Origin of the sequence: Actinopolymorpha alba DSM 45243 (assembly GCF_000373925.1) — a bacterium.
GTDB lineage: Bacteria > Actinomycetota > Actinomycetes > Propionibacteriales > Actinopolymorphaceae > Actinopolymorpha > Actinopolymorpha alba.
Window position 1 is genome coordinate 1 of the sequence record NZ_KB892763.1, and the last position, 57,671, is coordinate 57,671.

At 68.8% G+C, this 57,671-nt stretch carries 48 protein-coding genes and 1 pseudogene (1 of these 49 running past the window's edge); 31 read left to right on the forward strand and 18 right to left on the reverse strand.

Features of this window, described 5'->3' with window-relative positions; genetic code table 11:
* A partial coding sequence (locus tag B141_RS0121030; RefSeq protein ID WP_020577157.1) for a GTP-binding protein occupies positions 1-1,995 on the forward strand: 1,995 nt, incomplete at its 5' end.
* 21 nt (positions 1,996-2,016) lie between these two features.
* Here the strand turns inward: B141_RS0121030 and B141_RS0121035 are convergent.
* On the reverse strand, positions 2,017-2,949 hold the full coding sequence (locus B141_RS0121035) for a hypothetical protein (RefSeq protein WP_157181168.1): 933 nt from the start codon (positions 2,947-2,949) through the stop codon (positions 2,017-2,019).
* A gap of 107 nt (positions 2,950-3,056) precedes the next feature.
* On the reverse strand, positions 3,057-3,635 hold the full coding sequence (locus tag B141_RS0121040; protein WP_020577159.1) for a TetR/AcrR family transcriptional regulator: 579 nt from the start codon (positions 3,633-3,635) through the stop codon (positions 3,057-3,059).
* 79 nt (positions 3,636-3,714) lie between these two features.
* Between B141_RS0121040 and B141_RS0121045 the strand changes: the two genes are divergently transcribed.
* The 3 genes from B141_RS0121045 to B141_RS0121055 all read left to right on the forward strand — a co-directional run bounded on the left by B141_RS0121045 (position 3,715) and on the right by B141_RS0121055 (position 5,995).
* Positions 3,715-4,611 carry an SDR family NAD(P)-dependent oxidoreductase gene (locus B141_RS0121045; protein WP_020577160.1) on the forward strand — a complete coding sequence of 299 codons (897 nt, stop codon included), beginning with the start codon at positions 3,715-3,717 and terminating at the stop codon, positions 4,609-4,611.
* A gap of 9 nt (positions 4,612-4,620) precedes the next feature.
* The gene (locus tag B141_RS0121050; RefSeq protein WP_026257430.1) at positions 4,621-5,208 is read left to right on the forward strand and encodes an AAA family ATPase; all 588 of its coding nucleotides are present in this window, start codon (positions 4,621-4,623) and stop codon (positions 5,206-5,208) included.
* A 208-nt stretch (positions 5,209-5,416) separates the two neighbouring features.
* A complete protein-coding gene (locus B141_RS0121055) occupies positions 5,417-5,995 on the forward strand; it encodes a dihydrofolate reductase family protein (protein ID WP_020577162.1) in 579 nt (192 codons plus the stop codon).
* Here B141_RS0121055 and B141_RS0121060 read toward each other — a convergent pair.
* Positions 5,977-6,687 carry a helix-turn-helix domain-containing protein gene (locus tag B141_RS0121060; protein WP_020577163.1) on the reverse strand — a complete coding sequence of 237 codons (711 nt, stop codon included), beginning with the start codon at positions 6,685-6,687 and terminating at the stop codon, positions 5,977-5,979. The two genes, B141_RS0121055 and B141_RS0121060, sit on opposite strands and share 19 nt — an antisense overlap.
* Positions 6,600-7,052, reverse strand: a pseudogene (locus B141_RS52890) (hypothetical protein); the annotation flags it as partial. The pseudogene B141_RS52890 and the gene B141_RS0121060, both read right to left, overlap by 88 nt.
* Before the next feature lie 1,038 nt (positions 7,053-8,090).
* Here B141_RS52890 and B141_RS0121070 point away from each other — a divergent pair.
* Complete coding sequence (locus B141_RS0121070; RefSeq protein WP_040421962.1) at positions 8,091-8,609, forward strand: NUDIX domain-containing protein; 519 nt, start codon at positions 8,091-8,093, stop codon at positions 8,607-8,609.
* Between the two features lie 64 nt (positions 8,610-8,673).
* Here B141_RS0121070 and msrA read toward each other — a convergent pair whose 3' ends face one another.
* The gene (gene msrA, locus B141_RS0121075) at positions 8,674-9,336 is read right to left on the reverse strand and encodes a peptide-methionine (S)-S-oxide reductase MsrA (protein WP_020577166.1); all 663 of its coding nucleotides are present in this window, start codon (positions 9,334-9,336) and stop codon (positions 8,674-8,676) included.
* Between the two features lie 135 nt (positions 9,337-9,471).
* Positions 9,472-10,965, reverse strand: coding sequence for a MocR-like transcription factor YczR (gene yczR, locus B141_RS41850; RefSeq protein ID WP_020577167.1), 1,494 nt, complete (start codon positions 10,963-10,965; stop codon positions 9,472-9,474).
* A 54-nt stretch (positions 10,966-11,019) separates the two neighbouring features.
* Here yczR and yczE point away from each other — a divergent pair, with 54 nt between their 5' ends.
* The 7 genes from yczE (at position 11,020) to B141_RS0121115 (ending at position 17,676) form a co-directional block, all read left to right on the forward strand.
* Positions 11,020-11,730 (forward strand): membrane protein YczE, encoded by a 711-nt coding sequence (gene yczE / locus B141_RS0121085; protein ID WP_084678421.1) that lies wholly within the window; start codon positions 11,020-11,022, stop codon positions 11,728-11,730.
* Positions 11,731-11,868: 138 nt separating this feature from the next.
* Positions 11,869-13,020 (forward strand): cystathionine gamma-synthase, encoded by a 1,152-nt coding sequence (locus tag B141_RS0121090; protein ID WP_020577169.1) that lies wholly within the window; start codon positions 11,869-11,871, stop codon positions 13,018-13,020.
* A gap of 51 nt (positions 13,021-13,071) precedes the next feature.
* Positions 13,072-13,425, forward strand: a complete 354-nt coding sequence (locus tag B141_RS0121095; protein ID WP_020577170.1) for a nucleoside triphosphate pyrophosphohydrolase family protein — start codon at positions 13,072-13,074, stop codon at positions 13,423-13,425.
* A complete protein-coding gene (locus B141_RS41855) occupies positions 13,422-14,810 on the forward strand; it encodes a glutamate mutase L (RefSeq protein WP_020577171.1) in 1,389 nt (462 codons plus the stop codon). The genes B141_RS0121095 and B141_RS41855 overlap by 4 nt, the downstream gene beginning before the upstream one ends.
* Before the next feature lie 198 nt (positions 14,811-15,008).
* Positions 15,009-15,659 carry a hypothetical protein gene (locus tag B141_RS41860; RefSeq protein ID WP_020577172.1) on the forward strand — a complete coding sequence of 217 codons (651 nt, stop codon included), beginning with the start codon at positions 15,009-15,011 and terminating at the stop codon, positions 15,657-15,659.
* A 206-nt stretch (positions 15,660-15,865) separates the two neighbouring features.
* Entirely contained in the window at positions 15,866-16,519 is a 654-nt protein-coding gene (locus tag B141_RS0121110; RefSeq protein WP_020577173.1) for a hypothetical protein, read from the forward strand.
* Between the two features lie 257 nt (positions 16,520-16,776).
* Positions 16,777-17,676, forward strand: coding sequence for an LLM class F420-dependent oxidoreductase (locus tag B141_RS0121115; protein ID WP_020577174.1), 900 nt, complete (start codon positions 16,777-16,779; stop codon positions 17,674-17,676).
* A gap of 24 nt (positions 17,677-17,700) precedes the next feature.
* Here the strand turns inward: B141_RS0121115 and B141_RS0121120 are convergent, their stop codons facing one another.
* The 3 genes from B141_RS0121120 to B141_RS49475 are packed head-to-tail and all read right to left on the reverse strand — an operon-like array spanning position 17,701 to position 19,084.
* The gene (locus tag B141_RS0121120) at positions 17,701-18,069 is read right to left on the reverse strand and encodes a DUF2784 domain-containing protein (protein ID WP_020577175.1); all 369 of its coding nucleotides are present in this window, start codon (positions 18,067-18,069) and stop codon (positions 17,701-17,703) included.
* Positions 18,070-18,103: 34 nt separating this feature from the next.
* Positions 18,104-18,922 (reverse strand): GNAT family N-acetyltransferase, encoded by an 819-nt coding sequence (locus B141_RS45920; protein ID WP_020577176.1) that lies wholly within the window; start codon positions 18,920-18,922, stop codon positions 18,104-18,106.
* Between the two features lie 3 nt (positions 18,923-18,925).
* The gene (locus tag B141_RS49475; protein WP_157181170.1) at positions 18,926-19,084 is read right to left on the reverse strand and encodes a hypothetical protein; all 159 of its coding nucleotides are present in this window, start codon (positions 19,082-19,084) and stop codon (positions 18,926-18,928) included.
* Between the two features lie 382 nt (positions 19,085-19,466).
* Here B141_RS49475 and B141_RS0121135 point away from each other — a divergent pair, with 382 nt between their 5' ends.
* A complete protein-coding gene (locus B141_RS0121135; RefSeq protein ID WP_020577178.1) occupies positions 19,467-22,217 on the forward strand; it encodes a P-loop NTPase family protein in 2,751 nt (916 codons plus the stop codon).
* Between the two features lie 9 nt (positions 22,218-22,226).
* Here B141_RS0121135 and B141_RS0121140 read toward each other — a convergent pair whose 3' ends face one another.
* On the reverse strand, positions 22,227-23,123 hold the full coding sequence (locus B141_RS0121140) for a hypothetical protein (RefSeq protein ID WP_020577179.1): 897 nt from the start codon (positions 23,121-23,123) through the stop codon (positions 22,227-22,229).
* A gap of 82 nt (positions 23,124-23,205) precedes the next feature.
* Here B141_RS0121140 and B141_RS0121145 point away from each other — a divergent pair, with 82 nt between their 5' ends.
* The 3 genes from B141_RS0121145 to B141_RS0121155 all read left to right on the forward strand — a co-directional run bounded on the left by B141_RS0121145 (position 23,206) and on the right by B141_RS0121155 (position 26,400).
* Complete coding sequence (locus B141_RS0121145) at positions 23,206-24,192, forward strand: ROK family protein (protein WP_157181171.1); 987 nt, start codon at positions 23,206-23,208, stop codon at positions 24,190-24,192.
* A gap of 131 nt (positions 24,193-24,323) precedes the next feature.
* Positions 24,324-25,403: an AI-2E family transporter gene (locus B141_RS41870; protein WP_020577181.1), complete on the forward strand. Its 1,080-nt coding sequence runs from the start codon at positions 24,324-24,326 to the stop codon at positions 25,401-25,403.
* Positions 25,404-25,476: 73 nt separating this feature from the next.
* Entirely contained in the window at positions 25,477-26,400 is a 924-nt protein-coding gene (locus B141_RS0121155; protein ID WP_202805861.1) for a sulfotransferase, read from the forward strand.
* 468 nt (positions 26,401-26,868) lie between these two features.
* Here the strand turns inward: B141_RS0121155 and B141_RS0121160 are convergent, their stop codons facing one another.
* The 3 genes from B141_RS0121160 to B141_RS0121170 form a co-directional block, all read right to left on the reverse strand.
* Positions 26,869-28,473 carry an MDR family MFS transporter gene (locus B141_RS0121160; RefSeq protein ID WP_020577183.1) on the reverse strand — a complete coding sequence of 535 codons (1,605 nt, stop codon included), beginning with the start codon at positions 28,471-28,473 and terminating at the stop codon, positions 26,869-26,871.
* A gap of 154 nt (positions 28,474-28,627) precedes the next feature.
* Positions 28,628-29,113, reverse strand: a complete 486-nt coding sequence (locus tag B141_RS41875) for a MarR family winged helix-turn-helix transcriptional regulator (RefSeq protein ID WP_020577184.1) — start codon at positions 29,111-29,113, stop codon at positions 28,628-28,630.
* A gap of 97 nt (positions 29,114-29,210) precedes the next feature.
* Entirely contained in the window at positions 29,211-30,578 is a 1,368-nt protein-coding gene (locus B141_RS0121170; RefSeq protein WP_063828643.1) for a cytochrome P450, read from the reverse strand.
* 60 nt (positions 30,579-30,638) lie between these two features.
* Here B141_RS0121170 and ilvA point away from each other — a divergent pair, with 60 nt between their 5' ends.
* The 3 genes from ilvA (at position 30,639) to B141_RS0121185 (ending at position 33,419) form a co-directional block, all read left to right on the forward strand.
* Positions 30,639-31,895: a threonine ammonia-lyase gene (ilvA, locus tag B141_RS0121175; protein ID WP_020577186.1), complete on the forward strand. Its 1,257-nt coding sequence runs from the start codon at positions 30,639-30,641 to the stop codon at positions 31,893-31,895.
* A 64-nt stretch (positions 31,896-31,959) separates the two neighbouring features.
* Positions 31,960-32,973 (forward strand): hypothetical protein, encoded by a 1,014-nt coding sequence (locus tag B141_RS45925; RefSeq protein ID WP_020577187.1) that lies wholly within the window; start codon positions 31,960-31,962, stop codon positions 32,971-32,973.
* Entirely contained in the window at positions 32,970-33,419 is a 450-nt protein-coding gene (locus B141_RS0121185; RefSeq protein WP_020577188.1) for a DUF2089 domain-containing protein, read from the forward strand. Before B141_RS45925 ends, B141_RS0121185 begins: the two co-directional genes overlap by 4 nt.
* A 198-nt stretch (positions 33,420-33,617) precedes the next feature.
* Here B141_RS0121185 and greA read toward each other — a convergent pair whose 3' ends face one another.
* A complete protein-coding gene (gene greA / locus B141_RS0121190) occupies positions 33,618-34,127 on the reverse strand; it encodes a transcription elongation factor GreA (protein ID WP_020577189.1) in 510 nt (169 codons plus the stop codon).
* 286 nt (positions 34,128-34,413) lie between these two features.
* Here greA and mca point away from each other — a divergent pair, with 286 nt between their 5' ends.
* The 3 genes from mca (at position 34,414) to B141_RS41890 (ending at position 37,444) form a co-directional block, all read left to right on the forward strand.
* On the forward strand, positions 34,414-35,313 hold the full coding sequence (gene mca, locus B141_RS0121195) for a mycothiol conjugate amidase Mca (RefSeq protein ID WP_051114147.1): 900 nt from the start codon (positions 34,414-34,416) through the stop codon (positions 35,311-35,313).
* A 96-nt stretch (positions 35,314-35,409) separates the two neighbouring features.
* Positions 35,410-35,688, forward strand: a complete 279-nt coding sequence (locus tag B141_RS41885; RefSeq protein ID WP_157181172.1) for a hypothetical protein — start codon at positions 35,410-35,412, stop codon at positions 35,686-35,688.
* A 244-nt stretch (positions 35,689-35,932) separates the two neighbouring features.
* A complete protein-coding gene (locus B141_RS41890) occupies positions 35,933-37,444 on the forward strand; it encodes an MFS transporter (protein WP_051114143.1) in 1,512 nt (503 codons plus the stop codon).
* A 9-nt stretch (positions 37,445-37,453) separates the two neighbouring features.
* On the opposite strand, the gene B141_RS45930 is transcribed toward B141_RS41890, so the two are convergent.
* A complete protein-coding gene (locus B141_RS45930) occupies positions 37,454-38,311 on the reverse strand; it encodes a maleylpyruvate isomerase family mycothiol-dependent enzyme (protein WP_020577193.1) in 858 nt (285 codons plus the stop codon).
* A gap of 243 nt (positions 38,312-38,554) precedes the next feature.
* Between B141_RS45930 and B141_RS0121215 the strand changes: the two genes are divergently transcribed.
* The 7 genes from B141_RS0121215 to B141_RS0121245 all read left to right on the forward strand — a co-directional run bounded on the left by B141_RS0121215 (position 38,555) and on the right by B141_RS0121245 (position 48,104).
* Positions 38,555-39,217: a uracil-DNA glycosylase gene (locus B141_RS0121215; protein ID WP_026257435.1), complete on the forward strand. Its 663-nt coding sequence runs from the start codon at positions 38,555-38,557 to the stop codon at positions 39,215-39,217.
* 128 nt (positions 39,218-39,345) lie between these two features.
* Positions 39,346-41,049, forward strand: coding sequence for a PHP domain-containing protein (locus tag B141_RS0121220; protein ID WP_020577195.1), 1,704 nt, complete (start codon positions 39,346-39,348; stop codon positions 41,047-41,049).
* Entirely contained in the window at positions 41,046-41,696 is a 651-nt protein-coding gene (locus tag B141_RS0121225; protein ID WP_020577196.1) for a hypothetical protein, read from the forward strand. The genes B141_RS0121220 and B141_RS0121225 overlap by 4 nt, the downstream gene beginning before the upstream one ends.
* Before the next feature lie 295 nt (positions 41,697-41,991).
* Positions 41,992-43,893, forward strand: coding sequence for a penicillin-binding transpeptidase domain-containing protein (locus tag B141_RS0121230; RefSeq protein ID WP_169512952.1), 1,902 nt, complete (start codon positions 41,992-41,994; stop codon positions 43,891-43,893).
* A 29-nt stretch (positions 43,894-43,922) separates the two neighbouring features.
* On the forward strand, positions 43,923-45,647 hold the full coding sequence (gene polX / locus B141_RS0121235) for a DNA polymerase/3'-5' exonuclease PolX (RefSeq protein ID WP_020577198.1): 1,725 nt from the start codon (positions 43,923-43,925) through the stop codon (positions 45,645-45,647).
* Positions 45,648-45,660: 13 nt separating this feature from the next.
* The gene (locus B141_RS0121240; RefSeq protein WP_020577199.1) at positions 45,661-46,659 is read left to right on the forward strand and encodes a CapA family protein; all 999 of its coding nucleotides are present in this window, start codon (positions 45,661-45,663) and stop codon (positions 46,657-46,659) included.
* Positions 46,660-46,673: 14 nt separating this feature from the next.
* Positions 46,674-48,104, forward strand: a complete 1,431-nt coding sequence (locus B141_RS0121245; protein WP_020577200.1) for an RtcB family protein — start codon at positions 46,674-46,676, stop codon at positions 48,102-48,104.
* 119 nt (positions 48,105-48,223) lie between these two features.
* Here the strand turns inward: B141_RS0121245 and B141_RS0121250 are convergent, their stop codons facing one another.
* Positions 48,224-48,637: an archease gene (locus B141_RS0121250; RefSeq protein ID WP_020577201.1), complete on the reverse strand. Its 414-nt coding sequence runs from the start codon at positions 48,635-48,637 to the stop codon at positions 48,224-48,226.
* A 158-nt stretch (positions 48,638-48,795) separates the two neighbouring features.
* The gene (locus B141_RS49480; RefSeq protein WP_157181173.1) at positions 48,796-48,957 is read right to left on the reverse strand and encodes a hypothetical protein; all 162 of its coding nucleotides are present in this window, start codon (positions 48,955-48,957) and stop codon (positions 48,796-48,798) included.
* A gap of 587 nt (positions 48,958-49,544) precedes the next feature.
* Here B141_RS49480 and B141_RS0121255 point away from each other — a divergent pair.
* Positions 49,545-51,797: a penicillin acylase family protein gene (locus tag B141_RS0121255; RefSeq protein WP_040421973.1), complete on the forward strand. Its 2,253-nt coding sequence runs from the start codon at positions 49,545-49,547 to the stop codon at positions 51,795-51,797.
* 46 nt (positions 51,798-51,843) lie between these two features.
* Here the strand turns inward: B141_RS0121255 and B141_RS0121260 are convergent, their stop codons facing one another.
* Positions 51,844-53,697 (reverse strand): M14 family metallopeptidase, encoded by a 1,854-nt coding sequence (locus B141_RS0121260; protein WP_202805862.1) that lies wholly within the window; start codon positions 53,695-53,697, stop codon positions 51,844-51,846.
* Between the two features lie 385 nt (positions 53,698-54,082).
* On the opposite strand from B141_RS0121260, the gene B141_RS0121265 reads away from it, so the two are divergent.
* Positions 54,083-57,671, forward strand: the 5' portion of a protein-coding gene (locus B141_RS0121265) for a S8 family peptidase (protein WP_026257438.1). Its footprint extends 233 nt past the window's final position; 3,589 of the gene's 3,822 nt are visible here — the first part of the coding sequence; the start codon lies at positions 54,083-54,085; its stop codon lies beyond the right edge, outside the window.

The window sequence follows — 57,671 nt, forward strand, 5'->3', positions numbered from 1 at the left end:
TTGAACCTTGGAATTTTGGCACATGTCGACGCCGGTAAGACCAGCCTGACCGAGCGGCTGCTCTTCGGGGCCGGTGTCATCGACGAGATCGGCAGCGTCGACGACGGCAGCACCCAGACCGATTCGCTCGCTCTGGAACGCCAGCGCGGCATCACGATCAAGTCCGCCGTGGTGTCGTTCGTCATCAACGACGTCACGGTCAACCTGATCGACACGCCCGGCCACCCCGACTTCATCGCCGAGGTGGAGCGGGTGTTGAGCGTGCTCGACGGCGCCGTCCTCGTCATTTCCGCCGTAGAAGGCGTACAGGCGCAGACCCGCGTCCTGATGCGCACGCTCCAGCGGCTCAACATCCCCACACTGATCTTCGTGAACAAGATCGACCGCGGCGGCGCGGATGATGAGCGCACCTTGCTGGCGATCCGCGAGAAACTCACGCCCGTCATCATTCCCATGGGATCGACGCGTGAGCTTGGTTCGAAGCGCGCGGACTTCGTGCCCTACCCTGCTGGCGATCCTGCGTTCACCGCGAGCGTGGCTGAGGTGCTCGCCGATCACGATGAGGCCTTCCTGGCCGCGTATGTCGAGGGTGAGGCGGGTCTTTCGTACGACGACGTTCGGGGCGAACTCGCGCGCCAGGGCAGGCGGGCGCGGGTGCATCCGGTGTACTTCGGTTCAGCGATCGTCGGCTCGGGAGTGAAAGCACTGATCTCCGGCCTTACGGAGTTCCTGCCGACAAGCCAGGGCGACGTCAACGGTTCCGCATCGGGCACGGTCTTCAAGGTCGAGCGCGATCCAGCCGGCGAGAAGATCGCGTATGTCCGGATGTTCTCCGGGACCATCCGGGCGCGAGACCGCCTGCGTTTCGGGCAGGAGAGGGACGGCAAGGTCACCGCGATCCGCGTTTTCGCGGACGGGACCGCCGTCCAGCGGAGATCGCTTCAGGCCGGCCACATCGGAAGAGTCTCGGGACTCAGCGATGTCCAGATCGGCGACACCATCGCGCTACCGCGGGAGCCGTCGGATGGACAGGTGGATTGGGATTCGGAGACCCGTGGTGAACGATTCTTCGCCCCGCCGACCCTGGAGTCGGTTGTCGTTCCCGCCAATCCCGCTGACAAGGGCGCCTTGCACCTCGCGCTGACCCAACTGGCTGAGCAGGACCCGCTGATCAACCTTCGCCAGGACGACATCCGGCAGGAACTCTTCGTCTCCCTCTATGGCGAGGTGCAGAAGGAAGTCATCCAGGCAACGCTGGCTAACGACTTCGGCCTTGCGGTGACGTTCCGCGAGACCAGCATGATCTGTGTCGAACGCCCGATCGGCACAGGTGCGGCCGTCGAACTCCTCGGCAAGGACGCCAACCCGTTCCTCGCGACGGTCGGGCTGCGCATCGAACCAGCCCCGATCAACACCGGCACGGAGTTCCGGCTGGACGTCAAGCACGAGTCGATTCCGCTCTATCGCTACAAGGCGATCGAGGAGTTCCGGAAGTCGCTGGAGGCCACCGTCAAGGAGACGTTGCACCAGGGGGTCCATGGGTGGGAGGTCATCGACTACGTGGTTACCCTGACGCATTCCGGCTATATGTCGCCGGAGACCACCTCTGGAGACTTTCGCAAACTGGCGCCGCTGGTTCTGATGAGCGCCCTGAAAGAGGCTGGAACCATCGTGTGCGAGCCGATGCACGAGTTCGCCCTTGAGTTCCCGGCCGACACGCTCCCAGCCGTGTTGGCGGTACTCGCGAGGCTGCGTGCCCAGCCACAGACACCGGACGTCCGCGGCCGGGTCGGCACGCTCGAGGGTGAGATCCCGGCATCCCAGGTGTACGCCCTGCAACAACAGGTGCCGGGCGTCACCCGTGGCGAAGGCGTACTCGAAACCACCTTCCACCGCTACCAGCCGGTTCGCGGAGAGTTCCCCACCAGGCCCAGGACTGACCTCAATCCGCTCAACCGCAAGGAATACTTGCGGCATGTCCTGCGGGGAGTGTGAACCGCTGTTCGGGGGTTGAGGTTATCGCCGGAGGCAGGCGTCTGTCAGGAGGGTCACCCACCCGCGTTCCTCGCCGACAAAGGCGCCGGATCGATTGCAGGGCACCCAGCTGTCACCATCGCGGTTGAGCAGGACCGTCCGCAATGGCAAACCGCGGGGTACGTCAACCGCGAACACGCCGTCCTTTTGCAGGTTGGGTCGACTGTCTTTGTATCTGGCGAGGTCTCGCTCGTCGATCACCCTGCCGTACCCGTCCTCGATCCGGATACGTAGCTCCCACCACCGGGTGTTGGATGATGGCTCGAAGGTGAGCATCAGCGGCGCCGTTTCCTTGGGCCAGGGTGGGAGCTTCAACTGGCCAGCCTCAGCGAGCCGGTAGGTCAGGTCGAGCCGGACATCGCCGCTTTCATCCAATGGGATGGTCAGCTTGTAGGTCCCCGCCGTGGCGGAGCCGGAATCAGTGGCGGGATAGAGCCTCACCTCGAGTAGGTGCGACTGCCCGGCTGAAATGTCGGTGACGTACTCGGCTGCGGAGCATGGATCGGTGTCAATCCGTTCCCCGTCAGCGGTCCACCCCTGCCCGCACACACCGGTCACGCCAAGCTCACCCTCACCCCCCGCGCGCTGTGCCGTGCCTTCGAACCGCGCCAGACCGGCGATCGACACCTCCGAGCCGGCATCGAGAAGTACGTGCGAGCTGAGCGGGTCGCCGTCGCGGAGGGTCCCCGCCGGAAGCGGTTGGACCCCCAGACCATCCGCACCTTGGATCTTCGCCGACGCCAGAAAGACGTCCAAACCTGCCCTGACGGTTGTCGTACTCGAGCGTTCCGCGCCGCAACCGGCCGTGGCGACGGCGGTCGCGGCAAGGCCCAAGGCCAGGTGTATCCAGCGGATCCGCGACATGAGAACTCCCACCCCACGCGCCAGTGCCTGGTGACAGTCCAGGATTGCCATGAACGTACGGCGGCCGGCTGGCCGGGTCAACTGCGCGAAGAGCGTGAAGACCGCGGGGTGTTAGAGGCCCTGGCAGCCTTCATGATGATGCTGCACCCGGTGTGCTTTCAGCGGTGGGCCGCCTTCCGTAGGTAGCCGAGCAGGTCATCAACGAGATCGTCGGCGCTGGCATTGCCCTTTCCTCCGGCCGCGAGATGCCCGGCGAAGGCGAGGTCGGCGGCCCCGTGCGCGAGTGCGCGGATCAGGGAGGCAAGGCGTACCGGATCGCCGGCGGGCAGCGCGCCGGCCTCCTGCGTGGCGGCGACGATGGTGATGAGCGTGGTCTGGGCGCGGTGCGCGGCGACGTGGAGCTCCTCTGAGTCGATGGTCCATCGACCGAAGATCAACTTGAAGCGCGCCGGGTATTGAAGTGCCCACGCGACATAGTGGTGCATCGCCGCCCGCAATGCGGCTTCCGGCGACCGTTTCCGCTTCATCGCCGAGGTGAGCGCGGCATTCCGCTGTTCGAGTTCGCTGGCGGCGATCGCGGCGAGCAGCGTCTCCTTGCTGGCGAAGTGTTTGTACGGGGCGTTGTGGGATACGCCTGCCAGCCGGCCGACCTCTCGCAGCGTCACAGCCTCCACGCCGCCTTCGTCCAGGAGTTGTGCGGCTACCTCGATCAGTCGCTCACGGGTTCCTTGCACCACCTGCTCATCGTAGCCGCGGGGTTGACGCCGTCAACCGCACCTGCCTAAGTTGACGCCGTCAACCTAGAGAGGGGCGGTTATGAATCAAGGAAAGCTGGCCGTCGTCACCGGAGCGTCATCCGGCATCGGAGAAGCCATCGCCCGCCGGCTGGCGGCTGACGGGGTGACCGTCGTCATGGTCGGCCGCAGCGAGGAACGCCTGGCTCAGGCGCGACAGCGCATTCTCGCCGCCGCCCCGGATGCCGACCTCCGACTTGAACGCGCGGACCTGTCCCTGCTCGCGGAGGTGCGGGAACTCGCGAGCCGCCTCGTCAACAGTCCCTTGCCCGACATCGTGATCAGTAACGCGGCGGTCATCGCGGATCTCGGGGACGCCACATCCGAAGGACTGCAGCGCACCGTGGCGACGAATCACCTTGCGCCCTATCTGCTCCTTCGCACGCTGGTCGAACCCATCGGTCAGCGCCCCGCGAGGTTCGTCGTCGTGGGCGCGGACCCGCGAGCGCTCGCCAGGGCGCCGGTCGATCTGGACGACCTGGAATGCCGGACCGGGCGTGGGCTGGGAGTCCTGCCGAGCTTCCGTCCGTTCGCGGTGTACGGACGCACGAAGAACATGAACGCAATGTTCGTCTACGCGCTCGCCCGGCGGCTCGAGGGCACGCGGATCACTGTGAACGGCGTACATCCAGGCATCGTCAAGGGTGGCCATCTCGGGCAGGGCACCGCCCGTGGAGCGTTGAAGCTCTTCAGCGCCGTGCTGGAGCGCAGTCCGTTCACTCTCGGCGCGGACGCCGGGGCGGATACGCCGGTGTGGTTGGCAACGTCGCCGGACGTCGAAGGCGTCACGGGGCGGTTCTTCGTCGAACGAACGCAGGTCGCGACCGCGCCGCACACCACCGACGGCACGCGCTGCGATCGGCTATGGGACGAAAGCGCCCGCCTGGTCGGTCTCACTTCCGCGCTTCTGCGTCCATAAAATAGCGGAATGCCCACCATTACGTACCTCGTCGGACCGCCAGCCAGTGGCAAGCGGACCATCGGTCAGGAGCTGGCGGCCATGACCGGAGCTGCCCTGATCGACAATCACCTCATCAATGATCCAATCTTCACGGCGTACGGTGCCGACGGGCGTACTCCCTTGCCTGGCAGGATCTGGGACCAGGTGGCACAGGTCCGTGAGGCGACAATGGCGGCAGTGTTACGAGCGGCCCCAACGGCGAGCCACATTTTCACCAACTACCTCAGTGACGATCCGTCCGAGGCGCACTTCCTGCACCAGCTTCGGGCTGTTGCGGAGGAGCGGCAGGCCCGCTTCTTACCGGTGTGGCTGACCTGCCCGGAGGAAGAGTTGGTGCGCCGGGTCGCGTTGCCGGCAAGGGCGGAGCGGCTGAAAATGCGCGACCCTGATGGCCTCCGTGAACTTCTACGCACCAAGGGCGTGCTGCCTGCACCCGCGGACGCACTTGTCCTCGATACCTTCACAATGTCGCCTCACGAGGCCGCCAAGCGCATCGTTTCCTCGGAATCCAGCGGCCTTGGAAGCCAGCATCATCTCGACCCCTCGCCAAGGTGATGCTCCGGCGTCTCAGCCTTGTTGACCGCCCTCGAACACCCCAACCGGGCAGGCCACACCTGTACCTGCTGTCGTTTCCGTACAAGACGGCTGCGGTGGCCGCGTCCTAGAATGGGCGCGATGCCCCGCTACAGTGCGTTGGCGGGGCTGCGGCTCGCTTGTCGATCTGCCGGGCGATCACTTCGCCTGACTATGAGGAGAACACCACATGCGTGATCTGGTCTATACCGCGTTCATGTCGCTCGACGGCGTCGTGGATTCCCCGGGCGGTGGGCCGGGGGAGGAGCACCGCAGCGGTGGCTGGGTGGTCAAGGACATCGAATTCCTGCCCGAGGCCTTCTCGCTCAAGGGCGAGGAACTCGCGGATACGACGGCGCTGATGTTCGGTCGGCGGAGCTACGAGATGTTCGCGCCGGTCTGGCGCGACTCGGAGGACCACGCGGCCTACAAGGAGCTGCCAAAGTACGTGGTCTCGACCACGCTGCCCGACGATGCCCTCGTCGAGGGATGGGGTCCGACGACGATCCTGCGCTCGACCGACGACGTCCTCGAGGTCAAGAAGAGCGAGGGTGGCGCGATCTTCATCCATGGGAGTGCGGAGCTCGCCCGACGTCTGTCGGACGCGGGCCTGATCGACCGCTACAACCTGCTCGTCTTCCCGGTGCTGCTCGGAGCCGGGAAGAGCCTGTTCAGCGAGGCGGACAAAGACAAGCAGGCGCTGAGCCTTCGGGACTCTGTGGCCTACCCGAACGGCATCGTCAAGCTGATCTACGACGTCGTCGGCTGAGCCAGGTCCAGACCGATCGCACCGCCGGTGCCGTCGCGGAGTTGACGCGCCGTACGCCCGACATACCGGCGCAGCGAACGGGCCAGGTGCGGCGCATCGAAGTACTCGAGCCTGGAGACGACGTCGGTGACCGGGATTCCGGCGGCCAGGAGCGCCGAGGCCTTGCGTGCGCGCTCGATCTGCCGTGCGGCCCCCTGGGTGAGCCCGGTTGCCGCTCGGAACCGGCGTTCGACGGTGCGTGCCGAGATCGCTGGACGGTGACCCCGGAGGACCTCGGTGACGAGCGGGCAACGGACGACTACTCCGGAGCGGACGAGACGGTCGACCAGGGCCTCGGCGTCGTCGGGGCCGGGCGTCTCCAAGCGGACGCCGTCCAGCCGAAAGTTCCTACGCGTCACGTCGGGGAGTTCGACGCCCCCGTCGACCAGGGCTGGTGTGGGCACGGCCCGGAGCGACGTGCCCAGGGCGAACTCGATGCCGACGAACGTCGCGCCCTCCGGCACCGGCGCGGTGGCGGTCCTGGTCCCGGGGCCGGTGATGCTCGTATACGCCCTGCCCTCGCGTTCCCAGAACACCAGGCCCCAGTGCACCCCCGCGACGGAGGTCATCTCCGCGACCTGCTCGCTCGTGCAGGTCCACACGCTGTCGACCCACGGTGAGTCGGATGCGCGAGTCTCGAGCCGAAGTCCCACGGGCGAAGAATACGCGCTGCACCAGCCAGTGAATGACGGTGACCTGCCGAGGGCTTGGGTAGGTCAGTCGTCCTACTCGGACGTGACCAGGCCGACGGGATCTGGCCGGCAAGGTAGTTCAGGTCGTTGGCCAGTCGGAGGCTGAAGACGTCGATGCCAGCGAGGTCTGCGGTGCCGCCAGACTCGCGATAGGCCCTGACGGTCTGCTTCACCCCGCCCGTATCCACGGTGTTGTTGTGGGTATGCCATGTCCACAGCTGTGCAGCTAGTTCGCGGCAGGGGCTGATTGGGCCTGCCTCGTCCCAGTCGATCAACGTCCGCGCGCCGGATGCCGGGTCGACCATGATGTTGACTGGCTGCACGTCGCGGTGGCTGCAGAGCCCCGTAAGCGGGAGTCACCTACCTCGAGTCGTCCGAAGCCAGATCCCCGAGCCGACGCATCAGCGTCTGAAGTCCTTCTCTGTGGTGACGGCGTAGCTCCCGGACGGTCTTCATAAACGTTCCCTGAGGCAAATCAATCCAGAACTCCTGTGTGAGGCGGCATGCCTCGGATCCGAGTGGTTCGAGGGTGAGTACGCTCCAACTCGGATACGCCTCCATGAGACTCCGAGCAACCGCACGTCGCCCAGGCTCAAGCTCAACTACCTCCAGCATCGACCCCCAGCGTCGGCCGTCCTCGCGCTTATTAACGAAAACCTGAATCTCGCCGACACCTTTGACTGGCGTACCTGGGAAGATGCCAGCCATCTCCACGGCCTCATCGATGGCCAACTGGCTCGCCGGGTCCCACATGAACTGCCAGGCGTCCGATACAGAGCGTGACAGTTCAACGGACGCCGACTCCTTCAGACGCGTAGGTCGAGCTGTGACCCTGCCAACGCCGACCCAAGAGCGGGTGGGAACGGCAGGTGGGGTGATGATCCATCGAAGGCCGCGCCAGACGCGAGAAAGCACGGGCGGATTATGTCAGTTCCAACGGGCACCAGGTTGGCGACCAGCGGAGTGCAGACGACCAGCTCGTGATCGAACTACCTCTACGGATAAGAAGGTCGGCGTGCCCCCTGCATGCCCCACGCCGGAACCGATCATGGTCCGTAGCGGTCAATGACGGTCACGACAGCCGGGCTGAGACGCCGGGGCGATCCACGCTCAGCGCAGCGTGCGAGCCCGAGGTTCCTTTGCAAGGCAGGGGTGTGGCGTGCGTCCCGCGTGCAACAAGAGGTGATTCACTCGTGAGAGTGGTAGTACCGAGCTTGTAGCGCAGTACACCGGTGGGACATCCGGTGTGTCTGTTCGTGCACTGAGTCCACAGGAGCTCGTTCTCACCAGAGCGCGGCGCCGAAGGCGGTCATGACTGCATCAGACAGGCGGCATCGAAGACCGACGCAGGTATGATCCGCCGGATGGCAACTATCGAGCCGCCTGACGGTCACTGGAGCCTGAACCTGCCGCGCAAGCGCGAAGCGTCGGGTGCGTTGTTCTTCGACTCGGCCGGCCGCGTGCTCGTGGTCAAGCCGACCTACCGTGACGGGTGGGCCTACCCCGGCGGTGTAGTCGAGGTCAATGAGCCTCCGTACGCTGCCGCAGCCCGCGAGGTCAAGGAAGAACTCGGCCTGACTCGGTCGCTCGGCAGGCTGCTCGTTGTGGATTGGGAACCCCGCACCGAGACCATTCCCATCGAAGGGCTGATGACCGTGTTCGACGGCGGAGTTCTCACCCCACAAGAGATCTCGTCGATCAGACTTCAGGAAAGTGAACTTGGCGAGTTCGACTTCTGGACAATTGAGCAGGTCCGCGAAATGCGTCCGGCGCTCCACGCGCGCAGGATCAGTGCTGCCATGCAGGCCAGGGAAACAGGCATCGTCGCCTATCTGGAGAACGGATACCCGCCCGTCTCGTCGGGCAGGAGCTTCATGGCGTGATCTTTGATCTGTACGGTTCGTGTCGGACCGTAAACCCGCCGGGTGATCATTTGCCAGACAGGCTTTAGCGGTTTCCCTTGACATCCAGTCCAATGGGGCAGGTGACTCCCGTACCGGCGATGCCGCAGTAGCCGTTCGGCACTTTGTGCAAATACTGCTGGTGGTAGTCCTCGGCGTAATAGAAATCCTCAAGTGGCGCGATCTCCGTGGTGATCTGGCCATAACCCGACTGCCGAAGCTTCTCCGCGTACGCAGCCTTCGACGCCTCGGCCGCGGTCCGCTGCGCTTCGTTCGTGTAGTAGACCGTCGAGCGGTACTGCGTGCCGACGTCGTTGCCCTGGCGGTACCCCTGCGTCGGGTCGTGCGCCTCCCAGAAGGCCTTCAGGAGTTCGGCGTATGACGTCTTCGCCGGATCGAAAACGACCCGCACCACCTCGGCGTGGCCCGTGCCTCCGCTGCAGACCTCTTCGTACGTTGGGTTCGGGGTGTAGCCGCCCGCGTAGCCGACAGCGGTCGACCAGACACCAGGCGTCTGCCAGAACTTCCGCTCCGCCCCCCAGAAACAGCCGAGTCCGAACACCGCGAGTTCGTACCCCGCTGGTACGGCACCTTCGAGCGGCGTCCCGAGGACCGCGTGGAGAGCGGGCACCGCGAAGGGGCGCTCCGGCCGGCCGGGCAGGGCCTTCGCCGGGTCCGGCATCTCCTGCTTGTGACGCAAGAACTGCATGTCGCCTCTCCTTCGCTCGCCCGGGCTCGGACGCTCCTCACCAGCCACCGACAAGAGACACTCTGCCGGGGCGTTCGCCAGGTGTAACCAACCGGGCCCCGGCGCGATTCCGGCTGGCTCAGCTGACCAGCCGACTCAGGTCACCAGGGGAGTGAGGTCGCGGGAATGGCGCGACCGCTCGTCCGCGCGGACCGGCCGGCCATCGTGGCCGCGGGGGTAATCCGCGGCGAGCCGGGCGTACGCCTTCGCGACCCGCTCGACCGCCGTGGTGAGATCCGCCTCGGGCAGCGTGTACGGGAGCCGGACAAACCGCTCGAAAGCGCCGTCCGTACCGAACTTCGGCCCGCTTGCCAGGCGTACTCCCTCCTGCCCGGCGAGCACCGCCAGCGCGCTGGAGACAGGTGCCGCGAACTCACACCACAGGCTCAGCCCGCCGAGGGGTACGTCGAAGCGCCAGTCCGGCAGGTACGTACGCAACGCCGCGACGAGCGCGGCCCGCTGGGACCGTAGGGCGGAAAGGCGTCCGGCCAGGATCGGCTCCTGCCGGACCAGGAGTTCAGCGGCGGTCAGCTGGCTGAGGATCGAGGTGCCCAGGTCAGTCGCGGCCCGCGCACTCAGTACCCGCGACACCAACGACGCCGGAGCCCGAAGCCACCCGACCCCGAGGCCGCCCCAGAAGGTCTTGCTCGTACTCCCGATGACGAGGACGCCGCGTTGCGCGTACGCCGCCAGCGGCCGCGGCATCGCGTCGGCCGCCACGTCGAGCCCGAGGTCGAGGACCGTCTCGTCGACGACGGCGAGGGTACGGGTCCGGGCGAGTGCGGCCGCGACGCGTTCGCGCGCGGCGTCGCCCATGAGCAGGCCGGTCGGGTTGTGGAAGTCCGGCATGAGGTACGCCAACCGCGGCGCGGACTGGCGCAGCGTGGCCTCGAACATCGCGTGGTCCCAACCGTCCCGGCCGAGCGGCACCGGAACGACCCGGGCCGGGACCTGCCGGATCGCCTCCAGCGCGTTGGGGTACGTCGGATGCTCGACGAGGACGCGGTCGCCGGGGCTGACGAACGTCCGCAGGGTCAGGGCGAATGCCTGCAGGGCGCCGCCGGTGATCAGGATCTGGTCGGGTGAGGTCGGCAGGCCGCGCTCGGAGTAGCGACGGGCCACCAGCTCGCACAGCGCGGGCACGCCGCGGGCGGTGTAGCCGTGCCCGCCGAGGTACGCCGGCAGCGACTGGCTGGCCGCGGCGACCGCATCCGCCATTCCGGGCGGAGCGGTGAGAGCCGCCGCGGCGATGTCGAGTAGGTGGCGTTCCTCCTCCGAGGGCGGCGTGATGGCGCCGGTCACGGGGACACACGCGGACGGTGGCACGGTGGTGCGGCTCGGGGCGCCGCGCCGGCTGCTGAGGAACCTCGACTCCCGCAGCGCCGCGTACGCCGCGGTCACCGTCGTACGACTCGTCTCGAGGGCGAGCGCGAGGTCGCGTTCACTGGGCATCCGGGTGCCGGGTGGCAGGCGCCCGTCGAGGATGAGGACGCGGATGCGGTCAGCGAGGGCGCGGTACGACGGGCGGCTCTGGCGCCACGTACCCAGGAGGCCGGCGAGCTGGCCGGCTGTGGTCGAGCGGTCCACCATGCAGGCCACTGTCACACAGGTGGACCTGGAATTCCAGGCCAGTTGTCGGAGAGGATGCCCGACGTGTCCGACAACTCACATGCCCCGGCCTACGCGTCCTCGCCCCTCGCCGCGCTCAAGGAAGGGCGACTGACTCGCCGGCTCGTCCAGCTCTACCTCGGACTGGTGCTGTACGGCGCCTCGATGGCGTTGATGATCCGCGCCGACCTGGGTCTGGACCCGTGGGATGTCTTCCACCAGGGGCTCGTCGTCCACACGCCGTTCTCCTTCGGCACGATCGTGATCCTGGTGAGCCTGGTCGTCCTCCTGGGCTGGATCCCGCTCCGGCAACTGCCCGGGCTCGGCACGCTGAGCAACGCTTTGATCATCGGCCTGGTCGTGGACCTGGTTCTTGGGATCCTGTCCGTGCCGGAGTCGCTCGCCATCCGGATCGTCTTCCTGGTCGCGGCCGTCCTTCTGAACGCGGTGGCGACGGCGGCGTACATCGGCGCCCGGCTCGGCCCCGGACCACGGGACGGGCTGATGACGGGCCTGGTCCGGCGTACGGGCGGATCGGTGCGCCTGGTCCGGACGGGGATCGAGGTGGTGGTCCTGGGGATCGGCTGGCTGCTCGGCGGCACGGTGGGGATCGGCACGGTGGTGTACGCCCTGGGAATCGGGCCGCTGGTGCACGTGCTGCTTCCCCGGCTGACAGTGCCGGCCGACTTGCCTGCGACACCGGCGCCCGCGGCTGCGGCTGGGACTGCCCCGCCTGGTGCGGAATGATCACGTATACGTGGTCATTACCTGCCTCACGTGGCATGGGTGCCATGCGAAGCGGGCAATGACCACGTATACGTGATCATTCCGGGCCGCGCCGAGGCTGCTGCCACCCCGCGCTCCCGCCCCGGATAGCCTCGCCCCATGAGCGAGCAGCAGCACGGGTTCGAGACGCTTGCGATCCACGCCGGGCAGCCGGCCGATCCCGCGACCGGGGCCGTGATCACCCCGATTTTCGCCACCAGCACCTACCAGCAGGACGGCGTCGGGAAGCCGCGCCAGGGGTATGAGTACTCCCGCACCCAGAATCCCACCCGGGCCGCGCTCGAGGAGTGCCTGGCCGCGCTGGAGCAGGGCACCCGGGGGCTGGCGTTCGCGAGTGGCATGGCTGCCGAGGACACCCTGCTGCGCACCCTCTGCAAGCCTGGCGATCACGTGGTCATCCCCGATGATGCGTACGGCGGCACCTACCGGCTGTTCTCCAAGGTCGCCGAGCCGTGGGGGGTCGCGCACACACCCGCGCACGTCGCCGACGTCGATGCTGTCCGCGACGCCGTCCGCAGCCGGCCCACCGCGCTGTTGTGGGTCGAGACGCCGACGAACCCACTGCTCGCGGTCGCCGACATCGCCGCCCTGGCCGGGGTGGCGCACGAGGCGGGGGCGCTGCTCGTCGTCGACAACACCTTCGCCTCGCCGTACCTCCAGCAGCCGCTCACCCTCGGCGCCGACGTGGTCGTGCACTCCACCACGAAGTACGCCGGCGGGCACTCCGACGTGGTCGGTGGCGCACTGGTCACCGCCAACGCCGAGTTGGGGGAGCGGCTGGCGTTCCACCAGAACGCGATGGGCGCGGTCGCCGGACCGTTCGACGCGTGGTTGGTGCTGCGCGGGCTCAAGACGCTGGCCGTCCGTATGGAACGCCACTGCGACAACGCCGAACGGGTGGCGGCGTTCCTCGCTGGGCATCCGGCCGTCCGCCAGGTGCTGTATCCCGGACTCCCCGAGCACCCGGGCCACGAGGTCGCGGCGAAGCAGATGCGGAGGTACGGCGGGATCGTGTCGTTCCGGCTCGCCGGCGGAGCGGCCGCGGCCGTACGCGCCTGCGAACGCGCGAAACTCTTCACGCTGGCCGAGTCGCTGGGCGGCATCGAGTCGCTGATCGAGCACCCGGGCCAGATGACGCACGCGAGCGCGGCCGGCTCACCGCTGGAGGTGCCGGATGATCTCGTCCGCCTGTCGGTCGGCATCGAAACGGTCGACGACCTGCTGGACGATCTCGCCCAGGCGCTGAGCTGAGCTGAGCTTCTCGGCCCAGGGATACTGCCCGCAGGACACTACGCTGACCCGATGGACCTCGAGCAGCTGACCGCGCGGGCGATGCGCGTCCACGCGCTGTACGACGAACTCAACCTGCGGCAGCGCGAACGCAGCTGGACGCGCGAGGAGTTCATGCTCGGGTTCGTCGGAGATGTGGGCGATCTCGCCAAGCTGGTCATGGCTGAGGAGGGCGCGCGCGACATGCCCGGCGGCCGCGCGGCCCTCCAGCATGAGCTCGCCGACTGCCTGTGGTCGGTGCTCGTGCTGGCAAAGCTGTACGACGTCGACCTGTCGGTGGAGTATCCGCGCACGCTCGACGAACTCGAGGCCGCGATCACCAGGCAGCTGCGTCCCAGTGGGGAAGGCGCCGAGGTCGCTCCGTGACCCGGATCCTGTGCGTCGACTTCGGTTCCACGTACACCAAGGCAGCCCTGGTCGATGTGGACTCCGGCGCACTGGTGGCGACGGCGAGCCACTCGACCACCATCGGCACTGACCTGATGGACGCCCTTGACGTGCTCCGCGCCCGGCTCGCGGAGCGCACCGGCGAGCGACCCACCTGGGAGGTAAGGGCGTGCTCGAGTGCCGGTGGCGGGCTGCGCGTGGCGGTCGTCGGTAACGAACAGCTGGTCACCAGCGAGGCTGGCCATCGGGTGGCGTTGTCCTCGGGCGGCCGCGTGGTCGCGGTCGTGTCGGGGACGCTGGACGCCACGGTGGTCACGGAACTCCGCGCGGCCCGGCCCGACGTCGTCCTCCTCGTTGGTGGTACCAACGGCGGTAACACCCGAGTCCTGCGCGCCAACGCCCAGGCGCTCGCGGCGACCGGGGATGCCACTCCGGTCGTGGTCGCCGGCAACGCATCCTGTCAAGCTGAGGTTGCAGCGGTGTTCGAGCAAGCCGGAACGCCTTGTGTCGTTGCCGACAACGTCCTGCCGGAGATTGGTGTCGTATGCCCGGGGCCGGCCCGCGCCGCCATCCGCGAGATGTTCGTACGCCACGTGATCGGCGGCAAGCATCTGTCCCGGCAGGAGGAGTTCGTCCGCATCGTCCGGGGCGCCACGCCTGACCTGGTCCTGCGTGGTGTGGAGGTCCTCGCGGGCACCCAGCAGGGTGCGGGTGTGGCCGTGGTCGACGTCGGCGGGGCCACGACCGACGTCCATTCGGTGGTCGAACTCGACCCGGAGGACGCGAACCTTCGCCGCGAGGTGGTCTCGACCCTCCCTGCCAGCCGTACCGTCGAAGGCGATCTCGGAGTCCGGTGGAATGCCGCCGGAATTGTCGAGGCGGCCGTCAAGGAAGGCTTGCTTGCCGGGGGCGAGGAGCCCGCGTTGCGGTCCGCGGCACGCCCCCGGATTGCCGAGCCGGGACTCGACGCGGGCTCGCCCGGCGAGCAGAGCCTCGACCAGCGGCTGGCCATCCTCGCCGTCAAGGTTGCCTTGCGGCGGCACTCCGGCCGGGCACAGGTGGTGGTGAGTTCCGGTAACCGGCTGGTGGAACGAACCGGCAAGGACCTTCGCGAGGTCACCCTGCTCGTCGGGTCCGGCGGGGTTCTCCGGCATGCCAAACCGCGGGAGGCCCACACGTTGCTGGCGGCTGCCCTGGACGGTCACGGGGCCGGTGCCTGGCTGCTTCCCGAAGGGCCGCGGTTGGTGGTGGACCGGGCGTACGTCCTGGCCGCGGTCGGCCTGCTCGCTGACGACTATCCCGAGGTGGCGGTGGCGCTGGCGATCCAGCTGGAGCACCTGGGAGACACGCACGTCCCCGCGTGAACGAGATCGCGGCACCGGCTCGGAGTTATTGGTGGACATAATTCTGGTCCACCTCTTCGAGTTGAACGCGAAGTTAAAAGAATTCTAATTTCCCCCATGCCCCTACGGTTCGTGGCGAGAATTGGATTTCGACAGTACCGCGGGAATGTGCAGGTGGGGGTGTTCAAGATTTCTGCTATCGAAAGACCGCACTGGACCATGAAGGTCGTTGCTGGCCGCGTCTTCCACAGATGTGCGGTCAGGACCCGGTGGCTGCGGGAAAGCGACGACCTCGCCGAGATCCTGGTCGAATATGCCGCGGATCGCCGGCCTGGTGACACGGTGGCCGTCAGCGAGAAGGTCGCGCTTCTCCTTTCCGGCCGGGCAATTCCGGTCGAGAAGGTTCCCATCAGTCGGGACGCGCGCTTTCTCTCTCGGTTCGTCCGGCCGCACCACGACACCCTCGGCCTTTCGATACCCGTGAAAATGGAGTGGGTCCTGCGCCAAATCGGGCGTCCGCGGGTCTATGCGGCGGCCTTGGTGGCGGGCATGACGCGGCCGTTCGGGCTCAAGGGGATGTTCTTCCACGTGGCCGGCGATCTCGCCCGGACGGTCGACGGAGGCACGCCGCCGTACGACCACCTGCTCTTCCCGCCGTTCCCGGTCGATGACGCTACCACCCTCTGCGCGGAACTCGAGGCGAAACTCGACTCAGGCGTCGCCATCGTCGACATCAACGACTTCGGCGGCTCGGTCCGGGCCGTCTCACCGCGGGCGTTGCCGGCCGACATCCTGGCTCGCGTGCTCGCCGACAATCCGCTCGGTCAGCGCTCGACCGGCAGGCCGTTCGTACTCGTCCGACCCAACTGACTCGACCGCAATTCCCGGCTCGCCGGGAATTGCGGCGGGCCGAATTCTCCTCGGCGCCGTGAATATCGTCTCCAGAAAACCCGACGGTATTTGTCTTACGGTCTGGCCTCGACGACTTGACCGTATCGAGAGAATACGCGGCTGATATCGCGGGGAAGGTGAGTACGAGGTCCGCGGGCGTACTGATTCCGAGGGGGTAACAGATAATGGCGCACCGAAAGCTCGACATCCTCGAACGCGATGGTTTCGTGATCCTGAAGCCGAACGAACGTCACATCGCGGCTGAGGAATGGGAGGCGCTCGACTATCTTGACTGGAAGTCCGGCGGTGACACGAATTTCGCCGTACTCGCGTCAGCCGACGGCACGGATGATCCGCGCGGCTTCTGGGAACTCGGCAAGCCCGACAAGGACGGCATCTGGACGGACAACGCCGAAAAGGCGCCCACGCTTCGCCGTTGGGTGGAGGATTCCAAGGTTCGCTTCGGCCGGGTCCGGGTGATCAAACTCAACCCGTCGACGAGCGAGAACGAGGTGACGTCCCGCTTCCTGCACCAGGACGACAACAACCGGCTGAATCCCGACGGGGAAGGCTGGGTCGTCCGGGCCTGGGTCAACCTCACCGACGACCCGGACAGCTACATGGTCCTGCGCGAGGACAAGGACGACCCGTCGACCGAACACCGCATCCCGCTGCCGCGGAACGCGCAGTTCCTGGTTGACACAGAGCGGCTCTGGCACGCGGTCTACCACCCGGGGCCCGAGCCGCGCTACGCGATGATCACGAGCTTCGAGTCGGGTCCCGCTCTCAAGAAGTGGGTCACGGCGAGGATGCCGCGTCCGCGGTCGAAGAAGCGCTGACCGCGGGATTCGTCTGCCGCCACCAGGCCAACCGCCCTGCCACGTTGGGTCGGGGGCACCCTTGTACGGCTCTTCTGGCCAAGGGTGCCCCCGACCCAACACCCGCTGCAGCCGTCGCCCTCACCCTGCGTCGCCGCTCCTGGCGTCGCCGGGGGAGATGCGCGGCGGTGGGGATGCGCGGCGGGCGGCGACCAGGAGGTTTGAATAGGTCCTCAGCAGAGTCGCGGAGATCGTCCAGCGAGCGGTAGGACTGGGGCATGACCTCCGACACCGCACCCCATCGACCTGATTCCGCGGCGCGTTCACACACCCCTCCCCGGATCGGCATCAAGCTCGCTCCGCAGCACACCACCGTCGCCGCCCTGCGGGGTGTGTGGCAGGTGGCCGACGAGGCCGGCTTCGACAGTTGCTGGAACTTCGACCATTTCGCCTCCATCGGCAGCGACGACCCGAGCGGCGACGTCTTTGAGGGCTGGAGCCTGCTGGCCGCGATGGCGGAGGGCACTCGCCGCGTCCGCATCGGCTGCATGGTGACCGGTAACACCTACCGCCACCCGGGCGTTCTCGCCAAGATGGCGACCACGGTCGACCACCTGTCCGGCGGGCGCCTGGAGTTCGGTCTGGGCGGGGCCTGGGCGGAGGTCGAGCACACCATGCTCGGCCTTGAGTTCGGGACGGTGCGGGAGCGCCTCGACCGGCTCGAGGAGGCGTGCCAGGTGATCAGGTCGCTGTGGACCCAGCCGACGACGACCTTCCACGGCACGCACTACCGCCTCACCGACGCGCTCTCCAACCCCAAGCCGGTCCAGAAGCCGGGCCCTCCGCTGTGGATCGGTGGCAGCGGGCGCAAGCGCACCCTGCGGATCACGGCCAAGTACGCCGACGCCTGGAACGCCGCCGGTGGCTCGGTGGAGGAGCTGGCTGAGCTGTCCGCGGTCCTCGACCAACACTGCGCGGACGTGGGCCGGGACCCCGCGGCGATCCGGCGTACCGTCCAGGTGCGGTACGCCGACCAGCCCGAGGAGTTGCTCACGGCAGTCGAGGCGTACGCCCGGATCGGCATCGGCGAGGTGATCGTGGTCCTGCGCGGTGGCGACCCGGTGGCCAGCGCGGAGGAGGTCGCGCGCCTGCTCCCGCGGCTGCGTTCGATCGGGTGAACGACGCCGGTGTGCCCGCGGTGGTCAGGCCATCCGCATTCGCCGGGTCCGTCGGCGCTGGTAGACCCCGAGCCAGGAGACCACCACGACGCACGCCACCAGCACCCGCATGGCTGATTCGTACCGCGCCGGATAGAGCACGCCGGTGACGTAGTGGTCGATGAACCCCCGGTGCAGCACCGCCTCGCCGCCCTTGTGGCGCAGCCAGTTCTGGATCGCGGTGAGCGGGCAGGCCAGCGGGATGATCACGCCGACCAGCGCCCACGCGACGGCCACCACGTGCGGGATGATCATCCGGGGCCACCGCCAGGCCATGAATCCGCCGGCGATGACGTACGCCAGGAAAAGGAAGTGTGTCGCCGCGGTAGTGCTGGCGAGAACGCGGTATCCCATGGCAGCCTCCCGGCGCCGGTTGGGAGTGCTCGTGTCAAGTGTCGCACCGCGGCTCGGTGTCCCCCGGGCGGAGGTGATACCAGGCGGAGTCCGGGGCGGCGCCGCTGATCTGGCACGACACGGCGACGAACCCGCGCGCCATCGCGTCCTCGAACGCCGCGCTCACCGAGGTCCGGATCCGCTGTGCCCGGGACGGCTCGGTCGCGGCGGGCGGCCAGTCGCGGGGTACGCCGATCAGGAGGTCGGCGCCGGTGGGTACGACCTCACCCCAGCCGGGCACCAGCGCGCCGACGGGCTGGCTGGCCGGCGGCATCGGTGGCGTCGGCGGCCCGAGGAGGTCCCACTCGACGATCAGCCGGTCACTCGGCTGCCCGAGGTCACGGCCCATGTCGTCGACGCCGTACAGATTGCGGACGAACCACCGCGCCCGGGCGCCGAGCACGTCCAGGTTGAAGTGGCCGTTGCTCGCGCGTACCGGATCGAACGACCAGCGCATCCGGGTCAGACCGGTCCGGAGGACGAACGCCCGCTGCCCGAACTTCAGCGCCCTGCCCACCCCACGCCCCTGGACGTCCGGGTCCACCACCGCGGCCTGGGAGTAGTGGTAGATCTCGCCGGTGCCCGCGTCCCTCCCGACGAAGCCGTACGCGAACCCCACCAGGCGGGTGCCGTCGAACGCCCCGATCACCGAGCCGCCGTTGTGGCGGAGCGCGGCCAGCAGGCGTGGACTCACCGCGGGGTCGGTCGGGCCGAGCCCGAGGACCCGGCGGTAGAGCGCGACGGCGGCGCGGAGCTCCGCGGGCTGGACAAGAGTCCGGACCGCGGGTGCTGCGGGGCGGGGTACGGCTTCCACCGATCAGCTTCCCGTGTGGTCGCTGGTGAGGACGAGTACGAGTGGTGAGTGCGGATGACGGGTGGGGATCTGGGTGGGGATGACGGGTGCGGGTGCGGATGTGGAGCAGGTGGCCAGGTTCGGCTCGTCTCCAGCCTCCAGCGGTGGAGCGACGTTCGCCACCCTGATGACGGAACGTGTCGACCGGTCGCAGGTGATCGGGCGATATCCGGCACCGAGTGCTCGGAGGTTTGCCGTGTCGTCTCGCTGAGTGATCTTTCCTGATCACACCGAGTGTGCGAGATCGGTGAGGCTGTACGGAATCAGGCCGCGCCATTCCGCAGCCCGTCCGTCGCCCCGCGGCCCTCGCGCGGTGGCGGGTCACGGTCTGTGTGGCCACAAGGGGGCGTGGCACGCCTTCGGCGCGGTACTTATCGGTGGCATTGTCCGTCCGCTCCGATAGGCTTCGCGACGATCTGTCACGATCGCGCAGAGAAGTGGCAGTGATCCCCTATCAACCCGACGCGAGGCGCCTCGCAACCCGCTGGCGCGGAGGACAACCGGCATGAGTGAGTCCCAGCTCCCTGGATCCCTCGACCTGTTGATCGCCGACGAGCCCGTGCTGGACCTGTATGCCTACGGTCCGTGGCGGGTGCCTGACGGTCTGATCGACGAGCTGTCAGCACGGATCGACGCACTGGTTGCCGACCGTCGTTCGTCCCGGCTCACTCTCGGCGCCTATCCAGGTCTGCGTGCGCCGGTGCCGGCGGTGGTGGCAGACGTGGTCGGCATCGTCGGATTCCTCTGCGGTGACGCTGGTGTCCGGGGCGGCAACCAGCACCGGTTCGAATGGGACCTCGTCCGTCGTTTCCGTCCCGACCCCAATGCCAGTACCGACTCCACCGTCCGCTGGGCGGCACCGGCTTCCCCGTGGCGTCCGCCCGGTGGTGCTCTCTTCCGCGCTGCCGGCGACGATCCGGGTCTGCGCGAGGTCGCCCTGGAGGTGACGGTCGAGATCCTGCGGAGGCTGGCCGACGTGCCGCCCTGGGAGGCCCGGCGTCAGGCGCTCCTCGCGTTGTTCGACCAGGCCGCGGGCGATGCCGACCTGATGGACGCGACCCGCACCGTCCCGCTGATCCGGGCGGAGTGGATGGCGCTGGAGGAGCGGTGGGCCGACGCGGCCAGCGACGACCTGGTCCAGATGCTGCCGGAGCTGACCGGCACCGTGGGCTACCTCAGCTGGGTCGTCGACGGCTGGACGGCTGCCCACGAACGCCTCGCGGCGACCGTCACGGGCGCTGACAGCACGACCACCACGTTGACGCACCTGCTGATCCAGGCGGGCATCACCGACGTGCCCGCCGAGCTCGCGGTCGGCGTACGCGGTGAGTTCTATGCCCAGGTGCAGGCGCAACTGCCAGCCCTGGCGAGGTCCTGGAACCCTCGCCTGTGGGCCGGGCGGATCAGGGCGTGGTTGGCGCGCGGGCTGGTGGCGGGTGAGTTCGAGCTGTGCCGGGCCTGGCTCGACCTGGCGGTCCGCCTCACCGGTGGCCTCCAGGGCCTTCCCGGCACTCCCGTGACACCGCGCACCTGCGACGTGCCGGTCGGATGGTTCCAGGAGGACGTCCGCCGGTTGTTCCGGGTCCGCCGCGTACGCCACCCGCTCACCGGTACTACCTCCATGCCGGGCTGGCTCGCGGCCGAGGAGGCGTTCCCGTTCGGGCACAAGCCGCCCGCCGACGCGGGCCAGGTGCCGTCGGAGTCCGAGGTGGAGTCGCCGGCGGATCTGGCGGCGGAAGCTCCGGCCGAATCAGAGCTGGCGCGGCCCGAGGCGGCGGAGGACGAGGCCGTCGGTGAGCCATCCGCGCCGACCTGGGAGGCAGAGCCGGGAGCCGATGAGGAGCCGGAGTTCACCGAGGTGCTCGACCCGCTGGCCCACCAGCAGCGGGTGGCAGTGCTCCCGAGCGGTGACTATGGACGCAACGGCACCCGCGAGTCCGCTGCCGCCAAGCCCGCGGCCCCCCAACCCGCCGACAACGGTCACCTCGCCGACCAGACGGAGCAACGCAACGGCGTTTCGGGAGACACGGGTCACCGGCCCGCCGCTCACGGCCCTTCGGCGCCGGTGCAGGACCCAGACGTCTCTTACGAGCAGGCGAGTCCGGAGCAGCCGGGGGCGGAGCCGCTGAGCCCCGAGCCGCCGAGCCCCGAGCCGCCGAGTCCGGAGCAGACGAGTCCGGAGCAGGCGAGTCCCGACGAGCCGGATTCTGAGCAGTCGAACCCCGAGTCGGTGAGTCCCGACGAGCCGCGTTCAGACGAGCCGAGTTCTGCACAGCCGACGCCAGAGCAGCCGAGGCCAGACCAGGCAAGCTCAGAGCAGGCAAGCTCAGAGCAGGCGAGTCCCGAGCCCGCGGACCCGGAGCCGGCGCAGGAGGAGGGCGACGGTACGCACGTCGGGCCGAGCGCGATCGCGCAGGCCCTGGCCATGATCGACACCATCGTGGGTCAGCCGGCGCTCGCGGCCGCGCTCCGTGAGGCACTCAGCGCACCCGACCAGGACATCCGGCTTCTGGTCGCCGGACCTCCCGGCACCGGCAAGAGCCTCACCGTCGACGTCCTCGCCCGGCTGCTGACCCTCCGCGGCTTCGATGGCACGGCGGTCTGGCTCACCCATGAGCAGTTCGCCCGGCTCAGCGCCTCGAACGCCGTGACCCAGCTGCGCGACCGGATCGAGGGCTGCGACGGCGAGCGCCTCGTCGCCATCGACGGGCTCGACCAGCTCGTCAGCCACGGCCTCAACGGCAAGGCGCTGGCGGAGGAGCTTCACCGGCTGATCAGCGTGCACGGCTCCCAGGTGCAGATCGTCGCGTTCGGTGCGGTCGACGGCTACCGCCGGCTGGTCGACGCGAGTCCTACCCTGGCCGCATGGTGGCGGGTCGTCCGTACCCGCGACTTCGACGCCAACGACTACGCCACGATCTTCGGGCGGGTCGTCGAACGCCGCGGCGCCACGACCACCTCCGACGCCGCCCGCGCCGCCGGTGATCTGCTGGCCGCCACCCCGACGGAAGGTCAGCTCCGCAACGCCGGGTTGGCGACCTATCTCGCCGACCTCGCGGTCGACGCGGCCAGCCGGCGTACCAACGGGTCGGAGCCGTTGACGGTGGAGGTGCCCGACCTTCCGGCGGTGGAAGCAAGCGACGAGCCAACGCACCTGACCCCCAACGGCGACCTGCCACCAGACCACCGCGACGCGGCGGACATCGGCGGCGAGGCTCAGCCGGACTTCCTGTCCCGGCTCGGCCGCTTCCACTGACCGCTCTGCTCAGAAGTCCGGGTCGCAGACGCCGAGGAGGTTCTCCCAGCTGTCGGCCAGCCGGACCTCCAGCGAGTCCGGTCGGTTCGATCCCGCGGTGGTAAACCGCAGGACCACCGTCGAGGGCCCACCGACCGGCATCCGGCAGCCGTTCGCCTCAAACCACAAGGTGATCTCCTGCTGCCCACCGACCGGCACGGTGGGGGCAGGTCGCAGCGTTGGACCGGCATCACCGGCCGTGGCGCCCGACGGCAGGACCGCACCGCGGTAGGTCAGCGGGCGGCCGCCGGTGTTCTGGACGGTGATGGTGATCGCGAGCGGACGTCCGCGCGTCCACCGAACGTGGCCGGTGTCCACGAGCCGGGGCTGCCCACGATCCGGTGTCAGCTGGCAGATCGACGGCACCAGCTTCCGCGGCTCGCCGAGATCCAACCGCAAGGTCTCCCTGACGCCGACGGTCCGGCCGAACGTCACCCGCGCGGCCACGTCGCCCGGTCCGGCCGCGGGGGTGGCCGCGCAGTCCCGCACCCGCCACGCCAGCGTGTACGTCGTACGCCGGTGCGCGGCCAACACGACCGAGCCGTCACCTTGGCCCGAGCCCTTGAAGACGGTCAATGCGGTGTCAAACCCGGCGATCCGCGGCGGGTCCACTTTGACGACCTGCGGCTCGCCGGACTGGTTGGAGATGCTCACGTCGAGCTCGACGGTGTAGTTGTCGACGAACCGAGGAGGCGCCACCTCGGCCCGCACGGCCGGCTCCGTCAGGCGTTGAAAGAGGAGGAGTCCGGTAACGACGGCCACGCAGGCGAGCGCGCCGAGACGGAGCCACCGAGGTATCGAACGTCGCGGAGTGTCTGCGAGCTCGGCGACCTCGGACTCTGCGTCCGTCCCGTCATACCGTCGCATGAGCGCACTCCCGCCGGATCAACATCCACACAGTGTCGTCCTCATGACCGGCGTTTGTGCACGACAGTGCAAGATGCCTTTCATGACCGACGAAGCTGCCGGCCGTCTGGCCACCCGATCCGATGCTCCTGTCCTCGCCGTCGACATCGGCGGTACGAAGCTCGCCGCCGGTCTGGTGGCTGCCGACGGACAGGTGCTGGTCAGCGATCGGGCACTCACCACCCTTGGCCCTGACGACGACGGCGACGCGATCTGGGAACGCCTGCACGCCTTGTGCGAACGCGTCCTGGACGCCGTTGGCCGGCCAGCCATCCAGGGCGTTGGGGTGGGATGCAGCGGACCCATGCGCTGGCCCGAGGGTGCGGTGTCGCCGGTCAACCTGCCTGCCTGGCGTGACTTCCCGCTTCGCCAGCGGCTGATCGAGGCCTATCCCGGCGTACCCGTCCGCGTACACAACGACGCGGTGGCCGTCGTCGTCGCGGAGAACTGGCGCGGCGCCGGCGAGGGTGTCAGCAACATGCTGGGGATGGTCGTGTCGACAGGTGTCGGAGGCGGGCTCATCCTGGGCGGCCGGCTCATCGACGGCGCCAGCGGGAACGCCGGCCACGTCGGACATATGGTCGCCGATCCGAACGGACCTCCCTGCGGGTGCGGCGGGATCGGCTGTGTCGAGGCGATCGCCCGCGGTCCCGAGCTCGCGGCCTGGGCGCGCGCGCAGGGCTGGCGTTCGGAGGTGACGGAAGCCGCGACGACGAAGGAGCTTGCCGAGGACGCCCGGGCGGGAGACAAGATCGCGCTCCAGGCGTTCGAGCGCGCGGGCTGGGCGCTCGGTGTCGGCATCGCTTCCTCCATCGCGCTGTGCGACGTCGGCCTGATCGTCGTCGGCGGAGGGGTCTCACAGGTGGGTGACCTGTTGTTCGAGCCGCTCGAGCGTCACCTGCGTACGTACGCGCGGATGGGGTTCACCCAGAACGCGCGCGTCGTGCGGGCGACTTTGGACCAGAACGCCGGACTCGTCGGGGCCTCCGCCTTCATCCTGGCCGGCGATCGCTACTGGTCCGCCGACTGACCGGCGATCCTGCGGGGTAAGAGCCGGGCGTGGTCACCCCCCACCGTGGCACACGCCGAGCGCCCCGGTGGCCGGCCAGCCTTCGGCGGGCAAGGCTGGTCCGTGATGCTGTCACCGAGCAGGAAGCACGGGTGCCGATTCCCTATGGCATCCGCGTGGCCACCGAGTGGTCATGGCGACTGCTGATCATCGCGGCGGCCATCGCCGTCCTGGCGTACATCCTGGTCCAGATCCAGGTGGTCGTCATCCCGGTGTTCGTCGCGCTGCTGGCCACCGCCCTGCTCCTGCCCGCGGTGGACGGGCTCACCCGGCTCGGGGTACGTCGCGGCCTGGCCTCGGCGCTCACCCTGGTGGGTGTCCTCCTCTTCGTCGGGGGTCTGCTGGCGTTGGCGGGGCAACAGATCGCCACCGGCTTCCAGGACCTCTACCAACAGGTGGTCACCGGGGTCGAGAAGGTGCGGGCCTGGCTCGTCCATGGACCGCTGCACATCTCCGAACGCCAGATCGACAGCGCGTTCGCCAGCGTGCAGCGGGCGATCGGCAGGATCCAGATCACGCAGGGCGTGTTGTTCGTCGGAACGACGGTGAGCCACGTCGTCGCGGGCTTCTTCGTCGCGTTGTTCGCGACGTACTTCATGCTCTACCAGGGCGAGCGGATCTGGGGCTGGACGGTCCGGCTGTTTCCGCGCCGGGCACGCACGGAGGTGGACTCGTCCGGCCGGCGGGGGTTCGGGTCACTGGAGGCGTTCGTGCGGGCCACCCTGATCGTGGCGCTCGTCGACTCCGTGGGAATCACCATCGTCGCGCTGATCCTGCGGGTACCCCTGGCGTTCCCGATCGGGGTACTGGTGTTCCTCGGTGCGTTCGTACCCATCGTCGGATCCCTGATCGCCGGATCGGTCGCGGTCATCGTGGCGCTGGTCGCGCACGGACCTGTGGTGGGTGCGTTGATGCTCGGCGGCGTCATCCTGGTCCAGCAACTGGAGGCGCACGTACTCCAGCCGTTCCTGCTGGGGCGGCTGGTGAAGCTCCATCCGCTGGCGGTCATCCTGGCGATCACCGCCGGCGCCTACCTCGGGGGGATCGCGGGGGCGTTGTTCGCCGTCCCGACCGTCGCGGTCGTGAACGGTGTCGTCCAGCACCTCGCCGACGAACGCGCCGCCGCGGCGGCGGCCGCGGCTCGGCCGTCGGCGCGGCGGCGGAGCCGGTGAAGATGACGACCAACGGCCCCAGAGCGCGCGTTCGGCCCATGAATCCATCGGCTGCGTAGTAGCTTGCCTGCTTGTGGAAGACTTTCGCCTGGTCTTCGTCGGGGGGATGGGGCGCTCAGGCTCGACCCTGATCGAGCGTCTGCTTGGCGAGCTGCCGGGGATGTGCGCCGTGGGCGAACTCGTTCACCTGTGGCGGCGCGGTCTGGTCGACGACGAGTCCTGCGGGTGCGGCGCGGCGTTCAGTGGGTGCGCGTTCTGGAAGGACGTCGGAGTCGAGGCGTTCGGTGGCTGGGACCGCCTGGACCCGCACGAGATCCTCGACCTCAAGGCCTCGGTGGACCGTACGCGGTTCATCCCGAACCTCCTCGCCCGCGAACTCCCCGACGAACTCGCCAGCCGGGTCGAGCGCTACACCGAGTTGTACGACCGGCTGTACGCCGCGATCGCCCGGGTGAGTGGCCAGCCGACCGTGGTCGACGCCAGCAAGCACGCCTCGCTCGCCGCCTGCCTCCGGCACCGCTACGGAGACCGCATGCGGATCCTTCACGTCGTACGCGATCCTCGCGCGGTCGCACACTCGTGGTCCAGACGCGTACCCCGGCCGGATGCGACGGGGACCAGCCCAGAACAGGAGATGGCCCGCTACTCACCGGCCCGGGCGTCAGTGCAGTGGACCGCCGAGAACGTCGTACCGGCGCTGCTCGCCCGCCGCGGCGTGCCGACGATGCGGGTGCGCTACGAGGACTTCGTCGCCGAGCCGCTGCGGATGTTCCAGGAGATCGCTGGTTTCGTGGGGCACCGCGGGGAGGTTCCGATCGGTGCGGACGGGACCGCCCATCTGTGGAGCGGGCACGCGGTGTCGGGCAACCCGATGCGGTTCTCCTCTGGTCCGGTGACGGTCCGCGAGGACACCGCCTGGCGGGAGGGATTCGCGTACCGGCACCAACTGCTCGTGTCCGCGCTCACGGTCCCGACCCGGTGGCGCTTCGGCTACTGACCCTCTGCTAGTTCTGGGGGTCCTGCTGGTTCTGGGGGCGCGGCTGGCTCTGCTAGCTCTGGGGGCTCTGGGGAATTCCCTCGCCGGACTGCTCGCAGGCTCCCTTGACGTCTCGTCGAGGGAATTCCCCAGAGCCTTTGCCGGGTTCCTGGCGTCTCCGGACCGAACCGGCGATAGCTTCGGAGAAGTTGAAGATCAACTTGCGGAAAACGCCCACGATCCGCGCGAAGCGTGGGCCACTTCCCCGAAATGATCTTGAATCAGCGCAGGCGTCTGGATGTTGAGACAGGGGGCAGTGCGTTCAAGGATGGGGAAGGATTTCAGTCATATAGCGACGACAATCCTTCCCCATCATGACCTGCCGCTCGCGACCTCTAAGCCTCTAAGGCGAAGTGGCCCGCGCTCCTTGCGGAACGCGGGCCACTCTCCGACTTGATCATGGTCCGGCATGACGGCCGGGATCGTCTGCTAGTGCGGCGCTGAGGGGGCCAGGTCCGCTTCTGTCGTACCTCCCGGTGCCGTCCCACCCTGTCCGGTGGCGAGCGGTAGCTCCTTCAGGAAGAACGCCACCACGAACGCGGCCACCACGAACGGCACGCCGGCGAGGAACACGTCGTGAAGCGAGCGTACGAACGCCTCGACGACCGGCGCCTTGAGGTCGGGCGGGAGGTTCTGGATGGCCGTGACGTTCTGGGTCGCGCCGGCGGGGAGGTGTGCCGCCGCGCCAGCGGGCAGGACCTCGGTGAGGTGGGTGCTGAGCCGGCTGGTGAGGATGGCCCCGAACAACGCCGTACCGATGGCACCGCCCATCGTCCGGAAGAACGTCACCGCACTGGTGGCCGTGCCCATGTCGCTGAAGTGCACGGAGTTCTGGACGGCGGTCATGATGGTCTGCATCGTGAGCCCGAGGCCGAAGCCGACGATGTACTGATACGCGCCCACGGTCCACATCGACGAGTCGGCGTGAAGCTGCGACAGCAGCCAGACGCCGATGGCGATCACCGCGGCACCGATGATCGGGTAGATCTTGTAGCGGCCGTTACGGGTGATGAGCTGGCCCGCGCCGATCGACGAGGTGAAGATGCCGAGGACGGCCGGGAGCATCGCGAGTCCGGACGCCGTGGGCGACATGCCCTTGACCACCTGCAGGTAGATCGGCAGGTAGATGATCGTGCCGAACATCGCGAACCCCGCGAGCAGGCCGTAGATGTTGCTGACCGTGAAGACCGAGTTGCGGAACAACCGCGGCGGCAGGATCGGCTCGGCGGCCCGCGACTCGATGAAGACGAACAACCCGGTCAGTACGACGCTCGCGCCGAGAAGCAGCAGGGAGCCCGCTTCTGTCCAGCCGTACGACTCGCCCCGCCAGGACAGGTAGAGCAGCAGGCAGGACACGGCGGCGACGATGGTGGCGGCGCCGAGGTAGTCGATGCGGTGGTTACGCCGGACCAGCGGCATCCGCAACGCGTACGACGTCACGATGAGGGCCGCGACGCCGATCGGCAGGTTGATCCAGAAGATCCAGCGCCAGCCCGGCCCGTCGGTGAACCAGCCGCCGAGCAGGGGACCCGCGACGCTCGAGACGCCGAACACCGCCGCGAAGTAGCCCTGGTACCTCCCGCGTTCGCGGGGCGGGATGATGTCGCCGATGATCGCGAAGGCGAGGGCCATCAGGCCGCCGCCACCGAGACCCTGGATGGCCCGGAACGCCACGAGCTCGACCATGTTCTGGGAGAGCGCGGCGAGGACCGAACCCACGATGAACGTGCCGATCGCCGCCTGGAAGATCGGTCGGCGGCCGTAGAGGTCGGAGATCTTGCCCCACAGCGGGGTGGAGGCCGTCGAGGTGAGGAGGTACGCGGTGACGACCCAGGACAGCTTGTCGAGGCCGCCGAGGTCACTCACGATCCTGGGAAGGGCGGTACCGACGATGCTCTGGTCGAGGGCGGCGAGGAGCATGCCCGCCATCAGGCCGCCCAGCACGACCAGGATCTGTCGGTGGGAGAGGTAGCCGGGGCCGGTGGGCGTGGTGGAGTTGGGGTCTGCCGTATCTGGCGGTTGGCTTTCGGTCATCGAATGAACTCCAAGACGTTCTTCGTGTGCTGGTGGCACAGGAGAGCCACGGTGAGAGAAGTGCTGCTGGGACCGCCGAGTCCTCGGGCGCTCATGCGCGTCCTCGCTTCGTTGCGGGCGCGCATGAGGCACTTATCGCGCTGTGTTCGCTCGCTCATGAGTCGGAGCGCTTGGGTGCCGAGGGCTTCAGCTCGGTCTCGAGGTCGTCGGCGAGCCGGTTGAGGAGATGTTCGAGAGTGTTGAGGTCGGCCTCGGGCCAGGCCGACAGTGCGGTGGACAGCACCGCGCGGCGGCGGGCGAAGGTGTCGTGCAGAACCTTCCGGCCGGATTCGGTGACGGACAGGAGCGCGGCGCGTTTGTCGGCGGGATCCGCGGCGCGCTCCAGGTGTCCGGAGACTTCGAGTGCGCGGACGTGTCGGCTGACCGTGGAGATGTCGAGCTGGACCTGCGCGGCCAGGTCGGACAGCCGCAACGGCCCGGTGCAGTTGACGTTGTAGAGGACGTACTGCAGGGCCGGCTCGATCGGCGCGTCGTGGGCCCGCTTGATCAGCCTGAGCATGCGCATCAACGTGACGAGGAGCGCCTCGGAGGTGTCCCGGGGGGTCCCCTGCGGGTCCTGGGTCGCGCTGACTGCTTGCATCCCGCAAGTATATGCGCTTGGTTGGGTCATGCAACTATTACCGTTCGCGCCAGTCTGGCTGCGATCCGTGCCCGCTGCTGCGGTCTCTGGCGGGTTTTCAACGCCGCGCGCGGAGACGCATCCGCATGCCGTACTTCTGGCGCAGGGTTACGGCGGGCAGCGGCTCGACCTTCTGGCCGGGGGCGAGTTCGGGATCCCAGTGCCGGGCCAGCGTGGCGAGGACCAGCACTCCCTCCATCCACGCGAATGCCAGACCGACACAGATCCGTGCGCCCAGACCGAACGGCAGGTACGCCCCGCGTGGTTGCCCTGGCACGGCCTCGTCGTACCGCCCGTCGGGTCCGATCCACCGCCGCGGCGCGAACTCCAGCGGCGCTGCCCAGAACCTCCCGTCCCGGTGGAGCACCCACTGGCTCGCCACACAGAGCGACCCGGCGGGCAGGGTCCAGCCGTCCAGCTCCACCTCCGTGAGGGTGCGACGGCCGAGGATCCAGGACGGCGGGTAGAGGCGCATGGCCTCGGCGAACACCGCGCGGGTCCGCGGCAGCCGGTCCAGATCGGCGTACGACGGAACGCCGTCCAGCCGGGTGTCCAACTCCTCGTGCAGCCAGCGGGCCACCTCCGGATGCTCAGACAGCAGCCACCACGTCCAGGTGAGCGCGGTCGCGGTGGTCTCATGCCCGGCGAGGAGCAAGGTCATGACCTCGTCGCGGACCTGCGTGTCGTCGTCCAGGTGAGCGAGCAGCGTGGACAGGAGATCCGGACCGGGTGGTGCGGCCCGGCGGCGTTCGATCAGCTCCCGGACGAGCCGGTCGAGCCGGTCGATCGCGGCGAACATCCGGGCCCGCCCCGGCGTCGGGATCCGCAGCAGCAGATCCGCGCCGGGCAGCAGGTGCCGCTGGAACCCACCCAGCAGGGCCGCGAGCGCCTCGGCGACCCGTGCCGTCTCCTCGCGCAGGTCCGACCCGAACAACGCCCGACCCACCACGGTGAGGGTGAGTCCGGACATCTCCCGGGCGAGGTCGAGTACCTCACCGTCCCGCCAGCGGGTGTCGTACGCGCGGGCGGTCGCCACCATGTCGTCGGCGTATGCCGCGATGCGGTCACCGTGGAGGGCGGGCTGGATGAGGCGCCGTTGTGTGCGATGGCGTTCGCCCTCGCTGGTGAGGAGACCGTCGCCGAGCAGCATGCGGATGCGTTCGAGCGCCCGACCCTTCCGGAGCGCCCGCCCGCGGGCGACGAACAGCTCCTGCACCAACTCCGGATGGCCGAGGACGTAGACGTGTTCGCGGCCGAGCCGGAGATGGGCGAGCCGGGGATGGTCGCGGACGATGCCCTCGAAGTACGCCGTCGGATCGCGCCGGGCAACGATGCCGGCGTAGAGGAGACTGCCGCGCGGTCCGGGCGGCCGGGCAACTGGTCGGGCCACTCCTGAACGGCGCCCGGCGGTCGGCGTACCTTCCATATCCCGTTTCTACGCCGGGCGGCGCCGAGGGGACAGCGGGATGGGTGTCAGACTGCGGACATGACCGGATCGACCTCCTCAGAAGGATCGAGGAGTAAGCCCCTCGATCTCGCGCAACTGCTGGCCGACATCGAGGGCGCCGCGAAGCAACTCCAGGGCGTTGCGCGGGTGACTCCAATGGTGAGCTCGGGCTGGCTGTCCGATCGGGTCGGTGGGCCCATGTACCTGAAGTGCGAAAACCTCCAGCGTTCGGGTTCGTTCAAGATCCGGGGCGCCTACGTCCGAATCGCCCGGTTGTCGGCGGCTGAGCGGGCGCGTGGAGTGGTCGCGGCGAGTGCGGGCAACCACGCCCAGGGTGTAGCGCTGGCGGCGAGCCTCCTCGGCACCCGGTCCACGGTGTTCATGCCGATCGGAGCGCCGATCCCCAAGGAGGAGGCCACCCGGTCGTACGGCGCTGACGTGCGGTTCGCCGGGCACACGGTTGACGAGGCGCTGATCGCCGCGAAGGAGTACGCCGAACGCACCGGCGCGGTCTTCATCCACCCGTTCGACCACCCCGACGTCGTCGCGGGACAGGGAACGCTCGGCCTGGAGATCCTCGACCAGTGCCCGGATGTCGGCACGGTCCTCGTCGCGGTCGGCGGGGGTGGGTTGGCCGCTGGGATCGCCGCCGCTTTCGCCGGGCGTGGCTCGCGGGCTCGGGTCGTCGGCGTGCAGGCGGCCGGAGCCGCGGCGTACCCCGCCTCCCTCGCCGCCGGCCATCCGGTCGCGCTGGAGCGGATGGCGACGATGGCGGACGGGATCGCCGTGGGCCGTCCGGGTGCGACGCCGTTCGAGCTGGTCCAGGAGTACGTCGCCGACGTCGTGACCGTCTCGGAGGAGTCGCTGTCGCGTTCCCTCCTGCTCCTGCTGGAACGCGCGAAGCTCCTGGTCGAGCCCGCGGGCGCGGCCGGTGTGGCCGCGGCGCTGGACGCCGGGCGGGAGGCCTTCGAGCCGCCGATCGTCGCGGTGCTCTCCGGCGGCAACATCGACCCGCTGTTGTTGATGCGGGTCCTCCGGCACGGCATGGCGGCGGCCGGGAGGTACCTCTCCTTCCGGGTACGCGTGCCCGACCAGCCCGGTGGCCTCGCGGCCCTCCTGGGCGAGCTCGCCTCCGCCGACGCGAACGTGCTGGACGTCGTACATGAACGCACCTCCTCCCACCTGCACGTCGGCGAGGTCGAGGTGTCGCTCCAGGTCGAGACGCGGGGCAAGCAGCACCGGGAGGAGATACTCGCTCGCCTCCGCAAGGCGGAGTACCCCATCGTACTTTCGTAAGTCATTTTGATGATCTATAAAGATCGCCTTGACATTCTTGCCGAGTGGGAGGTGAAATCGACCTATGACTGAGAACACATCCCCCCATTCCGATCCCTCGTCGCGGTCTGACCCCTGGGCCGAGGCCACCGACTCGGTGGCGGCGCACGCGCGCGCCGATGAGGAAGCTGCCCGCGCGGACGAAGCCGCTGCTCGGGCAGACGAGGAAGCCGCTCGGGCCGATGAAGCCGCCGGCCGAGCGGACGAGCAGGCCGCTCGGGCAGACGAGCACCGCGCGCGCGAGGAGTCCGTCCGCCGGATCCTCGCCGATGTCGCGGCCGGCCGGATCTCTCCCGAGGACGCCGCCGCCAAACTCGAGCAGGCACGCGCCGGCGCCCCCACTCCGTCCGCGGCTGACACCGAGACATCAGGCGCGCGCACCGCGACGGAGACCAGTCCCGCGACGGCCACGACGTCCCGCCTGCGGGTCCGTGCCGTCGGGCGCCGGGTCCGCATCATCGGCGAGCCGTTCGTCTCCACGGTCGCCGTCGACGGTCCGCACGTCGTACGTCAGGAGGGCAACACGCTGGTCGTCACCAGCGAGGGCGAGTTCGGGGCGTCGCTGGACGGGTTCACGCTGATGCGGAGCCGATCGCTGCGCGATGTGCAGGAGCGGGTCTTCGATCTGGGGCGTGAGCTGTCCGTACGCGTCAACCCGAACCTCATCGTCGAGGTCGAGGTGACCGCCGGCAGCGTGACCGCCGAGCGCCTGCCCGGGCTCGAGCAGGTCCGCGTCACCGCCGGGTCGGCCCGGGTCCGCGACGTCGAGGGACCAATCGACGTACTCGTCCAGGCGGGTTCCGCGCAGGTCGAGGGCAAGATCATCAAGGGTCGGTCGAGGCTGCGGGCGGAGTCGGGTTCGATGCAGCTCCGGTTGCTGCCGGGCTCGAGCGTCCGGATCCGCCCTGACGTCCAGCTTGGCCGGGTTCAGTGGGAGCCGCCGGGCAAGGACCGCGAGGAGCACATCGTCGGCGATGGTGACGGCATCCTGAGCCTCGAGGTCGTCATGGGGACCGCCACCGTCAAGGAGGCTCCGTGAGGTCCTACGGTCCGGACGGGGCCGGGGACGCCGGCGGGTCGCGGTACCCCGCGTACCGCCCGCCGAGCGACTGCCCGGTCTGTGGCGCGGGCTTGCAGGTCACCCGGCTCGGCTGCGGCTCGTGCGGGAGCGAGCTGTCAGGGGTCTTCGAGTCGTGTGGGTTCTGCGGACTGACCGACGCGGAGCGGGAGCTGCTCCGGGTGTTCCTCGTCTCGCGGGGCAACATGCGCGAGGTGGAGCGGCATCTTGGCGTCAGCTATCCGACCGCTCGACAGAGGTACGCCGACCTGCTGGCGAAGCTTGGTCTGGAGAATTCCCCCGGTCCGCAGGGCGCCGAGCCGGCTCCTCCGGAGTCGCAGCCGACCCGGGAAGAGGTGCTGGCCATGCTCGCCCGAGGCGAGATCGGCGTGGACGCGGCCGCTGACCAGCTCCGGATCGTCGGGTAGGCGCGTACCGCCGCACCGGCGGAGGCTCTTTGAGAACCTCATCGCCGGGTTTGGGTCGGAACGCTTTGGGTCGGGGGCACCCTTGTAGGCCTCTATTGGCCAGGGGTGCCCCGACCCAAAAAAGTGAGGGCCCCCTGGCACAGGAGGTGGCCAGGGGTGCCTCGACGCGGATGCCCGACGGTGTGCGGGCGCGAAGGCTCAGGCGCCGAACGGCACCGCGTCGACGATCTCGACGGTCACGCTCCGCCCGTTGGGAGCGGCGTAGGTGGCCCTGTCGCCCTTCCGCTTGTTGCTGATGGCAGCGCCCAGCGGCGACTGCGGGGAGTAGACCTCGATGTCGACGGACTCGTCGAGGGCGAGGAGCTCCCGCGAGCCGAGCACGAATGTCTCGGTGTCATCGTCGCCCTCGAAGCGGATCGTGACCTTCATGCCGGGTTCGACGATGCCGTCGTCCGGCGGCGTGTCACCCACCCGGGCACGGCGGAGCATGTCCTGGAGTTTGCGGATCTGCGCCTCGGTCTTGCCCTGTTCTTCCTTGGCCGCGTGGTATCCGCCGTTCTCCCGAAGATCACCCTCGTCGCGGGCTTCGCCGATCCGTCGGGCAAGTTCCGCGCGCACGGGACCCGTGAGATGGTCAAGCTCCGCCTTGAGCCGGTCGTAGGCGTCCTGGGTGAGCCAGATGACGTTCTCGTCGGTCGATTGCGTCACGGTGATGTGCTCCTTGCTCGTGTGGACAGTTCGCCGGTCCGGAATGCCGGGATGTGGCTTCGGCGTTTCGGAGCGTGTCCGGAACTGTACGGACTGAACTATGAGGCTAACAACGCTGAACCCGATTCGGCCATCCCGGGCCGAGCGGCGTCAAGGCGTTAACCAGCCGGTGTGAGGTCTGTCGGTGCCGTCAGCCACCATGGTGGCGGCAATCTTCGCCGTGACCGGAGCGAGACCAGAGGAGAAGACTACGGTGCAGTCCACCGCACCCGAGCCGCTACGCCTCATGCATGTGCATGCCCACCCCGACGACGAGTCGAGCAAGGGCGCCGCCACCACAGCGCGGTACGTCGCGGAGGGCGTCGAGGTCCTCGTCGTCACGTGTACGGGTGGCGAGCGCGGCTCGATCCTCAACCCCAACATGGATCGCCCCGACGTCCTCGCGAACCTCGCCGAGATCCGTCGCCAGGAGATGGATCGTGCCCGCGAGATCCTCGGGATCTCGCAGGTGTGGCTCGGCTTCGTGGATTCGGGCTTCCCCGAAGGCGACGAGCCCGGCCCGCTTCCCGAGGGCTGCTTCGCCGCCACGCCGGTGGAGGTGGCCGCGGCCCCGCTGGTCAAGGTCATGCGGGAGTTCCGCCCGCACGTCGTGACGACGTACGACGAAAACGGTGGATATCCGCACCCGGACCACATCATGACCCACACCGTGACGATCGCGGCCTGGGAAGCCGCGGGTGACCCTGACGCCTATCCCGAGGCCGGCGAGCCGTGGCACCCGCTCAAGCTCTATTACCACCACACGTTCCACCGCGAGCGCATCCAGGCGATGCACGACGAGATGGTCCGTCGTGGCCTGGAGTCGCCCTACGCCGAGCGGCTCGCCGAGTGGAAGCCCGACCCCGCGCACGCGGCGCGGATCACCACGCGGGTTCCGTGCGCCGAGTATTTCGCGGTCCGCGACAAGGCGTTGCTCGCGCACGCGACGCAGATCGACCCCGAGGGCCCGTGGTTCGCCTGCCCGCTCGACGTCCACATGACCGCCTGGCCGACTGAGGACTACGAACTCGCCCGCAGCCTGGTTGAGAGCGGGCTTCCCGAAGTCGACCTGTTCGCCGGACTTCGAAGCCCCGCCGGGCCCGGAGACGCGATCGAGTCCACCAGGGCGGCCGGCACCCACTCCTAGCGCCGCGGCGGGGCGGCGCCGAGTTCGTTCGTACGGCGGCGCAGGATAGACGTAGCGTTCCCACAACCAGAAAGGTCTGGCGTCGAGGTGCTGGCGATGTTGTTGCCGCTCACCGGAGGGGCGTCCGCGCCCGTCGACCCCACGAAGTGGGTGGGTCCTGGCCTGCTCGGGTTCGTCGTCATCGCCGGGATCGGCGTGGCGATGGTGCTGCTGTGGCGCAATATGAACAAACAGCTGCGCAAGGTGCGGTTCGAGGAGCCGTCCGCGAAGCGATCCGTGAGGCCGTCGGCTGAGCCGGGCGCCGAGGCGGAGCCACCTGGCGATGGCGATGCCGCCGACGGCGGATCCGGAGGCGCTGGCCCCGAGCCAAGGTGACGCCGGTCGCCCGTCCGTAGTCACGGTGACGCCGGTCGCCCGAACGGAGCCGACCCTGGTCCCGAGCCATCGATCTCGCGTGACCTGTCCCGTGATCGTGATCATGAAGCCGAAAGGGGCCATGCGTCCCGCGGACTTTCATGATCACGATCATGATCACGGAAGCGGCGCTAATGTCACGGTGACGTCATGGTTTGCCCCGGCGAGGCTTGATCGTTGATCCAATTGACGTCATAGTGACGTCATGACGACGACGGTTGACCATGCGCGGCGAGTGGGCGGCGTACAGGCATGGATCGACTCCTTCCGGCCTCTCCGGCAGCGGAACTTCCTGCTCGTCTGGTGCGCCGGCCTGATCTCGCTGGCCGGCGACTGGATGCTCAGGGTGGCCCTGCCGATCCTGGTGCTCGAGCGCACCGGCTCGGTGACCGCGACCAGCGGCGTCGTCATCGCTGGCGTACTCCCGACCCTGCTCTTCGGGTCGCTCGCGGGCGTGTTCGTCGATCGGTGGGACCGGCGAAAGGTCATGCTCGTCACCAGCCTCGCCCAGGCGCTCGTCGTCCTACCGCTGGTCGCGGTCAGCGGCGCTGACACGATCTGGGTGGTGTACGCGGTCGCATTCACGGCTGCGAGCCTGTCGCAGTTCTTCAGCCCGGCCGAGGCGGCGTTGCTGCCCTTGCTGGTCCGCGACGCGCAGTTGGTCGCGGCCAACGCGCTGAACGCCGTCAACAACAACCTCGCCCGCCTGGTCGGCCCTGCGCTTGGTGGCCTCCTCGCGGCGTGGGCGGGGCTCGCGGCGGTGGCCTACGTCGACGCGGTCACCTTCGTGGTGGCGGCTGGACTGCTCGCGCTGGTTCGCGGCCGATTCGTCGCGGCCTCTGCCGAACAGGCGCCAGAACCCGACGTTCAGCAATCGGACGTTCAGCAGTCGGACGTTCAGCGGTCGGGGATTGGCCCGTCCGGCCTCGGACGGGCGACCGCCGCCGTCAGGACGGAGTTCGTCGCGGGACTCGCGTTCGTCCGCCGTTCCAGGGTGCTGCTCGTCATCATTTCGGTGTTCACGGCCACGTCGATCGGTGAGGGCATCATGGGTGTGCTCTTCCCGGCCTATGTCAAGGAAGGCTTGCGGGGCGGCGTCACCGAGGTCGGCTGGCTGATGTCAGCCCAGGCCGTCGGGGGTGTGATCGGTGGGCTGGTGGCAGGTTGGTTCGGGTCCCGCTTCTCCAAGGTCCGCATTCTCTGTGTGGGGTCGGTGATCTTCGGTGTCATCGACATCGTGCTCTTCACCTATCCACTGGTGTGGCCGGTGTTCTGGCCGGCTGTGCTGCTCATGGTCCTGGTGGGGATTCCGGGCGTCGTCATCTCCGCGGCCGCGATGGCGGAGATCCAGGCCGCGGCGTCCGATGTGTTCCGTGGCCGGGTGTTCGCCGTCGCGGGAACGTCGATGGGCTTCGCGGCGATGCTCGGTGCGGGTCTTGCAGGTACGTTCGGCGACCAGCTGGGCCCGATGGTGATGCTCGTCGTGCAGGGCGCGGGCTTTGTCGTGGCGGGTGCCGCGATGGGGATCCTCTTGGGTGGTCGCGCGGGCGGTCGGCGTACGCCTAACCAGGAGCCCACCGCGGCCGAGCAACGCACACCAGCAGAGGAACGCACACCAGCAGAGGAACGCACACCAGGAGAGGAACGCACACCAGGAGAGGAACGCACGCCAGCGGCCGACGGCGCGCCGTTCCCCGCAACGGTCTCTGGCGGCTGAGGCGTGACGTCAGGGCGTGAGCTTTGAACCGAGCAGGCGCGCGACGACCTCCGCGTCTCCCTCGACGGTGAGCGCGGCGCCGGCGCGCTGGGGGTGGTCCCCACCGTAGTTGGGTGCGGCATCCAGCTCAGGGACCTGCCGCTTCCACAGAGTCAGGAGGAGTCCGGCGGCAGTTCCACGGATCGTCGCGGCCGCCTGCGCGGCAGTGCTCTCCGGGATCAGCGGCCCGTCCGCGGTAGGCGGGACGGAAGCGGCGTCGCCTGAGGTGGTGCCGGCGTCGGCGGCTGGCGGCCGCAGGAGCCAGCGCTCCGCACGGTCAGCGCAGGCGAGGAGCACTGGTGCCGCGAGGTCCGGTGCACCGAACCGCTGCGTCGCCCGCGGCAGCATCACGTCCAGCACCTCGTTGATCCCGTCCACCGCCAGGTCCGCGTCGTAGGCGGCGTCAAGGCCGAGCGCGAGTTCGGCGTCCACCCGATGGACGGCCGTTTCGTGGAACTGCCGGCGGGACCAGAACCGCGCGGTCGTGTACGCCGGGTGGAAGGTCCAGGTGGGCTGATCCGGATCCGTGGCCGCGAGCACGTCGAGCAGCCGGGCGGCGTGCCCGGCGTACCACGTCGCGGGATCGTCTCCGTCGGCCAGATCGACCGTCGGGTGCGTGGGCCCCCGGCCGGTCACCACGATGGCGGTCGCCCACTGGTGAACGCCGCCGAGGTGATCGACCAGGTCCCGGAGAGTCCAGCCGGGACACGCGGCGACGGGTGCGGAGGGCGGCCCGCCGGCGACCGTGGTGCGGAAGGCGTCAGCCTGCTCGCGCAGGCGGGCCTGGTAGAAGGCGGGTTGATAGGCGCTGTGCGGAAGGTCTGTCATCGCCGCTCAACCCTACGGTGGCGGACCCGGTTGGTGAAGCGGCCGGCCCGGACACGCCTCAGCCGCCGTCACCGCTGGCGTACGCACCACTAGCATGGCGGGTCTGTTCCACGACAGACGGCAGTCCATCGGGCACCGGAGGTAGACGTGACCGACCTCGCCAACGCGGCCGCACCGGCGACGGCGGCAGAACCAACCGAACGCGCCGACGGCACCCAGGACGGTTCGGCGGCCCGCCGGCCCCTGAGCGAGATCGTGGACGGCGGATGGGCGCAGGCGCTCCAACCCGTCGAAGACCGTATCGCCACGATGGGGGACTTCCTCCGCGAGGAGATCGCGGCCGGTCGGGCGTACCTCCCGGCGGGTCCGAACGTCCTCCGCGCCTTCCACCAGCCCTTCGAGCGGGTACGCGTGCTCATCGTGGGGCAGGACCCCTATCCAACGCCGGGCCACCCGATCGGCCTGAGCTTCTCGGTCGCGCCTGAGGTACGCCCGATCCCGCGGAGCCTGCAGAACATCTACCGCGAGTACGCCGCGGACCTCGGGCATCCGCTTCCCTCCAATGGTGACCTGTCGCCGTGGTCGGACCGCGGGATCCTGCTGCTCAACCGTTCACTCACCGTCGAGCCCGGCCGGCCGGCCTCGCACCGGGGCAAGGGCTGGGAGCAGGTCACCGACCAGGCCATCCGCGCTCTCGTGGCGCGGGGCACGCCGCTGGTGGCGATCCTGTGGGGCCGCGACGCCCAAGGGCTGCGGCCGTTGCTGGGTTCGGTTCCGTGCATCGAGTCGGCGCACCCGAGCCCGATGTCGGCCGACCGCGGGTTCTTCGGTTCGCGGCCGTTCAGCCGGGCCAACGCGCTGCTGGTCGAGCAGGGTGCCGAACCCGTCGACTGGCAGCTGTCGTAGGTGCGATCGTTCACCTGGTGTTCGGGTAACCCCACTCGTCGGGCGGGCCTGACATTCACTCGTCCCCTCCAACATGGCTGGTGCGGGGGTGCTGACCCTGTCGTACGTCCAGGAGGGACTGCCCACAGATGGGCCACCATCACCCGCATGGCCACGGTCACGGCCACCACAGCCACGACGAGGCGTCGATCGAACCCTCGCAGGTTCTCGACTCCGAAATCCCTGACAGCGAACTCGCGCCGGCCGACGTGTCCCGGCGTTCGCTCCTGCGCGGCGCCGGCCTGCTGGGCGCCGGCGCGGCCGCCAGTGTCCTCGGCTCGGCGACGACGCCCGCGCCCGCGGCGGCCGCGCCGGACACCAGCGGTGTCGCGCGCAAGGGCGGCTACCTGTGGCTGGCCGGCGACCACCACATCCACACGCAGTACAGCCCGGACGGGGTGTACCGGGTCATCGACCAGGTCCGGCACGCGAACGCCTATGGTCTGGACTGGATGGTCATCACCGACCACGGCACCGTGCAGCACGCCAAGATCGGGGTCGAGAAGGTCAACCCCGACATCCGTAACGCCCGGGACGAGATCCGGGACACCCTTGTTTTCCAGGGCCTTGAGTGGAACATCCCCGGTGCCGAGCACGGCACCGTCTTCGTTCACCCGGGCAAGAACGAGGTGGGCGTCCTCAGGCAGTTCGAGAACGACTACGACGGCACCGTCAAGAACGCGAAGGAGGGTACGCCCGCCAACGAGGCGCTCGCCATCGCCGGCCTGAACTTCCTCGCCGACGCCGTACGCCGTAAGCAGGTGGAGGACGCGATGTTCTTCGCCAACCACCCGGCCCGGCAGGGCATCGACTCCCCGCACGAGATCCGCGGCTGGCGGGACGCTGCGCCCCGCATCGCGCTCGGGTTCGAGGGCGCGCCTGGCCACCAGGCCGCTGGTCTTCCGAAGCCGCTCGGCCCGGGTTCGGGTCGGGGCTCCTACAACGCCAGCCCGGGTACGCAGTCGTTCCCCGGTTATCCGTTGGAGAGCTACCGCACCTGGGGCGGCTTCGACTGGATGACCGCCACCGTCGGCGGGCTCTGGGACAGCCTGCTCGCCGAGGGCAAGCCGTGGTGGATCACCGCCAACTCCGACTGCCACTCGGTGTACGCCGACACCGCCACCCGCGGACCCGGCAGCGACTTCAACAACAACGGCTTCTACAACGACCCCGTGTACGGCGGTGCGATCAACACCGGCAACAACGACTACTGGCCGGGCTTCTACAGCCGGACCAACGTGGGCTCGAGCGCCGCGACGTACGCCGCGGTGATGGCGGGCCTGCGGGCTGGACGCGTGTGGGTCGACCACGGCCGACTGATCAACGGGATCGACGCGCAGGTGCGCCCCTCGTCGGGCGGCCCGGGCGTGACCCTCGGCGGTGTGCTCCAGGTCAAGCGCGGCACGAAGGTCCAGCTGGACGTCACGGTTGACCTCGCCACCACGCCGAACTGGGCGCAGTTCGTTGCCAAGCTGGCCCGCGTCGACGTCATCCAGGGCGACGTCACCGGTTCGGTGAAGGACCGCGACACCCTGACCGCGCCGAACACCAAGGTGGTCAAGTCGTACGAAGTGACCGCCGGCAAGACGTCCCTGCGCTTCACCTACGACCTGGGTGCGGTCGACGGGCCGGTCTACCTTCGCCTCCGGGGCACCGACGGCAACCGGTCCGCGGCCGGCTACCACGGCGCGGACGTCGACCCGCACGGTCCGGGTATGGACGTCGTAGGCGACGCCGACCCGTGGATCGACCTGTGGTTCTACACCAACCCCATCTGGGTTCTCACGCAGTGACGACCCGCACCATGACCGTGCTCGGTATCGATGCCGGGTCCACCACGGTCCGTGCCGCCGAGCACCTCCTCCAGCGCGTGCTGGGGGAGGTGCTCGGCGCCGCCCCAGAACGCTTCGCCTGCACGCATGTCGTCCGCGGCGATCACCCACACGCCGCGCTGTCAGTGACAGTGGACGCTGCCGAGCTTGGCCTGGTCGAGCCGGTCGCGCCGGGCGCGCCGGGCGAACTGCGCGAGCCGGGGGCTGACGGCGGCCTCGCAGCACTGTCGAACCGCCTGGGGATCGCCGAGCTTGGCCTCGCCTGGCAACACGAGCGGTATGGCCCGCCGTCGTTGGCCGCGGGTGCGGCGTTCACCGCCGGAGAGCTGGCGGCCCGGTCGACCGGCCGGGCAGTGGTGTTCCCGGGGGTGGACGCCCTGGTGGGAACGCTGACGGTCCGCGAGGTACTGGCCCGGTCCGCCGTCGACGAGATCGTTGTCGTCGGTGGCCCGCCCGCGACACTGGACGACGCCGTTGATACGCGGGACTTCGTCCGCCCAGAGTGGCGGGACGGCCGCTTGGTACTCGCGGTGACGCCGGCCGGTGGTGGCGTACTAGCGCCGTTCGAGGTGCCCAACCCCACCGCGTGCTGCGCCGACCACGCCTAGAGACGAGTCGCGACCTCTTATTCAAACCTCGCCGCCGGACGGTCTCACATCCACCGTCCTCCAGGAAAACCGGGAAGACTTTAGGGGGTCATAGCACCCCGGAATCTCCACGATCACAGATGGCGTGCCCTCTGGGCCTCCGGCCGGGCAAGGACGAACGCGTTGTAGCGAAGGGCATCGCCCAACGTGGCGATCACTGTACGTTGGTGATCCTGCGCGCGCGAGATGTCGGGCCTTTGTGCTGTACTCCCTGCGTCGTCGCAGACCGAGTCGGGGGATGATCATGAAGCGCCGGATGGCCGTCAGATGGACGTTCGTGGTTGTTGGTGCGCTCGCCGCCGCGGCATGTGCCGGACCCGATGGCCCGCCGAAGGAAGCGAGCGACGCAGCGCAGGCGTTCGCCCGCGCGTGGTCCGCCGGCAAGGCCAGCACTGCGGTTGACAGTCGTACGTCCAAAGTGGCCAAGGCGACGCTCGCCGAGGTCACCACCGAGTTGGTGATCCGGCGCACGACGGTGCGGACGCGGGGTGAGCTGACCTGTCTCGACGGCGACCAGGCCGACCAGCTCAACGACGGCCGCAGGGTCTGCCGGCAAGGGATCGCTGTCTCCCACGACCTTGCCGGGCTCGGCACCTGGCGCTACGCCTCGACCGCTGAGGTCCGCGAAGACAGCGAGGGCCGCTGGAAGGTCTGGTGGGCGCCGGCGACGTTCCATCCCCAGCTCACGGACGCGACCAAGCTCGACCGCACCCGAGAGCTTCCGGAGCGCGCGCCCATCCTCGACCAGCAGGGCGAGCCGCTCACGCAGGAGCTTCCGGTCGTTCGGGTGGGTGTGGAGCCAGGCAAGGTGCGGCCGGAGGTGACGTACTCCCGGCTGGCCTCGGTGCTGGGCATCGATCCCGGCAAGCTCCGCAGCCGCGCCGAGGCCGCTCCTCCCACGCAGTTCGTCGACGTCATCACGCTGCGGGAGGGCGCGTACGGCGAGATCCGGTCGGCGGTGGAAGGCATTCCCGGTGTGGTGACGCACAAGGACACCATGTCGCTCGCGCCGACCTCGACGTTCGCCCGTGCGGTGCTGGGCGTGGTGGGCCCGGCGACGGCCGAGTCCCTGAAGGACGCTGGACCGCTGGCGATGGAGAGCGACGAGATCGGAACCAGCGGGCTGCAGAAGGCCTACCAATCCCAGCTTGCGGGGACGCCCGGCGGCAGCATCGACGTGGTCGACCGTAAGAGCGGTACAAAGGTGCGCGAGGTCTTCCGGCTGGCGGCGCGGCCGGGGAAGCCGCTCAAGACCACCCTCGACACCTCGCTTCAGGAGGCCGCCGAGAACGCGATCGAGTCCCAGGAGAAGCCGACCGCGCTCGTGGCGGTCCGGGCGAGCACCGGTGAGATCCTCGCGACCGCCAACGGCCCGGGAGTCACGTCGTACAACCGCGCGTTCGTGGGCAAGTACCCACCTGGTTCGACGTTCAAGGTCGTCTCGGTGGCGGCGCTGCTCGAGGGCGGCCTCCAGGTCGACGACCGGGTGTCCTGCCCGGCGGAGACCAACATCGGGGGCAAGCGGTTCAAGAACGCCTACAACACCTCGCTGCCCGACGGCCCGCTCCTCACGGCGTTCGCCCGCTCGTGCAACACCGCGCTCGTCCAACGGGCCGAGACTCTGGAGGGCTCCGCACTGGCCGCGATGGCTGACCGGTTCGGCATCGGCGAGACCTGGAAGCTCGGGCTCCCGGCGTACTCCGGATCCGTCCCCGAGCCCCAGGACCTGGTTGACCGCGCCGCCAGCATGATCGGTCAGGGACGGGTCCTCCTGAGCCCGCTCGGCATGGCGATGGTGGCGGCCACCGTCGACTCCGGACAGCCGCGCACACCCGTGCTGCTGCCTGACGTCGCTCCCGGCCAGAAGGCAGGCGAGGTGCTGCCGGCCGACCTGGGGGACGACCTGCGCACTCTCATGCGGGCGGTCGTCGAGACCGGGTCTGCGAAGGCTCTGGACCTGCCCGGCGCGCAGCCGGTCTTCGCCAAGACGGGCACCGCGGAGTACGGCTCGGAGGACCCACCGCGCACGCACGCCTGGATGATCGGGTTCCGCGGCGACATCGCGTTCGCCGTCGTGATCGAGGACGGTGGCGGCGGCGGTCGCGACGCCGGGCCGGTCGCCCTGAGGTTCCTTCAGGAGTCCAGGTTCGTGCAGTGAGGGCTGGCCGTACCTCCTAGGCTGGACGTATGGCCCGACCAAACGATGAGGTCGGTGCGCTGCTTCAGGAGTACGCCGACCTGGTTGCGATCACCGGCGGCGACGCCTACCGCGCGCGGGTCTACGAGAAGGCCGCACGGTCCGTCGCCGGCTATCACGCGGACGTGTCCACGCTGGATGCTGCCGGGCTCCGGCGGATCCCGAACGTCGGGACGTCCATTGCGGACAAGATCGTGGCATATTTCCGGACTGGCCACATCGATGTGGTCGAGGAACTCCGCGCGAAGATCCCGGCCGGCGTGCGCGAGCTCACCGCGATCCCGACGCTCGGCCCGCGCAAGGCGATGGTGTTGTACGACAAGCGCGGTATTTCTTCCGTGCCCGAGCTCCTGGCCGCGCTCGATGCGGGGAAACTGACGGGTCTCAAGGGGTTTGGTCCCAAGACCGAGGAGAATCTCCGGCACGGCATCGAACTCCTCCAGCAGATCGGCAGCCGCGTCCACATCAATGTGGCGATGGAGGTGGCGGAGGGAATCGTCGCGGAGCTCTCGGCGGTGACCGGATGCGACCGGTGTACGTACGCGGGTTCCCTGCGGCGGATGCGGGAGACGATCGGCGACATCGACATTCTCGCCGCGTCCCGACATCCCCAGCGGCTGATGGAGACGCTGACCCACCTGGACGCTGTGTCGGAGGTCATCGCACACGGCGAGACCAAGACGTCGGTGCGCACCACGCATGGCATGCAGGTCGATCTCAGGGTGGTGCGGCCGGAGGCCTGGGGTGCCGCCCTGCAGTACTTCACCGGATCCAAACCGCACAATGTGCGCACTCGGGAGATCGCGGTCCGGCAGAAGCTGAAGCTGTCGGAGTACGGCCTCTTCGAAGTCGGGAGCGGCAAGCTGATCGTGTCGAAGTCCGAGGACGAGGTTTACGCCCGGCTCGGCCTGCCATGGATTCCGCCGCCACTGCGCGAGGATCGCGGTGAGATCGAGGCGGCGCTCGCGGGCGAGCTTCCGACCCTGGTCACCCAGCGGGACATCCGCGGCGACCTGCACACCCACACGAACCTCACCGACGGCGTGGCCTCACTCGGGGAGATGGTGGCCGCGGCGGCCGCGCGAGGCTATTCGTACTACGCGATCACCGACCACGCGCCGAACCTCTCCATGCAACGCATGACTGACGAAAAGATGCTGGCGCAGCGCGCGGAGGTCCGGGCGCTCGAGGGTCGCTACGGCAAGCTCAGGTTGCTCCACGGCACCGAGCTCAACATCGACCCCGACGGCGAGGTGGACTGGGGGCCGGAGTTCCTTGCTGGCTTCGACATCTGCGTCGCCTCGGTGCACTCGCACTTCACGCAGTCGCGGGACGAGATGACCAAGCGGTTGCTGCGGGCCTGTGAGAATCCGTACGTCAACATCATCGGACACCCGACGGGACGGCTCATCGGCCAGCGCCCGCCGGTGGAGGCCGACCTCGACGCGGTGTTCAAGGCGTGTGCCCGGACGGGTACGGCGCTGGAGGTCAACGCCTTTCCCGATCGCCTTGATCTGAACGACGAATGCGTCCTGCGCGCGAAGCGGTACGGCGTGAAGTTCGCGATTGACACCGACGCGCACGCCGTCGCGCACCTGGACATGCTGAGGTACGGCATCGGCACCGCCCAGCGTGGCTGGCTCACTCGCGACGACGTGATCAACACCTGGCCGCTGCGCCGGCTCAAGGCGTTCCTGCGCAAAGGGCGGTCATAAGGGGCGATCCACGATGGCGGTCACGCTAGGACTGGCTGGCGACACGATGCTCGGGCGCGAGGTGGCCGAACACCTGCGTGCCAAGGGACCGCACTCGGTGTTCGATCCGGGTGTGCGGGACGTCGCGGCCGAGGCCGATGTGGTCGTCCTCAACCTCGAATGCTGCCTCTCAGATCGGGGTACGCAGTGGCCCGCGCCGGGGAAGCCGTTCTTCTTCCGTGCGCCTCCGATCGCGGCCGAGACCCTTGCCTGGTTGGGGGTTGACTGCGTGACGCTCGCCAACAACCACGCGCTCGACTTCAGTGAGCAAGCGCTGCTTGACACTGTTTCCCTCCTGTCGAAGGCCGGCATCGCCTGTGTGGGTGCGGGATCGGATGTGCACGCGGCTCGCCGGCCGGCGGTGCTGACGGCGCGCGGGACCCGGCTGGGCATCGTGGGGGTGACTGATCATCCGCTCGACTTCGCGGCCGGGGAGGGTCGCCCTGGGGTGGCGTACGCCGACCTGCGCGACGGTGTACCTCCGTGGCTGGTGGCGCTTGTCCGCGACCAGCGGGCGGAGGTCGACGAATTGCTGGTGACGCCTCACTGGGGGCCGAACATGACGTCGGCGCCGTTGCCCTATCTGCGGTCCGCCGCCTCGGTGTTGCTGGCCGCTGGCGCGACCCTGATCGCGGGACATTCCGCGCATGTCTTCCATGGTGTCGCGGACTCGGTGATTTTCGACCTCGGTGATTTCGTCGACGACTACCGAGTGGATCCCTACCTGCGTAACGATCTCGGGATCTTCGTACTCCTCACCCTCGACGGTCCGCGGCCCCGGGTCCTGCGGGTGGTGCCGCTGGCGCTGGAGTACTGCTTCACCCGGCTGGCGCGCCCGTCCGAGTACACCTGGGTCCGCGACCGGTTCGTCGCCGCCTGCCAGGCGCTGGACCCCGACCTCGAGGTGAGCGATGAGGGCGATCACCTCCGCGTCGAGGTGCCGAGGCCTGGCCCGGTGGCGGGCGCGGCGTAGGCGGGAGACCGGCGATGAAACTGATCGAGGAGTCGGCGTACCGCTTCCGGATCGAGCGGACCGGCAGCATGCGCGTGCCCGGCATTGTTTTCGCGTCCCACGCGCTGCTTCCCTCACCTGGCGAGGACCAGGCGCTGCAGCAGGTCGTGAATGTGGCAACGCTCCCAGGAATCAGGTCCGCTTCGTATGCCATGCCAGACATGCACTGGGGTTACGGTTTCCCGATCGGCGGCGTCGCGGCGACCGATGTGGCGCAGGGCGGTGTCGTATCTCCGGGCGGGGTGGGGTTCGACATCTCCTGCGGCGTCCGCCTGTATGCCGCCACTGACCTCGACCAGGCTCAGCTTGCGCCCATGCTTGACATGGTGATGGACGGGTTGGGCATGGCCACGCCGCGCGGGATGGGAAAGGGCGCCGTGTGGAGCCTTGCTGGACGCGATCAGCTTGACGAGGTGCTCGTCGGTGGTTCGCGGTACGCCGTCGCGCAGGGACACGGGGTGGCCCGTGACCTTGAACGCTGCGAGGACGGCGGGGCGGTCGAGGATGCGAATCCCAGCCAGGTGAGCGAACGCGCTGTCAATCGTGGCTTGCACCAGGTCGGGAGCCTCGGGTCGGGCAACCATTTCCTGGAGGTCCAGGTCGTCGACAAGGTGCTGGACGCGAGGGTGGCATCGGCGTACGGGCTCACAATGGGCCAGGTCTGCGTGATGATCCATTGCGGCTCCCGTGGGCTCGGGCACCAGATCTGCTCCGATCACGTCCGCACGATGGAGAAGGTGATGCGGGCGTACGCGATCGAGGTTCCCGACCGGCAACTCGCCTGCGTGCCGGTCGAAGCGCCCGAAGGGGTGGCGTATCTCGGTGCGATGGCCGCGGCGGCCAACTACGCGCGTGCCAACCGGCAGTTGCTGGGTGAGGCCGCGCGCCGGGTTTTCGAACGAGTCACCGGGCAGGGCCTTGATCTGGTGTACGACATCTCGCACAATCTCGCCAAAATCGAGACCCACGACGTGGACGGGGAACGCCGCCGGCTCTGTGTCCATCGCAAGGGCGCGACCCGGGCGCTACCGCCGCGCCACGTCGACCTGCCGGCGGACCTGGTGGAGATTCCAGGCGTCGGGCAGCCGGTGTTGATCCCGGGTTCGATGGGCACCGCGTCGTACGTCCTCACCGGCGTGGAGGACGCGCCGGCGTTCGCGTCAACCTGCCATGGCGCGGGCCGGACGTTGTCGCGGCACAAGGCCGTCCGGGTGGTGAAGGGGGAGGCCCTGAAACGACGGCTCGAGGCGCAGGGCATCGCGGTGCGGGGCGCGTCGTGGCGAGGGCTGGCGGAGGAGACACCTGAGGCATACAAGGACATTGAGGCGGTGATCGAGGCGGCCGAGGGCGCTGGTCTCGCGCGGCCGGTCGCGCGGCTGCGGCCGATCGGTGTGGTCAAGGGGTGAGGGAGGTCCGGGCGGAGTTGGCCGGCTCGGGAGGTCTGAGTGTGGGCCACGGCCGGCTCGGGAGGTCTGAGTGTGGGCCACGGCCGGCTCGGGAGGTCTGGGTGTGGGCCACGGCCGGCTCAGACGTCGAGGGTGACGCTGCAGAACCACCCGTCGGGCCGATCGTCGAAGCGCAGGCCATGCAGCGAAACCGCCTTGGGTACGGCGCCGACCAGCTCGAGCTGGTCGATGCCGGTGACGTCGAAGTGGACGTCGTACCCCTCCTCGGCGGGGTCGAGCCTGGCGCGGAGCGGGATGACGTCGGCGGTGTCCATGAGGTAGATGACCTCGCTGAGTACGGTGACCAGGAGATCCTCGTCGGTGTCCTCGCTGACCTCGAATGAGGCGCTGTCGGTCTGCTCTGCCGTACTCAGGTCGACGAACGCCTCGACCATCGCGGTGACCGCTTCGGTCACACAGGACTCACGCGTCGGTGCCCACGCTTCGATCCGGGTGTCGGCCGTGTGGGGCACGCTCCGGTGTCCGGCCCGCATGGCGGTGATTCCTCCTCTCTCATACCGTACGCCTACACCTGGGCGGTGGGGACTTCCGCAGCGCGGGAGCACGGGGCGGCACGCGGCGGCGAGAGGGCGGCGCGGATGGCCACCCCGGGCTTGATCACGCATGACGGCAGGCCCGATCGCCCTCACTTTCAAAGGTTTCGAGCCTGCCGGTTTGTTTGTTCCCCCACCTCAAACCCGTTACAGGCGTTCCGATCGACAGGAGCGAGCGCGGCCACCAACTCCGGGCCGGGAAGCATGTCGCCAAACCCGGGCGGGAGCGGTGAGATCCGCACACCATCGCCGTCGCTCATGCGTTCGAGGCTAGCCGATCACGATCATGGCTCGCAACCGGCGATGGCCATCGGAACGCCTTATTTTCAAGGCGTTCCGAGCCCAGCAGGGCCGAATGCAGGTGCGTTCGTAAGACTGTGGAAACTCCGGGGTGTTATAGCACCCCGGAGTTTCCACAATCTTCGCAACGGGTTCAGGGCTGGCGAGCCTGACCGTGTCCCGGGCGCGCACACCAGCAGGTTCGTACTCGGCCTCAGCACGTCGCTTGCCGCGGTGGTCGAAGGGGGCCTGGGCCTACGAACGCCCGTTGTCGGTGCTGCGCGAACACCTCGAGGGCCCCGACGCGCCGGATCCGATTCTGGAACTCGCCGGGGAGTCGCCAGCTGAGCCAAGCCCGCACGATCCGACAGCCCGGGCGGTGCCCATTCTCCGTCGACGCCACGGGGTCAAGCTGGGAGGATGAGCCGGTGCAGGCGGACGGGCTCTCGACGATGGTGGAGTCGACGTTTCCGTTTGATCCACCCGGCCGGACTCCTTCGGTCAGGAGGAGAGATGCGCCACTCGCCGAGGTTCCACAGGTGCAACCAGGACTCAGATGGACGTGGACATGAAAGTAAGCGTGGGCGTACGCCGACCCGTCGAGATCATCGTCGACACGTGGGGAATCCCGCACATCTACGCCGAAACCGTTGAGGATGCCTTCATCGCCCAGGGGTTCAACGCGGCGAGGGATCGGCTCTTCCAGATCGACCTGTGGCGGCGGCGTGGGCTCGGGTTGCTGTCGGAGGTCCTCGGCCCGGACTACGTCGAGCGCGACCGAGCCGCCCGACTCTTCCTCTACCGCGGCGAAATGGCGCGGGAATGGACGAGCTACGGACCGGACACCGAGGCGATCGCGACCAGCTTCACGTCAGGCATCAACGCCTATGTCGACTGGCTGGACACGCATCCCGAAGCGCTGCCACCGGAGTTCGAGTTGCTCGGCTACCGGCCGGCGTACTGGCAACCCGATGACATCGTGCGCATCCGCAGCCACGGTATCGTCCACAACCTGCTCCAGGAGGTCGCGCGGGCACGGGTCACCAATGTTGCCGGTTTGCAGGCCGATCTGGTCCGCCAGCGACTCCAGCCGGCGCGTCAACCCCACCTTGCTGAGGGCGTGGATCTGGACCTGCCGCCGGAGATCCTGCGGGTCTTCGAACTCGCTACGCAGCCTCTGGTGTTCAGTGGGGATCCGAGGGCGCCGCTCGGGGCCGCGGCGCCGAGCGATCCGACGGCGGAAGGCAGCAACAACTGGGTGGTCGCCGGGAGCCGGACCACCACCGGCCGGCCGATCCTGGCCAGCGACCCGCACCGCACCTACGCCACGCCGTCGTTGAGGTACGTCGCCCATCTCTCGGCGCCGGGACTTGAGGTCATCGGTGCCGGCGAGCCTGCCCTGCCGGGGGTGACGGCCGGGCACAACGGCCAAGTGGCGTTCGGCTTCACCATCTTTCCCGTCGACGTGCAGGACCTCTACGTCTACGAACTCGACACCACCGACCCGACCCGCTACAGGTACGCCGATGGTTGGGAAGAGCTGCGGATCATCGCCGAGAAGATCCCGGTCAAGGGCGAGCCGTCGCGTCAATGCGAGCTTGCCTTCACCCGGCACGGCCCGGTGATCCACGTCGACCAGAAACGACACCGCGCGTACGCCGTCCGCTCCACCTGGTCCGAACCCGGCACCGCGCCGTACCTCGGCAGCCTGGCATACCTCCAGGCCCAGGACGTGGCGGCATTCCGTGCGGCGTTGCGAGGCTGGGGAGGTCCGGGGGAGAACCACGTCTACGCCGACGTCGACGGCGCCATCGGCTGGACCGCGGCCGCGCTGGTGCCCAGGCGTCCGGAGTGGGACGGCCTGTTGCCGGTGCCGGGGGACGGCCGCTACGAGTGGGACGGCTTCCATGCGAGCGAGGAGTTTCCCGAGATCCTCAACCCCGCTGAGGGATTCGTCGCGACCGCCAACCAGTTCAACCTTCCTGAGGGCTTCCCCGCCGATCGGCACCTGTCGTACGAATGGCCTGACCCGGCGCGGCATCGGCGCATCGTGGAGGTCTTGTCGGCGTCGGAGCCACACTCGTTGACGGATTCGATGCGGTTGCAGACAGACGTAAAATCCGTCGCGGCCCGCGAGATCGTGGGTGTGCTGGCCACCCTGCATTCAGAGGAGCCCGCGACCGCGTCGGCCCTGGAACTCCTGCGTGGTTGGGATGCGGTCGAGTCGGCTGATTCCGCCGCGGCGGCCCTCTATGAGTACTGGATATCGCGGCATCTCATGCCGGCCTTCGCCGAGGCGTCGTCCGGGGCAAGGGCGCGCTCGGCAGCCGCCGGCGTTGTCGACTACACCGGCATGCGGGACGAGCTGCTCAGCCAACCAGGCTGGGAGCCGCTGATGCTCTCCACGCTAGGGGCTGCCTACGCCGCACTGGAACGCCTACTGGGTAAGGATTCTGGCGCCTGGCGGTGGGGTGACCTCCACCGTAACCAACAACCGCATCCGCTGGGATTCCTCGATCCGTCGTTCGAGGTGGGACCGATCCCAGTCGGTGGTTCGGGTACCACCGTCAACGCCGCGCCGTACCTCTCGGACGAATTCGTACAGACGATCGGTGCGTCGTTCCGGATGGTGCTCGACGTGGGCGCCTGGGACGACTCGGTGGTGATCAACACGCCAGGGCAGTCAGGAGATCCACGCAGCCCGCACTACCGCGACCTCCTCGAGTCGTGGCGGCGTGGCGCCTACATTCCGCTGCTGTACAGCCGCGGAGCCGTCGAACGCCACGCCGCCACCCGCATCACCCTCGAACCTCAGGAGTGAATTTCAGGAGGAAACCCCCGAGTGAGCCCCGAGACGCAGGGCGGTGTCACCCAGGCCAGCGGATCGCGCGTTCAGCAACCCCTCCACGCGTGCTTGACGCCCGCACCGTCACGGTGTCGAGCGACGTTCCCGGGTTGACCTTGACCCGCACCGTCGCCTGGTAGCTGCTCTGCCCCTTGAGCCAGAACTCCGGTGGCGCGCCGACGACCTGGCCGGCACCGCTCGGCAGCCGCACGGTCACGGTGTCCGGGCGTACGATCTTGACCCGCTTCGCTTGTTCGAGCGCGGTCGGGATGCGACCCGGATTGCGGACGGTCACCGTCACCTCGTGGGTGGCGCCGTCCTTCTGCCCCTTGGCCAGTGCCCGTGCCTTCGTGTCGGTGATCTCGACGCGGGGGAGTTCGAACGCCATCGCCAGGTTGAACTTCGCCTGGTTGGCGGCCCATTCCTCCAGCAGCTCCGCGGGCGCGTTCTGGTTCCAGAACTTCGGGTTGAAGCCACCGATCTCCACCGCACCAAGGGTTTCGTGCTCGAAGGGCTTCCAGGGAAGGAAGCAGTCCTCGCGGTTGTTCTCCGCGCACCACCGGGAACGTTCCCAGTCGTCGAAGCGGCCGTCCTTGTTGTAGTCGGTGAAGCGGCCGCCGTTCCACAGCTCATCGCCGTACCACACCGCGCCGAACTGGAAGTAGCCGAAGTCCGGGCCGTGCCCGAACAACGCCTCCGGCTCGCCACCAAACCTGGTCGCGTAGTCACGGTAGACGTCGCCGGCCCACGGATAGTCCGTGAACGACACTCCCACCTCGTCGAAGTACTCGAAGAGCTTGAGATCGGAGGCGAACATGCAGTCCTTCTCCTCGCACGTCGACGGCCCCCGCAGGTGCATGGGTACGGCGGTGTCCATCGAGTTGACGACGCCGACGTTGGGGTGGGAGGTGAGGAACGTGAAGACGTGCCGGGTCTCGGGTTCGGAGAGCGGATAGGCGCCGGCACCGGCCTGGGTGTTACCCCGCCCGGTGCGTTCCGCGGACGCTTCGGGCCGCCAGTTGTAGGGATAGTTGCGGTGCAGGTCGAGTCCGCCGATGCCGTCCTCGCCAATCCTCCCGTCGCCGTCATGGTCGATTCCCTCGGTATAGACGAGGTAGTCGCCGTTGCCCTGGCCGACGTTGCGGAGCACCCGCCCGGCCGGATCGCGGTCGTCGATCACGTGTGTGCCCTTGCCGGGCCCCACCCGCTTACGCATCTGCGTCGCGTAGCCGTCGCCGTTGAGGTCGAGCGGGGGATCCTCGTCCAGCTTGCCGTCCCCGTCGGAGTCGTGTGGCCGAACTGAACTCCGGTTGGTCTGTGCGGTCCAGCGGTACAGGTCGCTGCCGTCGGGATTGTTCAACGGCCTGAGGTAGATGGCCTTCTCGTCGATCAGCTGGGTGATCTTCGGGTCGGAGCCGTGCTTTTCGACCAGCTGCCAGGTAAGCCACAGCACGCTCTCGGTGCTGGTGATCTCGCCGGAATGGCGCCCGCCCTCGAAGAACGCCGCCGGCTTGTCGGTGTCCTTGCCGGTTGCTTTGTTCGTGATCGTCAGCTGGTAGATCGGTTCGCCGCCGAAGCTCTTGCCGACTTCGTAGAGCTCGGTGATGTCAGGGTGTTCGTACGCCCACTTCCGCAGCCACCAGTTGATCTCCTTGGAGCTGTGGAAATGCTCGAAGTCCATCTTGCCTGGAACCTTCGGCTGGAGTTCGGCATAACGTACGACGGGGAACTCGCTGGGTCCGTCCCGATCGCCAGGGACGGTGTAGGTGTCGCCGTCAGGGAACGGGTCTGGGAATGGTCCGGGCGGTTGCGGGGCGTCCGCCGCGGCCGCTCCTCGCGTCTCTGGTGTGCTTGCGGCGAACGGCCCAGCTTGCACGACGGGTAGCAGAAGCCCAACGCTGAGAGCCAGGACTCCCAGCGTCGTAAGCGGTTTCGCGGAAATAGCAGGCAACGTCTGCGCACCTCCCAATGAGGGTCGGAGATGCGCTCACCGTAGGTCGACGAATTCAGACCGTACACAGGCTGGCGGAAAGCCTGACAGCATCTGGACAGCTCAGACCGTGTTGTGTCACAGCCACGAGGCGGGCGTGTTATCGCCAATGCCCCACCATGCTGTGAGCCTCGTGGCGCGTCTGCGCCACGGCGCGAAATCGCCAGCCACGAGAGGCGCCGGCGTTCGCGGATGGCGGCATCCTGTCGGCTACCGCGGATCGAACGAGTGCGCCGGAAGGGGCTGGCCGATGCCGTCGAGGTGGGGGAGATTGTCGCGAGCGTTGGCGCTGGCGACGCCCGGAGTCATCGTCACTGGGCTCCTGATGGTGGGCGCGGCCCCGGCCATGCCGGCGACAGCCGACTCACCTGGCCGGAGCACCGCACCCGAGCAGCCGGCGACGAGACCCGACGAAGCCAGGACCGTGACATTGCTGACCGGCGCCCGAGTGCGGGTGGATCCGGTGGCCAAGGGCCGGAACGCCGTCACCGTCGTTCCGAACGACGACGGTGCGCGCGCCAACGTCAAGGTGGTCCAGAGCCATGGCGATCTCTACGCGTTCCCCGACGAGGTGGTGGCCGGCGTCAGCTCAGGTGCCCTCGACCGCGAACTCTTCAACCTCACCGGCCTGATCGAGCAGGGCCTGGACGACGCGCACCAGTCCGCGCTGCCCGTGCTGATCACCTACACCGGTGAGCCACCGCAACGGGGAACGAACGCCGGCCCCGCGCCCCAAGGGCTCCCCGGGACCACACGGACCGCCACCCTCGAGAGCATCAACGCGATCGCGGCCACGACCGACAAGGCGGCAGCCCGGGACTTCTGGCGCGCGGTGAGCGGCCGGGCAGCCCCCACCACGCAAGCGCCGCAACGTCTCGCGAACGGCATCAAGAAGATCTGGCTGGACCGCAAGGTGACCGCTGACCTCGCCGAGAGCGTGCCCCAGATCGGCGCTCCGGCGGCCTGGCAGGCCGGCTTCGACGGCACCGGCGTCACCGTCGCGGTCCTCGACACCGGTATCGACGCGGCCCACCCCGACCTGGCGGGCAAGGTGGTGGGCTCCCGCGACTTCACCGGCACCGGCTCCGGCACGGTCAAGGACGGGCACGGCCACGGCACGCACGTGGCGTCGACGATCGCGGGATCTGGCGCGGCGGCCGGCGGTGCGCGCAAGGGTGTCGCGCCCGGCGCTCGACTGCTGGTGGGCAAGGCGCTCGACGACAGTGGTTCTGGCCAGAACTCCTGGCTGATCGATGCCATGGAGTGGGCCGCCACCAGCGGCGCCGACATCGTGAGCATGAGCCTGAGCAGCGAGGCCACAGACGGCTCCGACCCGCTGAGTCAGGCGGTCAACAACCTGACCGCGTCCACCGGGACCCTCTTCGTCGCCGCGGCAGGCAACCAAGGGCCGTCGGACCAGACCGTCCGCAACCCCGGCACCGCCGACGCCGCGCTCACGGTGGGCGCGGTCGACAAGTCCGACCAACTGGCGGACTTCTCCAGTCGCGGCCCGAGGCTCGGTGACTACGCGATCAAGCCCGACATCACCGCGCCGGGGGTTGCCATCGTCGCGGCCCGCGCCGACGGGACGACCATGGGCACTCCGGTCGACGCGCGCTACACGACCGCCTCGGGTACGTCGATGGCCACACCCCACGTGGCGGGCGCGGCGGCGATCCTGCTCCAGCAGCACCCCGACTGGGATCCCGGCCAGCTCAAGTCCGCGCTGGTGAGCACGGCCCGCCCGCACTCGGATCTCAGCGTCTACCAGCAGGGCGGCGGCCGGGTCGACATCGGCCGCGCCGTGACCAGCCAGGTGTACGCGCACCCCGGCACCCTCGACCTCGGCAGGTTCGACTGGCCGCACGACGGATCTGACCCGCCGGTCGCTCGCACGATCACCTACACGAACACCTCGCCCCGGGAGGTGACTCTCGACCTCGCGGTCCCGGTCAGCGGCAAGGAGGGCGCCACCCCGCCACCGGGGATGTTCACCCTGAGCGCCCCGCGGGTCGTCGTACCCGCGAACGGCACCAGCGAGGTGACGCTCACCCTCGATCCCACCCTCGGCGAGCCAGACCTCTACGGCGGGTACGTCACGGCGGCGACGCCCGACGGCGAGGTCCTCGCGCACACGTCGGTCGGCCTCTACAAGGAACCCCGGATGGTCGAGCTCACCGTCGAGGCGATCGCGCATGACGGTCGGACTGCCGCTGGCAGCAGTTCGGTCGACCTGTGGAACCTCGACACCGACGCCTGGGAGACCGGCTACTTCGGGGGCAAGGGCGGCTCCAGCAAACCGGCGACCTTCCGGGTCCGCCCGGGCACGTACAGCCTGATGGCCTACCTCTTCACCCTCGATGAGCCCAATCTCGCCGGCCGCGAGGTCGCCCTGGTCGGGCAACCCGAGCTGGTGATCACCGACGACACCCGGATCGTGCTCGACGGTCGGACGGCGAACAAGCTGGTCGTCGCCACGCCCAAGCCGACCGAACACCAGGGTGTGACCGTGAGCTATCACCGGGCTGCCGAGAAGGAGTGGTTCACGCTGTCGTACCTGCTCGACAAGTACGTCGACGTGGTGTACGCGGCGCCCACCGCGCGGGTCGGTCGGGGTGAGTTCGAGATGTACACCCAGTGGGAGATGTTCGCGCCCGAGATCGCGCTGGCCGTCCGTGGCACGGATGCCCGCGTCGAGACGGAGTACACCATCGGGTCGCCGAAGATCGACGGTCGCCAGGCCCTCGGCGTCGTGGCCGCACCAGAGAACGCCACCTTGGACGACCTCGCGCGACTTCCCGCCAAGGGCAAGGCCGTCCTGGTCCAGCGGTCAGACGAGCGGTCGATCGACGCGCAGGTCCGAGCGGCCGCGGCCGCGGGCGCCCGGGCGGTCATCGTCCACCACGACCGGCCGGGCTGGCTGCTCGGACGGGTGGACGCGGGTTCGCCGGTCCCGTCGTTCACGATCTCGGCCACGGAGGGCGCACGGTGGCGGGACAAGCTGCGCGCGACCGGCTCGTTGACACTGGACCTCACGGGCGTCGCGGTGAGCCCGTACCTCTACGACCTGATGCTGCCCGAGCAGGGACGGATCCCGGCCCGACCGAGCTACGACATCAGCAGCAGGAACACCGCCCGCCTCGACACCAACATCCACGCGGGGACCCAGGGCCAGGCGAGTACGGAGGCGCGGCACGGGTTCCGCCCGCACACGACGTTCTCGCTGCGGATCCCGCGTAAGCTGCCGCTGCCACTCCATCGGACGGAGTGGGTGTCGGCCGGCGACACGCGGTGGCAGCAGCTGGTGTGGCCGAACCCCTCGTTGCGGGGCGGGCTCGCCGACCCCCTCCGGAGTTACCGGGCGGGTACGACGCGGGAGCGCGGGTGGTTCAGGTCCGTCGTACGTCCGGGCGTTCCCGATGAGGTGGAGCGGTACGCCGGGTACGGGTTCCCCGGCTATCGCGAGGGCGACGAGCTCACCATCGGGATCCGGGAGTTCCTCGACGCGAGTGGGGGATACGGCGACGCGTCGGCCGGTGACGACGTACGTGCCCGCCTCTACCGCGACGGCGACCTCGTGCTCGAACGCGACGGGGTGTACGGCGAGTGGCCGGCGGCCGCCGGCAGGGCGACGTACCAGCTGGATCTGAGCGTCAGCCGGGACGCGCCCTGGTGGCAGCACTCGACGGCGACCGAGACGTCGTGGACGTTCACCTCCCAGCGGCCGGCCGCGGGCGAGCGGGCGTTCCTCCCGCTGCTGCAGGTCGACTACGACCTCGACGTCGACCTCCTCAACCGGGTCAAGCCGTCAGGGCCGCTCCCGATCAGCCTCGACGTCCACCGGCAGGCGCGGGTGGCCA

Bases quoted from the DNA above. Each gene is read 5' to 3' on its own strand.
- B141_RS0121240 (WP_020577199.1), top strand. From the start codon at position 45,661: ATGGCGGTCACGCTAGGACTGGCTGGCGACACGATGCTCGGGCGCGAG.
- B141_RS41885 (WP_157181172.1), top strand. From the start codon at position 35,410: ATGTTGTTGCCGCTCACCGGAGGGGCGTCCGCGCCCGTCGACCCCACG.
- B141_RS0121070 (WP_040421962.1), top strand. From the start codon at position 8,091: ATGGCAACTATCGAGCCGCCTGACGGTCACTGGAGCCTGAACCTGCCG.
- B141_RS41890 (WP_051114143.1), top strand. From the start codon at position 35,933: ATGACGACGACGGTTGACCATGCGCGGCGAGTGGGCGGCGTACAGGCA.
- B141_RS0121120 (WP_020577175.1), bottom strand. From the start codon at position 18,069: ATGGGATACCGCGTTCTCGCCAGCACTACCGCGGCGACACACTTCCTT.
- mca (WP_051114147.1), top strand. From the start codon at position 34,414: ATGCATGTGCATGCCCACCCCGACGACGAGTCGAGCAAGGGCGCCGCC.
- B141_RS0121035 (WP_157181168.1), bottom strand. From the start codon at position 2,949: ATGGCAATCCTGGACTGTCACCAGGCACTGGCGCGTGGGGTGGGAGTT.
- B141_RS0121055 (WP_020577162.1), top strand. From the start codon at position 5,417: ATGCGTGATCTGGTCTATACCGCGTTCATGTCGCTCGACGGCGTCGTG.
- B141_RS45930 (WP_020577193.1), bottom strand. From the start codon at position 38,311: ATGACAGACCTTCCGCACAGCGCCTATCAACCCGCCTTCTACCAGGCC.
- B141_RS0121245 (WP_020577200.1), top strand. From the start codon at position 46,674: ATGAAACTGATCGAGGAGTCGGCGTACCGCTTCCGGATCGAGCGGACC.
- B141_RS0121170 (WP_063828643.1), bottom strand. From the start codon at position 30,578: ATGGAAGGTACGCCGACCGCCGGGCGCCGTTCAGGAGTGGCCCGACCA.
- B141_RS0121220 (WP_020577195.1), top strand. From the start codon at position 39,346: ATGGGCCACCATCACCCGCATGGCCACGGTCACGGCCACCACAGCCAC.
- B141_RS0121230 (WP_169512952.1), top strand. From the start codon at position 41,992: ATGGCCGTCAGATGGACGTTCGTGGTTGTTGGTGCGCTCGCCGCCGCG.
- B141_RS0121090 (WP_020577169.1), top strand. From the start codon at position 11,869: ATGAGCGAGCAGCAGCACGGGTTCGAGACGCTTGCGATCCACGCCGGG.
- B141_RS0121045 (WP_020577160.1), top strand. From the start codon at position 3,715: ATGAATCAAGGAAAGCTGGCCGTCGTCACCGGAGCGTCATCCGGCATC.
- msrA (WP_020577166.1), bottom strand. From the start codon at position 9,336: ATGCAGTTCTTGCGTCACAAGCAGGAGATGCCGGACCCGGCGAAGGCC.
- B141_RS0121110 (WP_020577173.1), top strand. From the start codon at position 15,866: ATGGCGCACCGAAAGCTCGACATCCTCGAACGCGATGGTTTCGTGATC.
- yczE (WP_084678421.1), top strand. From the start codon at position 11,020: ATGCCCGACGTGTCCGACAACTCACATGCCCCGGCCTACGCGTCCTCG.
- yczR (WP_020577167.1), bottom strand. From the start codon at position 10,965: ATGGTGGACCGCTCGACCACAGCCGGCCAGCTCGCCGGCCTCCTGGGT.
- B141_RS45925 (WP_020577187.1), top strand. From the start codon at position 31,960: ATGACTGAGAACACATCCCCCCATTCCGATCCCTCGTCGCGGTCTGAC.
- B141_RS0121255 (WP_040421973.1), top strand. From the start codon at position 49,545: ATGAAAGTAAGCGTGGGCGTACGCCGACCCGTCGAGATCATCGTCGAC.
- B141_RS41860 (WP_020577172.1), top strand. From the start codon at position 15,009: ATGAAGGTCGTTGCTGGCCGCGTCTTCCACAGATGTGCGGTCAGGACC.
- B141_RS0121115 (WP_020577174.1), top strand. From the start codon at position 16,777: ATGACCTCCGACACCGCACCCCATCGACCTGATTCCGCGGCGCGTTCA.
- B141_RS41875 (WP_020577184.1), bottom strand. From the start codon at position 29,113: ATGCAAGCAGTCAGCGCGACCCAGGACCCGCAGGGGACCCCCCGGGAC.
- B141_RS0121050 (WP_026257430.1), top strand. From the start codon at position 4,621: ATGCCCACCATTACGTACCTCGTCGGACCGCCAGCCAGTGGCAAGCGG.
- B141_RS0121160 (WP_020577183.1), bottom strand. From the start codon at position 28,473: ATGACCGAAAGCCAACCGCCAGATACGGCAGACCCCAACTCCACCACG.
- polX (WP_020577198.1), top strand. From the start codon at position 43,923: ATGGCCCGACCAAACGATGAGGTCGGTGCGCTGCTTCAGGAGTACGCC.
- B141_RS0121145 (WP_157181171.1), top strand. From the start codon at position 23,206: ATGACCGACGAAGCTGCCGGCCGTCTGGCCACCCGATCCGATGCTCCT.
- B141_RS0121140 (WP_020577179.1), bottom strand. From the start codon at position 23,123: ATGCGACGGTATGACGGGACGGACGCAGAGTCCGAGGTCGCCGAGCTC.
- B141_RS0121250 (WP_020577201.1), bottom strand. From the start codon at position 48,637: ATGCGGGCCGGACACCGGAGCGTGCCCCACACGGCCGACACCCGGATC.
- B141_RS49480 (WP_157181173.1), bottom strand. From the start codon at position 48,957: ATGAGCGACGGCGATGGTGTGCGGATCTCACCGCTCCCGCCCGGGTTT.
- ilvA (WP_020577186.1), top strand. From the start codon at position 30,639: ATGACCGGATCGACCTCCTCAGAAGGATCGAGGAGTAAGCCCCTCGAT.
- B141_RS0121095 (WP_020577170.1), top strand. From the start codon at position 13,072: ATGGACCTCGAGCAGCTGACCGCGCGGGCGATGCGCGTCCACGCGCTG.
- B141_RS0121135 (WP_020577178.1), top strand. From the start codon at position 19,467: ATGAGTGAGTCCCAGCTCCCTGGATCCCTCGACCTGTTGATCGCCGAC.